Annotated in this window: 50 protein-coding genes and 2 tRNA genes (2 of these 52 only partly in view); 31 read left to right on the top strand and 21 right to left on the bottom strand. The window is 67.3% G+C overall.

What is annotated here, in order from left to right; all coding sequences use genetic code 11:
* The 4 genes in view from IE88_RS0105000 to IE88_RS0104985 are tightly spaced (at most 36 nt apart) and all read left to right on the top strand, a layout consistent with a single transcriptional unit that may run on beyond the window.
* Positions 1-663: the 3' portion of a D-alanine--D-alanine ligase gene (locus tag IE88_RS0105000; protein WP_031551062.1), read on the top strand. The gene continues 273 nt to the left of window position 1, outside the view; 663 of the gene's 936 nt are visible here — the last part of the coding sequence; the start codon falls outside the window, past its left edge; its stop codon occupies positions 661-663.
* Positions 651-1550 (top strand): cell division protein FtsQ/DivIB, encoded by a 900-nt coding sequence (locus tag IE88_RS0104995; RefSeq protein WP_031551059.1) that lies wholly within the window; start codon positions 651-653, stop codon positions 1548-1550. The genes IE88_RS0105000 and IE88_RS0104995 overlap by 13 nt, the downstream gene beginning before the upstream one ends.
* A gap of 2 nt (positions 1551-1552) precedes the next feature.
* Positions 1553-2623 (top strand): cell division protein FtsA, encoded by a 1071-nt coding sequence (locus IE88_RS16315; protein ID WP_162178299.1) that lies wholly within the window; start codon positions 1553-1555, stop codon positions 2621-2623.
* A gap of 36 nt (positions 2624-2659) precedes the next feature.
* Positions 2660-3274: a nitroreductase family protein gene (locus IE88_RS0104985; protein ID WP_051881527.1), complete on the top strand. Its 615-nt coding sequence runs from the start codon at positions 2660-2662 to the stop codon at positions 3272-3274.
* Here the strand turns inward: IE88_RS0104985 and pgsA are convergent.
* From pgsA to aroQ, 4 genes are read right to left on the bottom strand one after another with little or no spacing between them, the layout of a single operon-like run.
* Positions 3255-3794 carry a CDP-diacylglycerol--glycerol-3-phosphate 3-phosphatidyltransferase gene (gene pgsA, locus IE88_RS0104980; RefSeq protein WP_031551053.1) on the bottom strand — a complete coding sequence of 180 codons (540 nt, stop codon included), beginning with the start codon at positions 3792-3794 and terminating at the stop codon, positions 3255-3257. The two genes, IE88_RS0104985 and pgsA, sit on opposite strands and share 20 nt — an antisense overlap.
* A complete protein-coding gene (accC, locus tag IE88_RS0104975) occupies positions 3791-5137 on the bottom strand; it encodes an acetyl-CoA carboxylase biotin carboxylase subunit (RefSeq protein ID WP_031551050.1) in 1347 nt (448 codons plus the stop codon). The genes pgsA and accC overlap by 4 nt, the downstream gene beginning before the upstream one ends.
* Positions 5138-5141: 4 nt before the next feature.
* Positions 5142-5609: an acetyl-CoA carboxylase biotin carboxyl carrier protein gene (gene accB / locus IE88_RS0104970; RefSeq protein WP_031551048.1), complete on the bottom strand. Its 468-nt coding sequence runs from the start codon at positions 5607-5609 to the stop codon at positions 5142-5144.
* 11 nt (positions 5610-5620) lie between these two features.
* Entirely contained in the window at positions 5621-6070 is a 450-nt protein-coding gene (gene aroQ / locus IE88_RS0104965; RefSeq protein ID WP_031551046.1) for a type II 3-dehydroquinate dehydratase, read from the bottom strand.
* 113 nt (positions 6071-6183) lie between these two features.
* On the opposite strand from aroQ, the gene thiS reads away from it, so the two are divergent.
* Both thiS and IE88_RS0104955 read left to right on the top strand, forming a co-directional pair.
* A complete protein-coding gene (gene thiS, locus IE88_RS0104960) occupies positions 6184-6384 on the top strand; it encodes a sulfur carrier protein ThiS (RefSeq protein ID WP_031551043.1) in 201 nt (66 codons plus the stop codon).
* Complete coding sequence (locus tag IE88_RS0104955) at positions 6384-7169, top strand: thiazole synthase (protein ID WP_031551040.1); 786 nt, start codon at positions 6384-6386, stop codon at positions 7167-7169. The genes thiS and IE88_RS0104955 overlap by 1 nt, the downstream gene beginning before the upstream one ends.
* 105 nt (positions 7170-7274) lie before the next feature.
* On the opposite strand, the gene IE88_RS0104950 is transcribed toward IE88_RS0104955, so the two are convergent.
* Entirely contained in the window at positions 7275-10280 is a 3006-nt protein-coding gene (locus IE88_RS0104950) for a TonB-dependent receptor domain-containing protein (RefSeq protein ID WP_031551037.1), read from the bottom strand.
* A gap of 356 nt (positions 10281-10636) precedes the next feature.
* On the opposite strand from IE88_RS0104950, the gene IE88_RS0104945 reads away from it, so the two are divergent.
* A complete protein-coding gene (locus IE88_RS0104945; RefSeq protein ID WP_031551036.1) occupies positions 10637-12640 on the top strand; it encodes an alpha/beta hydrolase family protein in 2004 nt (667 codons plus the stop codon).
* Between the two features lie 73 nt (positions 12641-12713).
* On the opposite strand, the gene IE88_RS16310 is transcribed toward IE88_RS0104945, so the two are convergent.
* From IE88_RS16310 to IE88_RS18825, 3 genes are all read right to left on the bottom strand, one after another.
* Positions 12714-13484: a DsbA family protein gene (locus IE88_RS16310; RefSeq protein ID WP_051881525.1), complete on the bottom strand. Its 771-nt coding sequence runs from the start codon at positions 13482-13484 to the stop codon at positions 12714-12716.
* Positions 13485-13497: 13 nt separating this feature from the next.
* Positions 13498-14859 carry a M48 family metalloprotease gene (locus IE88_RS0104935; RefSeq protein ID WP_036766617.1) on the bottom strand — a complete coding sequence of 454 codons (1362 nt, stop codon included), beginning with the start codon at positions 14857-14859 and terminating at the stop codon, positions 13498-13500.
* A gap of 118 nt (positions 14860-14977) precedes the next feature.
* Positions 14978-18049 carry an Rne/Rng family ribonuclease gene (locus IE88_RS18825; RefSeq protein ID WP_031551025.1) on the bottom strand — a complete coding sequence of 1024 codons (3072 nt, stop codon included), beginning with the start codon at positions 18047-18049 and terminating at the stop codon, positions 14978-14980.
* A 517-nt stretch (positions 18050-18566) separates the two neighbouring features.
* Here IE88_RS18825 and IE88_RS0104925 point away from each other — a divergent pair.
* The 6 genes from IE88_RS0104925 to IE88_RS0104900 all read left to right on the top strand — a co-directional run bounded on the left by IE88_RS0104925 (position 18567) and on the right by IE88_RS0104900 (position 26721).
* Positions 18567-19820: an N-acetylmuramoyl-L-alanine amidase family protein gene (locus IE88_RS0104925; protein ID WP_051881523.1), complete on the top strand. Its 1254-nt coding sequence runs from the start codon at positions 18567-18569 to the stop codon at positions 19818-19820.
* 99 nt (positions 19821-19919) lie between these two features.
* Complete coding sequence (locus tag IE88_RS0104920; protein ID WP_081871444.1) at positions 19920-22529, top strand: penicillin-binding protein 1A; 2610 nt, start codon at positions 19920-19922, stop codon at positions 22527-22529.
* Position 22530: 1 nt separating this feature from the next.
* A complete protein-coding gene (locus IE88_RS0104915; protein WP_036766616.1) occupies positions 22531-22896 on the top strand; it encodes a response regulator in 366 nt (121 codons plus the stop codon).
* A gap of 88 nt (positions 22897-22984) precedes the next feature.
* Positions 22985-24104 (top strand): peptide chain release factor 2 gene (gene prfB, locus IE88_RS0104910; RefSeq protein ID WP_156032378.1). Its coding sequence is split into 2 segments (ribosomal slippage): positions 22985-23053 and positions 23055-24104, totalling 1119 coding nucleotides; the frame shifts between segments, so codons are not numbered across the junction.
* A gap of 83 nt (positions 24105-24187) precedes the next feature.
* Positions 24188-24481: a hypothetical protein gene (locus IE88_RS0104905; protein ID WP_031551010.1), complete on the top strand. Its 294-nt coding sequence runs from the start codon at positions 24188-24190 to the stop codon at positions 24479-24481.
* A gap of 59 nt (positions 24482-24540) precedes the next feature.
* Positions 24541-26721, top strand: coding sequence for a TonB-dependent receptor (locus IE88_RS0104900; RefSeq protein ID WP_051881522.1), 2181 nt, complete (start codon positions 24541-24543; stop codon positions 26719-26721).
* Between the two features lie 31 nt (positions 26722-26752).
* Here the strand turns inward: IE88_RS0104900 and IE88_RS0104895 are convergent, their stop codons facing one another.
* Together IE88_RS0104895 and IE88_RS0104890 are read right to left on the bottom strand one after the other, a co-directional pair.
* A complete protein-coding gene (locus IE88_RS0104895; protein WP_031551004.1) occupies positions 26753-28195 on the bottom strand; it encodes a cryptochrome/photolyase family protein in 1443 nt (480 codons plus the stop codon).
* Positions 28196-28240: 45 nt separating this feature from the next.
* On the bottom strand, positions 28241-29209 hold the full coding sequence (locus IE88_RS0104890) for a KpsF/GutQ family sugar-phosphate isomerase (protein ID WP_031551001.1): 969 nt from the start codon (positions 29207-29209) through the stop codon (positions 28241-28243).
* An 83-nt stretch (positions 29210-29292) separates the two neighbouring features.
* Here IE88_RS0104890 and kdsA point away from each other — a divergent pair, with 83 nt between their 5' ends.
* From kdsA to IE88_RS0104865, 5 genes are all read left to right on the top strand, one after another.
* The gene (kdsA, locus tag IE88_RS0104885) at positions 29293-30165 is read left to right on the top strand and encodes a 3-deoxy-8-phosphooctulonate synthase (RefSeq protein ID WP_031550997.1); all 873 of its coding nucleotides are present in this window, start codon (positions 29293-29295) and stop codon (positions 30163-30165) included.
* A 119-nt stretch (positions 30166-30284) separates the two neighbouring features.
* Entirely contained in the window at positions 30285-32561 is a 2277-nt protein-coding gene (gene parC / locus IE88_RS0104880) for a DNA topoisomerase IV subunit A (protein ID WP_051881521.1), read from the top strand.
* 78 nt (positions 32562-32639) lie between these two features.
* Complete coding sequence (locus IE88_RS0104875; protein ID WP_031550991.1) at positions 32640-33419, top strand: hypothetical protein; 780 nt, start codon at positions 32640-32642, stop codon at positions 33417-33419.
* The gene (locus IE88_RS0104870) at positions 33419-35440 is read left to right on the top strand and encodes an Hsp70 family protein (RefSeq protein WP_031550988.1); all 2022 of its coding nucleotides are present in this window, start codon (positions 33419-33421) and stop codon (positions 35438-35440) included. The genes IE88_RS0104875 and IE88_RS0104870 overlap by 1 nt, the downstream gene beginning before the upstream one ends.
* Positions 35441-35517: 77 nt before the next feature.
* Positions 35518-37164 (top strand): CTP synthase, encoded by a 1647-nt coding sequence (locus IE88_RS0104865; protein ID WP_031550985.1) that lies wholly within the window; start codon positions 35518-35520, stop codon positions 37162-37164.
* 4 nt (positions 37165-37168) lie between these two features.
* On the opposite strand, the gene IE88_RS0104860 is transcribed toward IE88_RS0104865, so the two are convergent.
* Positions 37169-37465, bottom strand: coding sequence for a hypothetical protein (locus IE88_RS0104860; protein WP_031550983.1), 297 nt, complete (start codon positions 37463-37465; stop codon positions 37169-37171).
* A gap of 199 nt (positions 37466-37664) precedes the next feature.
* Here IE88_RS0104860 and rpmF point away from each other — a divergent pair, with 199 nt between their 5' ends.
* The 8 genes from rpmF to IE88_RS0104820 all read left to right on the top strand — a co-directional run bounded on the left by rpmF (position 37665) and on the right by IE88_RS0104820 (position 42836).
* On the top strand, positions 37665-37847 hold the full coding sequence (gene rpmF / locus IE88_RS0104855) for a 50S ribosomal protein L32 (RefSeq protein ID WP_031550981.1): 183 nt from the start codon (positions 37665-37667) through the stop codon (positions 37845-37847).
* A gap of 116 nt (positions 37848-37963) precedes the next feature.
* Positions 37964-38725 carry a hypothetical protein gene (locus IE88_RS0104850; RefSeq protein ID WP_031550978.1) on the top strand — a complete coding sequence of 254 codons (762 nt, stop codon included), beginning with the start codon at positions 37964-37966 and terminating at the stop codon, positions 38723-38725.
* 64 nt (positions 38726-38789) lie between these two features.
* Complete coding sequence (eno, locus tag IE88_RS0104845) at positions 38790-40076, top strand: phosphopyruvate hydratase (RefSeq protein ID WP_031550976.1); 1287 nt, start codon at positions 38790-38792, stop codon at positions 40074-40076.
* Positions 40077-40204: 128 nt separating this feature from the next.
* Complete coding sequence (locus IE88_RS0104840) at positions 40205-40576, top strand: FtsB family cell division protein (protein WP_031550971.1); 372 nt, start codon at positions 40205-40207, stop codon at positions 40574-40576.
* Positions 40539-40841, top strand: a complete 303-nt coding sequence (locus IE88_RS0104835) for a GNAT family N-acetyltransferase (protein ID WP_051881520.1) — start codon at positions 40539-40541, stop codon at positions 40839-40841. The genes IE88_RS0104840 and IE88_RS0104835 overlap by 38 nt, the downstream gene beginning before the upstream one ends.
* Positions 40842-40884: 43 nt before the next feature.
* Positions 40885-41829, top strand: coding sequence for a lipoyl synthase (lipA, locus tag IE88_RS0104830; RefSeq protein ID WP_031550964.1), 945 nt, complete (start codon positions 40885-40887; stop codon positions 41827-41829).
* A gap of 7 nt (positions 41830-41836) precedes the next feature.
* Positions 41837-42280: a type II toxin-antitoxin system RatA family toxin gene (locus IE88_RS0104825; RefSeq protein ID WP_031550961.1), complete on the top strand. Its 444-nt coding sequence runs from the start codon at positions 41837-41839 to the stop codon at positions 42278-42280.
* 109 nt (positions 42281-42389) lie between these two features.
* Positions 42390-42836, top strand: a complete 447-nt coding sequence (locus IE88_RS0104820) for a DUF2852 domain-containing protein (RefSeq protein WP_051881519.1) — start codon at positions 42390-42392, stop codon at positions 42834-42836.
* A 131-nt stretch (positions 42837-42967) separates the two neighbouring features.
* Here the strand turns inward: IE88_RS0104820 and IE88_RS0104815 are convergent, their stop codons facing one another.
* A complete protein-coding gene (locus IE88_RS0104815) occupies positions 42968-43417 on the bottom strand; it encodes an outer membrane protein assembly factor BamE (protein ID WP_036766615.1) in 450 nt (149 codons plus the stop codon).
* A 118-nt stretch (positions 43418-43535) separates the two neighbouring features.
* On the opposite strand from IE88_RS0104815, the gene IE88_RS0104810 reads away from it, so the two are divergent.
* The 3 genes from IE88_RS0104810 (at position 43536) to IE88_RS0104800 (ending at position 46910) form a co-directional block, all read left to right on the top strand.
* Positions 43536-44120, top strand: a complete 585-nt coding sequence (locus tag IE88_RS0104810; protein ID WP_051881517.1) for a ubiquinol-cytochrome C chaperone family protein — start codon at positions 43536-43538, stop codon at positions 44118-44120.
* On the top strand, positions 44107-44622 hold the full coding sequence (locus IE88_RS0104805) for a YceD family protein (protein WP_031550949.1): 516 nt from the start codon (positions 44107-44109) through the stop codon (positions 44620-44622). The genes IE88_RS0104810 and IE88_RS0104805 overlap by 14 nt, the downstream gene beginning before the upstream one ends.
* Before the next feature lie 62 nt (positions 44623-44684).
* Positions 44685-46910 (top strand): M3 family metallopeptidase, encoded by a 2226-nt coding sequence (locus tag IE88_RS0104800; RefSeq protein WP_051881516.1) that lies wholly within the window; start codon positions 44685-44687, stop codon positions 46908-46910.
* A 124-nt stretch (positions 46911-47034) separates the two neighbouring features.
* Here IE88_RS0104800 and IE88_RS0104795 read toward each other — a convergent pair.
* From IE88_RS0104795 to IE88_RS0104770, 6 genes are all read right to left on the bottom strand, one after another.
* A tRNA-Pro gene (locus tag IE88_RS0104795) sits at positions 47035-47111 on the bottom strand.
* Between the two features lie 71 nt (positions 47112-47182).
* Complete coding sequence (locus IE88_RS0104790; protein ID WP_031550943.1) at positions 47183-47488, bottom strand: integration host factor subunit alpha; 306 nt, start codon at positions 47486-47488, stop codon at positions 47183-47185.
* 62 nt (positions 47489-47550) lie between these two features.
* A complete protein-coding gene (locus IE88_RS0104785; protein ID WP_031550940.1) occupies positions 47551-48513 on the bottom strand; it encodes a beta-ketoacyl-ACP synthase III in 963 nt (320 codons plus the stop codon).
* On the bottom strand, positions 48510-49586 hold the full coding sequence (gene plsX / locus IE88_RS0104780) for a phosphate acyltransferase PlsX (RefSeq protein ID WP_238319263.1): 1077 nt from the start codon (positions 49584-49586) through the stop codon (positions 48510-48512). Before plsX ends, IE88_RS0104785 begins: the two co-directional genes overlap by 4 nt.
* Positions 49587-49652: 66 nt before the next feature.
* Positions 49653-50843, bottom strand: coding sequence for a glycosyltransferase family 4 protein (locus tag IE88_RS0104775; protein ID WP_081871441.1), 1191 nt, complete (start codon positions 50841-50843; stop codon positions 49653-49655).
* A 279-nt stretch (positions 50844-51122) separates the two neighbouring features.
* Positions 51123-51992: an N-formylglutamate amidohydrolase gene (locus IE88_RS0104770; RefSeq protein WP_051881515.1), complete on the bottom strand. Its 870-nt coding sequence runs from the start codon at positions 51990-51992 to the stop codon at positions 51123-51125.
* A gap of 158 nt (positions 51993-52150) precedes the next feature.
* Between IE88_RS0104770 and cpdR the strand changes: the two genes are divergently transcribed.
* Together cpdR and IE88_RS0104760 are read left to right on the top strand one after the other, a co-directional pair.
* Entirely contained in the window at positions 52151-52510 is a 360-nt protein-coding gene (cpdR, locus tag IE88_RS0104765) for a cell cycle two-component system response regulator CpdR (RefSeq protein ID WP_031550928.1), read from the top strand.
* A 48-nt stretch (positions 52511-52558) separates the two neighbouring features.
* A tRNA-Val gene (locus IE88_RS0104760) sits at positions 52559-52633 on the top strand.
* A gap of 217 nt (positions 52634-52850) precedes the next feature.
* Here IE88_RS0104760 and IE88_RS0104755 read toward each other — a convergent pair.
* The 3 genes from IE88_RS0104755 to IE88_RS0104745 all read right to left on the bottom strand — a co-directional run.
* Positions 52851-54041: an esterase/lipase family protein gene (locus IE88_RS0104755; RefSeq protein ID WP_420330127.1), complete on the bottom strand. Its 1191-nt coding sequence runs from the start codon at positions 54039-54041 to the stop codon at positions 52851-52853.
* A gap of 100 nt (positions 54042-54141) precedes the next feature.
* Entirely contained in the window at positions 54142-55128 is a 987-nt protein-coding gene (locus IE88_RS0104750; protein WP_051881514.1) for an alpha/beta hydrolase, read from the bottom strand.
* A 4-nt stretch (positions 55129-55132) separates the two neighbouring features.
* Positions 55133-57196: the 3' portion of a TonB-dependent receptor gene (locus IE88_RS0104745; protein ID WP_156032376.1), read on the bottom strand. The gene runs 246 nt beyond the window's last position; the window shows 2064 of its 2310 coding nt (coding positions 247-2310); the start codon falls outside the window, past its right edge; the stop codon is at positions 55133-55135.

Raw genomic sequence — 57196 nt, 5'->3', positions numbered from 1 at the left:
TCGGGCGTCCTCGCCTCGGCGCTGTGCATGGACAAGCCGAGGGCGAAGACGATGATGCGCAGCGCCGGCCTGCGCGTGCCGGACGGCTTCGTGCTGCCGCTCGCGGGCCTCGACGGCACCCATCCGATGCGGCCGCCTTACGTGGTCAAGCCGGTCGGCGACGGCTCTTCCTTCGGCGTGCATATCGTCGAGAACGAATTCGACGCGGCGCCCCGCGCGGACCTGATGGATGCGCGCCTGTTCGGCGGCGTCGCCATGGTCGAGCCCTTCGTTCCGGGCCGGGAGCTGACGGTCTCCTGCCTCGGCGACGAACCCCTCGCCGTCACCGAGATCGTGCCGGCGGCGGGCTTCTACGACTACACGGCGAAATATCAGGAGGGCGGATCCACCCATGTCCTGCCCGCCGAGATCCCTTCGGAAATCGAGGCCGAGGCGCTGCGCATGGCCGCGGAGGCGGCGCGCGTCCTCGGCTGCAAGGGCCTGTCGCGCACGGATTTCCGCTGGGACGACGCGGAGGGCGTTAACGGGCTGTTCATCCTGGAAGTGAATACACAACCGGGGCTGACGCCGACCTCCCTGTCACCGGAACAGGCCGCTCTGCGCGGCCACACCTTCCGCGCGTTGGTCCGCTGGATGGTGGAGGACGCGTCTTGCCCGCGGTAGCGAAGAAGAAGCCGGCGACCAGACGGAAGACCCAGAGCCCGAAGCGCAAGACCGGCCGCCAGACAAAGGCGAAGAGCGGCGCGCTGCAACGCACGGGCGCACGCCTGGACGGCGTGTTCGGCAATCTCTGGTCGAGCCTTCTGACCTATGCCGCCGTGGGATTCACCGCGCTCGGGCTTCTCGTGCTCTTCATGCTGTTCGCGGGCGGCTATTTCTCGAACATCCCGGACCGCCTCTCCGCGCTCAGCGAGACCATGGTGCGGGGCGCGGGCTTCTCGGTGGCGCGCGTGACCCTGAAGGGCGGAACCGACCTCGCCGAGCGCGACGTCATGCAGGCGCTGTGGACGGACGAGAAGGGGTCGGTCATCGGCCGGTCGCTCTTCCATGTCGACGCCGAAGAGGCGCGGACGCGGCTCGAATCCATCGGCGCGGTCCGCTATGCCGCCGTCACCAAGCTCTGGCCCGACACAGTGCATGTCTCCGTCACCATGCGGCAGCCCGAAGCGCTGTGGCAGGACGAGGCGGGCGTACTGCACCTCGTGGACGTCGACGGTGTCTCCCTGCGGCCCGTCTCGTCCAATGCGCATACGGACCTTCCGGTCATCGTGGGCACCCGCACCCCGGCAGGCGCCATGGATATCCTCGCCGAGCTGCGCCGCCGCCCGGCGCTGCTCTCGGCGGTCGCCGCCATCGTCAGCGTCGGCGACAGGCGCTACGATCTGCGCTTCCGCAACGACTTCACCGCCAAGCTGCCGCAGGACGATGTCGGCGCGGCCCTCGACCGCCTCCAGGGGCTCGGCGCGGGGACGGGCGATCTGGCGGAAAGCCTCGACTATATCGACCTGCGCGACCCCAAATGGGCCTATTACAAGCCCAAGCAGGACTGAATTTGTCTATGCAGACCGTCGTAAGGCTGGGCCGCGCCGAGACCAGCGTGCTGGTCGCGCAGCAGGGCGGCCGCGAGCTCGACATCGAGCATTTCCAATGCGTGGAAGTGCCCTCCCTCACCTTTGACGGCAGCCCGAACAGGGCGGCCGGACCCGTCCTGCGCGGCCTCCTGGCCGAGGCGGGCGATCCCGAAGAGGTCACGGTCCTGCTGCCGCCGGGCGCCAGCGTGTTCCGCCGGGTCGAGGTCGAGATGCCGGTGCGGGGCCTCGTAAGCCATGCGGTGCTGGAGGACGCGCTGGACCGGGCGCGCCGCGAGGTCGGCAGGCCGGCAGAGGCGCTGCTGACCTGCCAGCCCTCGCGCACCTTCATCGACGGCGAGCCGGTCTCCGGCGATCCGGTCGGCCAGCGGGCGCGCATCCTCCGCATCGAGATGACGGCGCTCAGCGCGCCGATCGCGCTCCTCGGCCGCTTCGAAACCGCCATCGGCGCCGCCGGCAGCCGCCTTGCCGGCGTTGTCAGCGCGCAGGAGGCCGCCGCGGCGGCCCTGCTGCCCAGGGGCGAGGGAAGCGCCGTGCGCGTCGCCTTCGGCGGCACCGTCGCGGTCCATGCCTCGGCCGGCGCGCTCGCGGCGGGCGCGCGCGTGCCGATCGGGCGGCGCCACCTGATACACGACGTTGCGGAGATCCTTCACCTCGACCCCGCCGAGGCCGAAGCCCGCCTGGAGAGCGTGCTGTCCGGGCGGCCGGACGAGGACGCGGAGCGCGTGATCCAGCAACGCCTCGCCGAACTCAGCGAGCTGCTGGTCGCCGCCTGCGCAGAGGCAGGCATCGCGCTGGAGGAGGGGCAGACGGTGCTGTCCGGCCTTCCTGCGGCCGCTCTGGCCCATACGGAGTTCGGCATGGCGCGGCCCGTGCCGAAAGGCGCCGTGCCCGGGGCGCTTGCGAACGATCCCCTGCTGGCGGGGGCCGCCATGCTGGTCTGCGAGATGCGCGGGCATCGCGACCGTCCGAGCGCATGGCTCGAAGCGCCCAAGCGGATGCGCCTCCTGGACTGGCTGCGCCGGAACTTCTGACTTGGCGCGCCGCCTTCGGCTCCTAAGATAGGGAAGATGTCGCTTATCGAACCCGGTACGCCCCTGCCGCCCGCCCACCCTTCCGAAGAGACCCTCGACCTGCTCGCCAAGCGGCGTTCGGTGACCGCGCAGCTCCTGGGCGAACCCGGCCCTTCGCCCGAGCGGCTGAACGCCCTTTTGGAAATCGCGGCGCGGGTTCCCGATCACCGGAAGATCGAGCCCTTCCGCTACGTCGTCTTCGAGGGGAAGGCCCGCACGGCCTTCGGCGAGGTGCTGCGGGAGAGCGCGAAGCGCAACGCGCCGGATGCCGCGCCGAAAAAGCTCGATGCGGAGGCCTCGCTCTTCGAGAGGGCGCCCGTCGTGGTCGCCGTGGTGTCTTCGGTCGATCGCGAGCACAAGACGCCGGAATGGGAGCAGGTGCTGACGGCCGGAGCCGTGTGCCAGAACCTGCTCATCGCGGCTTCGGCCGCAGGTTTTGCGGGGCAGTGGCTGACCGGCTGGCCGGCCTATGACGAGCATGTCCTCCGCGAGATGGGCCTCGGCCCGAACGAGCGGATCGCGGGCTTCATCTATCTCGGCACGGCGCAGGAAGACCCCAAGGAGCGGCCGCGCCCGGCGCTGGCCGATATCCTTATTCGATGGGAAGGGTGAGGGCGCGGACGGCCTTGTCGGTATATTGATAGCCGGTCCAGAAGGTCAGCGCCGCCGCGATCCACAGAAGGACGAGGCCGATCACGCTCAGAATGCCGGCATCCGGCCCGAAGCAGAGAAAGACGAAGGCGGCGAATTGCGCGGTCGTCTTGATCTTGGCGAGATAGGTCACCGGCAGCTTGACGCCTTCGCCCGCCGTCGCTTCGCGCAGGCCGCCGATCAGCGCTTCGCGCAGGATGATGACGAGGGCCGGGACGAGGTGCCAGCCGAAGACCGCGCCCGTCGCCACGAAGAGCAGGAGCGCGGCGCCGGTCAGCATCTTGTCGGCCACCGGGTCGAGCGTTGCGCCGAGCGGCGAGACCTCGCCCCGCTTGCGCGCGACATAGCCGTCGAACCAGTCCGTGATTCCGGCCAGCAGGAACAGGATCGCGGCCAGGACCTCGAAACCGGCGAGGAGCGCGGCGGCGAAGGGCACGATCAGCACGATCCTGCCGAGCGTGAGCCAGGTGGCCAGCGTCACGACCCGTCCCTCGCCAGCCACTCTTCGAGCCAGTGGATGTGGTAGTCGCCCTTCTGGAAGTCGGGCTCGTCGAGCAGGGCGCCGAACAGGGGAACCGTCGTCTTCACGCCCGTGATCACCGTTTCCTGCAAGGCGCGCCTGAGGCGGGCGAGGCAGAGCTCGCGGCTGTCGCCATAGACGATGAGCTTGCCGATCATGGAGTCGTAATAGGGCGGGATCTGATAGCCGTCATAGACCCCCGAATCGAACCGCACGCCGGGGCCGCCGGGCGGATGGAAATCGGTGATCTTGCCCGGAGAGGGCGTGAAGGTCCGAGGGTCCTCGGCATTGATCCGGCACTCGATCGCGTGGCCCTTGAAGGTCACGTCGGACTGCTTGATCGTCAGCTTCTCTCCGGCGGCGATGCGGATCTGCTCGCGGATGAGGTCGACATCCGTCACCTGCTCCGTGATCGGATGCTCAACCTGGATCCGGGTGTTCATCTCGATGAAATAGAAGCGGCCGTCCTCATACAGATATTCGACCGTGCCCACGCCCAGATAGCCGAGCTTCTCGATGGCCGCGCGCGTGATCTCGCCGATCTCGGCGCGCTGTTCGGGGGTGAGGACGGGGGACAGCGCCTCTTCGAGGAGCTTCTGGTTGCGCCGCTGCAAGGAGCAGTCGCGCTCGCCGAGCTGGACGACATTGCCGTGGCTGTCGGCGACGATCTGGATCTCGATATGGCGGGGCAGTTCGAGATATTTCTCGAGATAGACCGCATCGTCGCCGAAGGCCGCCTTGGCCTCGGACTTGGCGGTGAGGATCGCGTCTTCGAGATCGTTCTCGGTCCGCGCGAGCTTCATGCCGCGCCCGCCGCCGCCCGACGCCGCCTTGACCAGCACCGGATAGCCGATCTCGCGGGCGACCTTGAGGCCTTCCTCGACGTCGCGGATGCCGCCATCGGAGCCCGGCACCAGCGGAATGCCGGCCTTGCCCATCGTGTCCTTGGCGGCGATCTTGTCGCCCATCACGCGGATATGGTCGGCGGAGGGGCCGATGAAGGCGATGTTGTGCGCCGTGGTGATCTCGGCGAAGCGCGCATTCTCGGACAGGAAGCCGTAGCCCGGATGGATCGCGTCGGCGCCGGTGATCTCGGCCGCCGCGATGATGCGCGAGATGTCGAGATAGCTGTCCTTGGCCGCTGGCGGGCCGATGCAGACGCTCTCGTCGGCGAGGCGGACATGCATGGCCTTGGCATCGGCCGTGGAATGCACCGCCACGGTCTGGATGCCGAGCTCCTGGCAGGCGCGGTGGATGCGGAGGGCGATCTCGCCCCGGTTCGCGATGAGGACCTTTTCGAACAAGGCGCTACTCGACGATCAGCAGGACTTCGTCGAACTCGACCGGTTCGGCGTCGCGGGCCAGGATCTCCTTCACCGTGCCGGCGGAGGGCGCCTTGATCTCGTTCATCGTCTTCATCGCCTCGACGATCATGACCGTCTGGCCCTGGGAGACCGTGGCCCCGACGGTGACGAAGGGGGCGGCGCCGGGCGAGGGCGAGAGATAGGCCGTGCCCACCATGGGCGAGCGGACGGCGCCGGGATGGTCGTTCGAGACGGGACCCGGCGTTTCGGGCGCGGGCGCCTGCTGGGCGGGCTGCGCCGGGGCGTGCCCGGCGGCGGGCGCCTGCGCGCTGACGGTGGAGACGCCGCGGCTGACCCGCAGGCGCAGGCTTCCGCGTTCGATCTCGACCTCGCTGAGCCCGGTTTCGTCGAGCACCTCCGCCAGCGCCCGGATCGCGTCGAGGTCCCGTTCGATCTTGTCTGATTCGGCCATCGCGTCCCCTCTCAGCCTTCTTGTCTCGTATTGATCAGCCCCAAAAGGGCGCGGAGCGCCATCGTGTAACCATCTGCACCGAAGCCTGCAATGATTCCCGTAACAACCGGCGCGGTAAAGGATGAATGGCGGAATTCTTCTCTTGCCGCAGGATTGGACAGGTGAAGCTCGATAACCGGGCAAGAACAGGCGGCCAGCGCATCCCTCAGCGCGACGGAGGTATGCGTGTATCCCGCGGGATTGATGACGATGCCGTCCGCGGCGCGCGCGTCCTGCACGAGGTCGATCAGCCCGCCTTCGCTGTTGGTCTGGGCGAAGGTGAGGTCGAGGCCTTCGCGATCGGCCAGCGCCCGGCAGGCGGATTCGATCTGCGCGAGGGTCGTCCGCCCATAGACCTCCGGCTCCCGCTCGCCGAGCAGGTTGAGGTTGGGGCCGTTCAGGATCGCCACTCTGGCAGGCATGGTCTTGCCTTCTCGCCTAGGATCGGTTGCGGGCCGGGTGTCGCCTCAATACATCCCGGTTAGGCTGAACCGGCCCTTGCGAGCAAGGCGCAGCGCGATCCGAGGACGACAGAATGAACATCATCGTGAACGGCGAGAGCCGTCGAATCGCAACCGAGGCGACGGTGGCGGGCCTGCTCGAGGAGTTCGGCCTGCCCCCGCGCAAGATCGCGATCGAGCGCAATCGGGAGATCGTGCCCAAATCGGCCTATGGCACCACGGCGCTCAGAGACGGCGACGAGATCGAGATCGTCCAGTTCGTCGGAGGCGGCTGATGACGGACATCCCTCAGGACGAAGGCTTCACGGTCGCGGGGCGGCGCTTCACCTCCCGCCTGATCGTCGGCACCGGCAAATATGAGAGCTTCGCGCAGAACGCCGCCGCCGCGGAGGCCGCGGGCGCGGAGATCGTCACCGTAGCCGTGCGCCGGGTGAACCTGACCGATCCGAGCCAGCCCATGCTGGTCGACCATGTCAGCCCCGAGCGCTTCACCTTCCTGCCCAATACGGCGGGCTGCTATACCGGCGAGGACGCCGTGCGCACGCTGCGCCTGGCGCGTGAGGCGGGGGACTGGAACCTCGTCAAGCTGGAGGTCCTGTCGGACCCCAAGACGCTCTATCCGGACATGATCGAGACGCTGCGCGCGCTCGAAATGCTGGTCGCGGACGGCTTCGACGTCATGGTCTATTGCGCTGACGACCCGGTCATGGCGCGGCGCCTCGAGGAGGCGGGCGCCTGCGCGATCATGCCGCTCGGCGCGCCGATCGGATCGGGCCTCGGCATCCAGAACCGGGTCAATATCCGCCTGATCGTCGAGCAGGCGGGCGTGCCGGTCCTCGTCGATGCAGGCGTCGGCACCGCCTCGGACGCCGCCATCGCGATGGAGCTCGGCTGCGACGCCGTCCTGATGAACACCGCCATCGCCGAGGCGAAGGACCCTGTCCTGATGGCGAGCGCGATGAAGCATGCCGTGATCGCGGGACGGCAGGCCTATCTTGCGGGCCGGATGCCCAGGCGGCGCTATGCCGACCCGTCGAGCCCGCTGGCGGGCCTGATCTGAACAGAGAAGAAGCTGCTCTTTCGGAAGCGGCTTCTGTCTCTTTTTTCAAGCAAAGAAAAAGGCGGGCCGAGGCCCGCCTTTTCCGTTTCCAGGCTCGGTGAGAGCTTAGAAGTCTTGCGTGAACCGGATGAACGCGGTCCGGCCGCGCAGGTCGTACTGTGAACCAAAGACCGGAACATTGCCCCGGCGGCTGGTGATGTCCGCGGATACCACCGGCGGCTCTTCGTCAAAGAGGTTAGTCACACCGGCCGTGATGGTGTTGTTCTCACCGCGCCACCGGACGGAGGCGTCGTGATACCAGACCGCCTCGGTTTCGTTCTTCCGGATCGCGTCTGCGCCGAAATAGGTCGTCTCGCGAGGATCGAAGATCTCGTTCGAGGTGTGGCCGACAAAGTCGTAGAACCAGGTGAAGGTCCAGTCGCCGCGCTGCAGCTGAGCACGGCCGTTGGAGACGACATCCGGATCGCCGATCGTCGAGTTGAAGTCTTCTGTCTCGAAGCCTGATTCTTCAGCTGCGCTGAACAGCTGGTAGGTATCTTCCAGAGTCCAGGTCGCTTGGCTTTCGACGAGGATCGTGCCGAAGTCAAAGTCCTGTTCGTAACGCAGCGTGGCGTCGATGCCGCGGGTTTCCTGCGTATTGATGTTCACGAAGCTGTCGTTGACCGTATCGATCGCGAACTCATCAGTGTCAGTTCCGCGGACGATAAGATCACAGAAGGCGTTCGGGAAATTGTCACCACCGTAGCACCCCGACAGAATCGAAGCGGCACCGAGCTGGTCGATCTGGTCGTTCACTTCGATCTCGAAGTAATCCACCGCAAGGCTCAGCGGCAAGATCTCAGGAGTCAAGATAACTCCGAAGGTCCGTGCTTCCGAGGTTTCCGGAACGAGCACGCCTTCTCCACCGCCGGAGGTGATGGTCGCCGAAGATGCGCCGCCGGCATAATCCGGCTCGATTCCGATCGCCGAACAGTTCCGGACCAGATCTTCATCGCTGCTCTCGCCGTAGTCGATGCAGGGATCGATCGCGATCTGGCTGAGGAACGAAGTCTGGTTGCCGAGGAACAGCTCATAGAGCGCCGGCGCCCGGTAGGACGTGCCAATCGTGCCACGGACACGAACCTGCGGGATCACCTGCCAGTTGACGCCGGCCTTCCAGATCGCATCGCTGCCGGTTGAATCATAGTCGAATGCACGTGCGGATCCGTTAAAGGTCAGTTCCTCGATGCCCGGCATGCCACGCAGGATCGGAACCTCGATCTCGCCGTAAGCCTCAGCGACACTGTCCGAACCTTTCGTAACCTGTGCAGAGGAGAAGCCCCAGAGGTTGCCTGCCTGAGCCTGCTCGTCCGGCTGGTCGTCGATCGAGAAGTCCCGATACTCCGCACCCAGAGCCAGCAGCACGTCGCCCGCGGGCAATTCAAAGAGGTCGCCGCTGACATAGCCGCTGGCCACCCATTGCTCATAGGTCGTCTCACCGGTGATGTCGCCGCCCAGCGTGCTGTAGAAGTTGGACGGGTAGTAACCGCTCAGGATCTCAGGCGAGAAATAGTCAAAGACAGGCGCATCGTCGTCATACCGTGCGTCACCGCTCTGATCAGCAAAGATCTGATTGAAGTTCGTATACTCACCTTCGGAGCGGGAGTAGGTGCCAGTAAGGTTCCAGCCCCAGTCCGAGAAGTAGCCCGTGCCGCCGAACTCGCCCGACAGGTCCGAAGAAAGCGAGTAGTAGTCGAGCGTCACCTCCGAATTGCTCGGGTAGATCATGATCGGCTGCGCAACGACCAGAGGGTTGTCGTAGCTCGGATCATTCGCGTAGCCATAGGCGCCGAACACGGCGCTGGACGTTGCGCCGCCGACCAGCGGGAAGAACTGCCGGGTGCCGTCGGACTGTGTCTCGCGGCGGGTGAAGAGGCCTTCGACCACCCACTTGGTGCCGCCGAGCAAATCGAGATCGAAATCCGATACGCCGTAAAGGCTAAAGCGTTCTGTCCGATTGATCGCATCCTCTTCGAGTGCACGATAATCGTTGATCACGTCCTCGTAGTACGCGGGTTCGCCATCGCCGTCATCATAGCGACCATTCGTGCGCGGACGATAACCAGAGATCGGGCCGATCGTCATGCCGTCAGGGGCAGGGATGAAGCGCTCACCCTGGTAGGGAAGGAATTGAGCCGCTACTTCTGGCGCCAGACCAAAGTCGGGAACAATTGCCGTGTTGAAGTATACTGTGCCCGAGTTGCAGTTCGCGAAGTTTTCGTCATCCGCGAGAACCGAGCGGTTTTGACGGTCGATCTGACGACCGGTTTCCGGGTCATAGTACATGTCCATCGGACAGGACAGGTAGTCGCGGTCGCCGAGGTCTAGCTCCTCGATCAACTCCCACTGACCGGCGAGCGCGATGCTGCCATTGTCGAAATTGAAGCCGTAGGCGCCGTCGACCGAGTAGCTCGCGCCGCCGTCAGAGAAGGGCTGGTTGGTCTGGACGGTGATCGTCGGACGCTCGACCGAGGTGAGGGTGATGACATTGACCACGCCGGCGACGGCATCCGAGCCGTAGACGGAGGATGCGCCATCCTTGAGGATCTCGACACGCTGGATGATCGAGTCGGGAATGACGCCCAGGTCGAAGGAGCCGACCTGGCCGCGCACGCCGGCCGGACCAGGCCGGCGGCCATTCAGCAGGACGAGGCTGCGCTGTGCGCCGAGGCCGCGGAGCGAGACCGAGTTGATGCCGGTGCCGCCTTCGACGACGAAGCCGCCGAACTGGTTGTTCAGCTGGACGGAACCACTCGCCACGCTGGAGCCCTGGACGATGGAGGCCGTGTCGATCAGGCCTTCGAGCGTCGCCTGCTCGGCGGTGATGACGTCGATCGGCGAGGCCGAGGTGAAGGTGTCCCGGCGCAGGCGCGAACCGGTGACGACGATCTCGTCGGACGGCTGCCGGATCGGCGCTGCGGACGTTTCGTCGTTGTTCTGGACCGATTCCTGAACGGCCTCGGCTGCGGGGCTCTCGCCCTCGTCTTGAGCAAAGGCGATGCCGCCAAGTGCATAGACGCTGGCCGCGCTCGCGAGGAGCAGAGCGCGGCGGCTCCGTCGTTGAAGTTGCATGTTCTACCCTTAATCATTGCGGGAGCCGGAATGGCTCCCGCAAGCCCATCGAATGCCAGTTTGTATTGCAGGCCCGTCACGAAGGTGACACTTTCCGTGATGTCACGGCAAGGCGTTCGTTCCAAATCAGGATGATTCGCCCGTAGTCTGGAGCGTAGTGTGACGCTCCTGCTACACTTCCAGCCGCAACCTCCATCCACCACCGCAAACGAACAGGCCGATCTTGCGCAAGCACGGATCTGCCGCTTGCCAGAGCGCCTCTATGGCTGTCTTCTAAGCGCTGGCGGGGGAACAAGCCGCTCAGTTCCGGATGGAATTCGCAGCGGCTCGTTCCGGCAGAACGGGAAAGAACGATTATGAAATTCAAGGCATGCCTGACGGCGATGGTCGGGGCCATGGCCGCCACAGCGGTCGCGGAGCCTCTGCCTATCGAGGATCTGGCGCGCGAGCCGGCGATCACCAGCGTCACCATGTCGGCCGACGGCTCCTATCTGGTCGGGCTGATCACGCCGCCCGGCGACGAGGGCTCGGAGCTGGCGCTGACGGTCTGGGACCTCGAAGAGGGCGGCCCGCCGACCGTCACGCCGTCGAACGACCGGATGCGCTTCTTCTATGCCCAGGCGCTCAAGGCGGACAAACTCTTCGTCGGCGGCCGGCAGGCATGGACCGGTGCTCTGAGAGGATGCGGCGAGGGCAAGTCCGTCGGCTCGACGGCGACCTTCCTCACCAAGCTCTACATGACCGACAAGGAGATGGACGACTTCGACGAGGCGTTCACCAAGAGCCGGAAGACGCGCGGCGTGAGCGAAGCGACGGAGCGCTGCTTCGAGTTGGCGGGGACGGCCTCGCTCTATCAGGACCTTCCGCTCGATCCGAACGACGTGATCGTGCAGCGCGTGAACCAGGCGAACTTCGTCACGGAATATGTGCGGGTCAATCTCAAATCGGGGGCCGAGGAACTCATCTACCGCTCCGGCGGCGGCGAGGCGGCTGACCTCTTCGATCCGCGGACCGGCGAGCTCCTGGTCAAGGCGCGGACCGAGCCCGCGAACGGCGACTACCAGTTCCAGGTGCTCATCCGCGACGACGCGACCGGAGAATTCAACGTTCACGACCCGCTCACCTCAAGCGCGCGCGACCGCTACACCGTCTCCGTCGTCGGACGCGACGAGCAGAGCGGCAACTACTACGTCGTGACCGACAAGTTCTCGGACACGGCCGACGTCTACTTCTACGATCCGGTCGCCCGCAGCTTCAGCGACGAGGCCCTCTTCGCCCTCGACAAGTTCGAGGCCTCCGGTGTCGTGCTCAGCCGCCGAGAAGCCGATTTCGGAAAGCTCCTCGGCTTCCGCTACATGGCTGACACCGGAAAGACTTATTGGGTCGATCCGGAATGGGACAGCATGATGGCTGGTGTGGAAGCCGCCTTCCCTGGGCAGAATGTCGGCGTGATCGACTACACCGACGATCTCTCCAAAATCCTCTTCGAGACCTCGAGTTCCGCCAACCCGCCGGGTTATCACCTGCTCATCGACCGCAAGGCGGTGCAGACGCTCGGCAATGAACGGCCCTGGATTGAGACGGAGGATCTGCGGAAGACGGACCTCGTCTACTATACGGCACGCGACGGGCAGGAAATTCCCGGCTTCCTGACGTTGCCCAAAGGCTTTGAGCCCGGTAGCGATACGCCGCTTCCGGCGGTGGTCCTGCCCCATGGCGGTCCTTGGGCGCGCGACACGGCGGGCTGGGACGGCACAGGATGGCCGCAATTCCTGGCAACGCGCGGCTATGCGGTGCTGCAGCCGCAATATCGCGGCAGCACGGGCTGGGGCCGGGATCTCTGGCTGGCCGGAGATGCCCAATGGGGCCTCGCCATGCAGGACGACAAGGATGACGGGGCGCAATGGCTCGTCGAGCAGGGCATCGCCGATCCGGATCGGATCGCCATCTTCGGCTATTCCTATGGCGGCTTCGCGGCCATGGCGGCGACGGTTCGGGAGGACGGCCCCTTCCGCTGCGCGATTGCCGGAGCGGGCGTCTCCAACCTCGAGCGGATTGGCCGGGGCTGGAGCGACAACAGGCTTCAGCGCATCCTCCAAGGGCGGACCGTGCGCGGCATGGACCCGCTCGAAAACGCGGACAAGGCCAACATCCCGATCCTCATCTATCACGGGGATCGCGATGTCCGTGTACCGCTCTTCCACGCGAAGGACTTTTATGATCGCGTGAAGGACAGAGTGGACGCGGAACTGCTCGTGGTCGACGACATGCCGCACAGCCTTCCGTGGTGGCCCGAGCAGCACGAGGAGACTCTTGCGGCGATTGAGGGCTTCCTTGCGGATGACTGCGAGATGAAATGAGGAAAGGCGCCCGGCTGCGGCCGGGCGCCTCTCTCGGGATGTGTAAAGCGCCGGCACTCGATGCGCGGGACAATCAGCGTGCGCGAACCGTTTCGATCGCTTCAGTTACCGCTTCGGGGTCGTAGCCGGGGACGAGACGGATCCGTTTCCCGTCGGGCGAAGCGACGATGAAGGCCGGCGTGCCCTGGATGCCGAGGTCCGCGGCGATTTCCGTAGACAGCTCGATTTTTCCGGCCAGTTGCGCCCTCATGGCCCGGTCATCGAGGGCCGCTTCGACGCTGTTTCCGGCTCCGGCCCGGCGGGCGACTTTCTTCAGCCGGTCGCGGTCTAGGGTGCCGGCGGTGTTCATCAGCGCACGGTGCATCTCTTCATAGCGGCCGGCATCCGCTGCCGCGAGCCCGGCGAGCGCGGCGGTGCGGCTCTCCTCGCGCAGGATCGGCAGATCCTGGAAGACCACCCGGACGCCGTCCTCACCGGTGAGGCCGAGAACGTAATCCGCCGCCCTGCGGCAGAAGCCGCAATGATAGTCGAAGAACTCGACGACGACGACGTCCGCCTCGGCGGGGGATGCGCCCATGGCATGCCCGGCCTCGCCGGAGATCAGCGTCGGCAGGTGGCGGCGCGCCGCCTCCTCGGCGATGAGCGCGGCCGTCCGCTGCTCGTCGGCCTGATAATTGCCGACCGATTCGAGGATGACCTCCGGATTGGCGAGGATGTAGTCGCGGATGACCGCCTCGATCTCGGCCCGGCTCAGGCCCTGTTCCTCCTGGCCGGTCGAGGGCATCAGGGCGAAGGCCGCAGCGAGAGGCGCGGCCGCGACGGCGGCCAGGGCGAAACGTTTCATCGGGAGTCTCCTGTCAGCCGCGGCGACCGTGGCGGCGCGCCTTGCGGGCTGCGTCTTCGCTCGCGTTCAGAATGTCGAGCGCCTGTTGATGTTCGGGAGTTCCAGCCTCCAGATCGTCTCTCGCCCGGGTGGCGAAGCGGTGAGCCGAGGGCAGGTCGCCGCGCGCGAAATCGGCTTCGGCCTGGGCGAGGCTGGCGAGGTCCGTCCGCCCCTGGCGGGCATGGGCGCGCGCAAGCTCGGTCCAGCCGAAGGCATTGTCCGGCTCCATTTCGAGCGCGACGTTGAGAAGGCCGATCGCCTCCTGCACGGCCTCCGGCTTCTCGGTCGCGACGAGCGCGCGGGCGAGGTTGATCTTGAGAAGCGCGTATTGCGGGCCGAGAGCGACGGATTGGCGGTGCGGGGCGACCGCCTCGGCGACGCGGCCATGCTCGAACAGCATCTGGCCCTTGAGCTCCTGGAAGAAGGGGTTGTCAGGCTCTTCCTCGATCAGCCGGTCGATCTCGCGTTGCGCCTTTTCGAGGTCGGAGGCGCGGTAATAGGCGACGGCCCGCGCATAGCGGGCAGGGGCGGATTGATCGCGCAGGGGATAGCGCCGCAGCGTCGTCTGCGGGCCCTGCATGAAGCCGTTGATCTTGGCCTGGATCATTCTGAGGCGCTCGATCTCCTCCGGGCTGTCCTCCTCCCCGTAATGCTCCATCGCCGCCACGCGGTCGCGGAGCATCGCCATGCGTCGCGTCGCGAGCGGGTGCGTCTGCATGTAGGGGTCGATGCGGCGGGAGGTCAGGAGCTGGCGGTTCTGCAGCTTGCCGAAAAAGGTCACGAGGCCTTCGCCGGAGCTGCCGACGGCCTCGAGATAGCCGGCGCCGGCCTGGTCGGCCGCCGATTCCTGCCCCTGGCTGTAGGCGAGGTAGTTGCCGATGCCGACGGACTGGCCGAGGCCGGCCGCGGCCATGCCTGCCTCGGGCGGCGCGCCCGCCGCGATGAGGGCGGCGCCGAGGACGAGGCTCAGCATGGCGGGGCGGGAGGCCTTGGCCATCGCCTCCTGTCCCCTGACGGCGTGTGCGCCGGCGAGGTGGCCGACCTCGTGCGCCAGCACGCCCTCGACCTCGTTCGGCGTGTCGGCGGTGGTGATCGTGCCGGTGTGCATGCCCATGATGCCGGGACCGGCGAAAGCGTTGACCGACGGATCGCCGATCAGGAGGATGTCGATCCCTTCGGCCGGGACGCCCGCGACATCCATGAGCGGCTCGGCGTAATCGCGCAGCCACTGCTCGATCTCGGCATCCCGCAGCAACATCTGGGCCTGCGCCTGGGCGAGGGCGAAACAGGCCGCCGCCATCGCCCAGGCGAGAGCTTTCCAACCGCGTGTGGCCATGATCGCGCGCGCTCCTCCGTCACTTCCGATGGTCCCTAGCATCGCTCAGCGTGGCGCGGGCGTGACGATCGGGCAAGGCCGGAGGAGGGGGCGCCTCCTCCGGACAGGCGGCGTGAGGTCAGCGGCCGAGCGCCCGCTGCCACCATCCGCCGCGCTTGGGCCCTTCGGGCTTGGCCTCTTCGGGCTGCGGCGTGTCCGCGGCATCCCGAGAAGCGGGCTCGGCGGGTTCGGCGGCCTCTGCCGGTTCTGCGGGCTTCGCCTCGCCCTCGGGCGCGAGCGTCGGCATGGGAGACGCGGGAGCGGGCTCCGCATCCGTCTTCTCCTCGCCGGATCCGGAGGCTTCGGCCGCTTCGGCCGGCGTCTTCGGAGAAGCCGCCTCTTCCTCCTGGGGCGCTGCGGGAGCCGCTTCCTGCGGATTCACGTCCCGATAGCTCTGCGCCGTGGCCTCGGCTTCGCCATCGGTCGCCTCGGCGGCTTTCGGCGGTTTCGCCTCTGAAGGCGTGTCGGCGGTCTTGGCAGGCTTTTCCTTCGCCTTGGCGGACTCGTCCTCGTTTTTCCCGTCACCGGAGGCGGCGTTCACCTCTTCGTTGTCGCCTTCATCCGAGCGCCGGTTGCGCCGGCCGCCCCGGCGGCCGCGGCGGCGGCGCTTGCGCGGCTTCTGCTCGTCCTCGTCGTCGGACGCTTTCTTCTCGGTCCGCTCCTCGCGGTCGGCCTCGTCCGCCTGGGGAGCGGCCTCCTTGCGATCCTCGGCCTTGCGATCCTCGGCCTTGCGGGTCTCGGTCTTGCGGCCCTCGGGCTCCCGCTCCTCGTCATCGAGCGTGACCAGTTCCTCCCGCTGCGCCTGGCGGAGGGATTGGGGCGCCTGCGGCTCGCCGCGGCTGGAGATGTCGTACTGGTCGCCGTTCTTGTGCGCGTCGCCCGTCACCTCGACCGACAGGCCGTAAGTGGCCTCGATCCGGTTCAGCCAGTCGCGCTTCTGGTTGAGGATGTAGAGCGCGACATCCATCGACGTGTCGACCGCGATCACGCCGGCCTTGCCCTTGATCGCCTCTTCCTCGACCGAGCGCAGGATGCGCAGCGCCGCCATCTCGACAGACCGGATCGCGCCTGAGCCTTCGCAGAGCGGGCATTGGCGTGTCGTCCCGTCGACGATGCCGGAGCGGCGCCGCTGACGGGAGAATTCGAGCAGGCCAAAATTCGAGATCGAGCCGAGCTGGATCCGCGCCCGGTCGGTCTTCATCGCGTCCTTGAGCTTCTTCTCGACCGCGCGGTTGTTCTTGTTCTCCTCCATGTCGATGAAGTCGATCACGACGAGACCGGCGAGGTCGCGCAGGCGGCACTGGCGCGCCACCTCTGCGGCGGCCTCGAGATTGGTCTTGAGCGCCGTCGCCTCGACATTGCGCTCCTTGGTGGCCTTGCCCGAGTTCACGTCGATCGAGACCAGCGCCTCGGTCTGCTGGATGACGAGATAGCCGCCCGATTTCAGCTTGACCGTGGGCTGGTACATTTCGTCGAGCTGCTGCTCGACGTGATATTTCAGGAAGAGCGGCACCTCGTCGCGATAGGGCTGCACGTTCTTGGCGTGGGACGGCATGAGCATTTTCATGAAGTCCTTCGCCTCGCGATAGCCCTCCTCGCCCTGGACCAGGACCGCGTCCGTGTCCTTGTCGTAGAGGTCGCGAATGGCGCGCTTGATGAGGCTCGCCTCTTCGTAGATCAGGCAGGGCGCGACCGATTTCAGGGTCTTGTCGCGGATCGTCTCCCACAGGCGCGAGAGGTAGTCGTAATCGCGCTTGATCTCGGCCTTGGTGCGCTTGGCGCCGGCGGTCCGGATGATGAGGCCCATCCCGGTCGGGATGTCCATCTCGCTCATCGCCTTGCGAAGGCGCTTGCGATCGGAGGCGTTGGAAATCTTGCGGCTGACGCCGCCGCCGCGCGCCGTGTTCGGCATGAGGACGCCATAGCGCCCCGCCAGGCTGAGATAGGTGGTGAGCGCCGCGCCCTTGTTTCCGCGCTCTTCCTTGACCGCCTGGACCAGCATGATCTGGCGGCGCTTGATCACTTCCTGGATGCGGTAATTGCGCAGCAGCCGCGCGCGGTCGCGCTTGGCATCCTCATAGCGCCGTTCGAGCTCGGCGATCTCCTTGGCCCGGGGATCCTCGGTCTTCGTGTCGGCCTTCGCGTCGGTCCGGGGTTCGGACTTGGCTTTCGAGGCGGTCTCCGCGTCATCGTCCGAAGACGTGTCCTCGTCCTTGCGGTCTTCGGCGGCTTCGCCGTCCCCGGCGCCGGCCTCGGCCTTCTTGCCGCGACCGCGGCCGCCGCGGCGCCGGCGGCGGCGCGGCTTGCTCTGGGATTCGTCCCCGTCCTCGCTGTCGCCGCTTTCGTCATCGTCCGCCGCGCTGCGGGCCTGAGCGGCGTCCTGAGCGTCGTTCCGGGCCGTCTCGGCGGCCTCTGCGCCGGTCTCGCCGGACCCCTTGGCCTGCGCCTCGGGCGCATCGCCGTCCTCGGCCGTCTCGGCGGCGGCCTGCGCGGTGCTCGTCGCCTCGTCGGTGCGCAGTGCGGCGCTCGAAGCGGATTCGGTGTCCTCGCCGGGAGTGTGCTCGGCCTCCTCTTCGGGAAGGCTCGCGATCTCGTCTTCCTCGATGGCGTGCCAGCCGGCATCCTCCGCGGAGTCCTCTCCGGCGTAATCGGCCGGGCGCTCCGCATCGTCGCGGCGCTCGCCCTCTTCGGGCGGCGTCTCGCGCTCTTCTTCCTCTTCTTCCTCGTCGGGCTCTTCGTCGCCGGCGTCGTCCTCTTCGGGAACGTCGTCCTCTACGGCGCGCAGGCCGTCATCGTCCTCGTCGAGATCGACCTCGTCATTCTCGTCGCCGGCCAGCGCCGCGAGCGCCTCGGCGAGTTCCGCTTCCAGCGCCTCGGCCTTGCGCAGGACCTCGCGGTCGGAGACGGGAATCTGGTAGTAGTCCGGATGGATCTCGTTGAAGGCCAGGAAGCCGTGGCGGTTGCCGCCATATTCGACGAAGGCGGCCTGGAGGGAGGGTTCGACCCGCGTGATGCGGGCCAGGTAGATATTGCCTCTAAGCGGCTTGCGCGACAGCGACTCGAAGTCGAAGTCCTCGACCTTGCCGCCGGAGAGAACCGACACACGGGTCTCTTCCGGGTGGCTGGCATCGATCAGCATCTTCTTTGACATGAATTCTCGCTCCCCGGCGCGCTGTCGCGCCGGGCGAAGGAAGCTCGGTGCCGGCCCCCACGCGCGCGCTGACCCGGCGGCAGGCGGAGCCTGCGGCGGTGGCGGCGGTGAGAGTGAGGGCGGCAGGCGCCATAGCTTCGGTTCCAAACAGCCCCTGAGGGGCGATGCCCCCAAGGGGGATGATGAGGTGGGAGCGGACCGCTCCCGAATTGCCGCTTCCTTTCGCCCCGCCTGGCAGCAATGCGCTACGGGAGCGCCGCTGGGCGAAGGGCCGGCCGGGGAAGCCTCCGGCGCGGCAGGAGGCGAATATCGCGCTCCGGCCGGTGCACTGTGCAGGAAAGCGGCGGGCGCGACAAGCGATGCTCGCGGTCTGTCCGCTTTTCCCCTTTCGCCCCGCAACCGCCTCGGTGCAAGGTTAACGCGTCGTTAACGGCCGGGCGGGCAGCATTGGCTGGTCAAACCGCGCCCGCTTTGCCATCAGGATGCGAAGCGGTGACGGCGGGAGGGTGGTGACGCGATGGCACTGACATGGCGACGGGCTGCGGCGTTCTGGCCGGTGCTGGTCTTTTCCCTGTGGGGCGTTCTCGCCTTCGCGGAGGAGGCGGCGACGGAGCCGCATGTCGAGGCGGTCCGCCTTGGCGTCGACGCCAAGGGGCAGACGCGAATCGTCTTCGACATGGATGCCCGTCCGGCCTTCGCCGTCGAAGCGCGCGTAGGCGAGCACATCGCCGTCGCCATCCACGGCGCCACCTTCGCCGTCGCCGAGGGCGAGGGCGTCGGCGTGGTCACGCGCTATCGCGCGACCGATGGCGGCGCCGTGCTGACGCTGGACGAGCCGGCCCTGCCCGTGCGCAGCTTCGTGCTGCCGCCCGCGGGCGATGTCGCGCATTACCGCCTCGTCATCGACCTCGAGGGTGTCGAGCCTTCGGTCTTCGCCAAGGCGGTTCCCGAAGCGCATTCGGACGGACCCATCGCCCAGCGCCTGGCCGCGGCCGAGGCGGAGCTGGCCCCGAGCCCGACCCTGAAGCCGGAGCGGCAACCGCCCGCGATCGCCCTCTCGGCCCGCGACGCCAAGGTCATCGTCATCGATCCGGGCCATGGCGGCCACGATCCGGGCGCCTCCGGCGCGAGCGGGCATCCCGAAGAGGTCGCCACGCTGGAGGCGGCGAAGGCGCTGTCCACGATCCTGACGGCGCGGGGCTATGAGGTCGTGCTGACCCGCGAGGATGACAGCTATGTCGATCACGAGGAGCGGATCGAGCTGGCCCGGCGCCGGCGCGCGGACCTCTTCTTGTCGCTCCATGCCGACGCGCATGACGATCCGGACCTTCGCGGGGCCTCGGTCTATACCCTGTCCGAGAAGCGCTCGGCGCGCATGGCGCGGGAGATCAAGCGGTCCGGCGACTTCCATCTCTACGACGTCGCGCTGAGCGAGGACGAGCAGGATGTCGGCGCGATCCTGTTCGATCTCGCCAATTCCACGACGCAGAACGAATCCGGACGCCTCGCCGCCGCGCTGATCGACGAGCTGCAGGGCACGGTGCCCATGATCAACAACACGCACCGCAAGGCGGGACTGAAAGTCCTGCTGGCGCCCGACGTGCCGGCGGTCCTCTTCGAGATGGCCTTCATCTCGAACCCGGAGGACGAGGCGAATCTGCGTTCGGCCCGCTGGCGGCGCACGGCGATGACGGCGGTCGCCGACGGAATCGACGATTATTTCGGCGCGCGCATGGCGACCCGCACCGCCACGGGCCCGGCGGGCGGCTGAACGCCCCTTTGCTGCCACCTTTGTAAGAGAACGAGGCATTGTCCTTTCGGGGGTAGGGCTGCGATATCCTCCTGAAGACGTGAATTAGGGGCGGGCCCAATGGGCGCAGACGATTACAACCCGGAAGATCACCGGTTCGGCATCACCGCGCCGGTCGATCGGGACGAGCGGCTCTACAAGGATCCCGAGCCCGAGCGGAAGCCGAAGGGCCGGCTGCGCCTCGCGCTGAAGATTCTCGGCGGGCTCGCGGTCCTCGGCATCGTCGCGGCTTTGGCCGTCGGCATCTATGCGTGGACCTATATCTCCGGGCTGGACGTGCCCGAGCACGATGTCCTCGCCGATTACGAGCCTGCGGTGACCACGCGGGTCCATGCGGGCGATGGCAGCCTCGCGGCGGAATTCGCGCGGGAGCGGCGCCTCTTCGTGCCGGCGGAGAGCATTCCGGACACGGTCAAGCAGGCCTTCATCTCGGCCGAGGACAAGAACTTCTACGAGCATTCCGGCGTCGATCCGCTGGCTTTCGTCAAATCCAACCTGCCGCGCCTCATCAAGGGCGAGCGGCTGGTCGGCGCCTCGACCATCACGCAGCAGGTGGCGAAGAACTTTCTCCTGACCTCCGACCGGAAGATCGAGCGGAAGGCCAAGGAGGCGGTGATCGCCCGCCGCATGGAGCGCGCCTTCACCAAGGAGCAGATCCTCGAGCTCTATCTCAACGAGATCTATCTCGGAAACCGCAGCTATGGCGTGGCCGCCGCGGCGCTGAACTATTTCGGCAAGCCGCTGGGCGAGCTCGAGCCGCATGAGGCGGCCTATCTCGCGACCCTGCCCAAGGCGCCTTCGAACTATCACCCGATCCGCCGCACGGAGCGCGCGCTCGGCCGCCGGAACTGGATTCTCGGCCAGATGGCGGAGAACGGCTATCTCAGCGAGGCCGAAGCGCAGCGCTATGCCGACATGCCGCTCGGGGCCAAGATCTCGCCGCCGCTCGGCGCGGTCGACGATGCCAATGCCTATTACGCGGAGGAAGTCCGCCGGCGCCTCGTGGACCAGTACGGCGTCGAGGCGCTGTACGATGAGGGCCTCTCGGTCCGCACCACGCTCGATCCCCGGCTTCAGGCGGCGGCGCGGCAGGCCTTCCGCAAGGGGCTCGAGGATTATGACCGCCGCCATGGCTGGCGGGGGCCGCTGGCCGAGATCGAGCTGCCCTCCAACCTCCAAGCGCGCGCCGAAGGCGAGGGCAGCGAGGAGCCGGCCTTTGTCTGGCAGGAGCGGCTGAACGAGACGCGGCAGGACCTTTTCAATGCGCGGCAGGCTTCGGACGACCTCGCCCCGTGGATGGTCGGCGCGGTCCTGAAAGTCAGCGCGCAATCGGCCCTGATCGGCCTGCCCGACGGCACGACCGGCACGCTGCCGCTCGAGGAGGCGCGCTGGGCGAAGCGCTATGTCGACGCCAATTCGACGGGCGAGGAGGTGACGGCCCTCACCCAGGTGCTCGGCTCGGGCGACGTCGTCTATGTCGAGCCGGTGAGCGCCGAGGGCGAGGCGCTGCGGCTCGCCCTGCGCCAGGTGCCCGCCGTCGATGGCGGCCTGGTCGCGATCGATCCGCATACGGGCCGCGTCCTCGCAATGGTCGGCGGCTATTCCTTCGGCCTGTCCGAGTTCAACCGGGCGACCCAGGCCTGGCGCCAGCCGGGTTCGACCTTCAAGCCCTTCGTCTACGCGACCGCGCTCGAGAACGGCTACACGCCGTCCTCCATCGTGCTCGACGCGCCCTTCGTGGCGCCGGGCCTGAACGGGGAGTGGTGGAAGCCCGGCAACTACATCGCCGACCGCTTCTATGGCGAAAGCACGCTGCGCCTCGGGATCGAGAAGTCGCGGAACACGATGACCGCGCGGCTCGCGCAGGATCTGGGCGTCGGTCCGATCATCCGCCTCGCCGAGCGCTTCGGCGTCTCCGAGCAGCTGCCGCGCGAGCTGGCGATTTCGCTCGGGGCCGGAGAGACGACGCTGATGCGCCTGACCACGGCCTATGCGCAATTCGTTAATGGCGGCAAGAAGATCGAACCCGTGCTGATCGACCGCATCCAGGACCGCTATGGCGATACGATCTATGCCCGCGACAGCCGCACCTGCCTCGAATGCAATGCCGAGGAATGGGACGGGCAGGCAGAGCCCGTTCTCGCCGATCCGCGCCAGCAGGTGATCGATCCCCGCACGGCCTATCAGATGGTCTCGATCCTCGAAGGGGTGATCGACCGCGGAACGGGCGCGCGCATCAACAATTTCGTCGACCGCTCCGTGCCGCTGGCCGGCAAGACAGGCACGACGGACGATTACCGCGACGCCTGGTTCGTGGGCTTCCACCCGGACCTCGCCGTGGGAGTCTATGTCGGCTTCGACACGCCCAAGAGCATGGGCGAGGGCGAGGGCGGCGGCATCGTCGCGGCGCCGATCTTCGGCGAGTTCATGCGCCTCGCCCTTCAGGGCGAAACGGTCGTGCCCTTCCGCGCCCCCTCCGGCATCCGCCTCGTCAGGGTGAACGCGACCACCGGCCTGCCCGCCAATCCCGGCGACAGCAATGTCATCCTCGAAGCCTTCAAGGCGGGCGACGACATCACGGGCGATGACCGCTTCAGGGCCGATGGCAGCATCCTCGACCGCGGCCGGGGAGATGAGGGGATCACCGACGATCTCGGAGGGATCTACTGAGATGAAGCGGGCCCTGCGCCAGGATGCCAGCGTTCTCGTCGTCGAGGACGACATGCTGATCGCCCTCGATACCGAGGAGCGCCTGCGCCAGCTCGGTTTCGGCACCGTCAGCGCGGCGGGAAACTTTCGCGAGGCGAGCGGCCTCATCGAGGGCGGCACCTTCGACCTCGTCCTCTGCGACCTGAACCTCGACGGGATCAGCAGCCTGCCGCTCGTCGAGCAGCTCGCGCGGAACGGAGACAGCGTCGTCGTCACGAGCGGGTATGACAGCGCCGATGCGGCTCTGGCCCGCCTCGGCGTCCCGGTCCTGACCAAGCCCTATAGCGGAAACGACCTCAAGGCGGTTCTCGACGGGCTCGGTTTCTAGCCGGTCCCGGCCGGCTCTGCCGCGATCCGTCTTGCGGGCATGCGCCGGCTTGGTTATCCCGTTCTTCCCACAAGAAACGGAGCGTTCCGTGCGCGCAGAGATCAACCACGAAGCCGAGCAGGTGAGGCAATCGCTGTCCCTGCTGAGGAGGCGTCTTTGACTGGGACGTCGCCAATGCCCGCCTTTCCGAACTGAACGAACTCGCCGAGGATCCGGCCCTCTGGGACGATCCCGACAATGCGCAGAAGCTGATGCGCGAGCGCACGCGCCTCGACAACGCGATCGGCGCGCTGACCGGCATCGAGACCGAGCTGTCCGACCTTCTCGAACTCGCCGAGATGGCCGAGGCCGAGGATGACGAGGCCGCGCTCGACGAGATGCAGGCGAGCCTCGTCACCCTGCGCAAGCGCGCGGGAACGGCCGAACTCGAAGCGCTGCTTTCGGGCGAGGCGGACGCCAACGATACTTATCTCCAGGTCAATGCCGGCGCGGGCGGCACCGAGTCCAATGACTGGGCCGGCATGCTCTTGCGCATGTATGTGCGCTGGGCGCAGCAGCACGGCTACAAGGTGGACGTCACCGACCAGACCGATGGAGAAGAGGCAGGCATCAAGTCGGCCACCATCCTGGTCAAGGGCGAGAACGCCTATGGCTGGCTGAAGACCGAAAGCGGCGTGCACCGCCTCGTGCGGATCAGCCCCTTCGACTCGGCGGCCAAGCGCCATACGAGCTTCGCCAGCGTCTGGGTCTATCCGGTCGTGGACGACGAGATCGAGATCGAGGTCAATGAGAGCGACTGCCGCGTCGACACCTTCCGGGCGTCGGGCGCCGGCGGGCAGCACGTCAACACGACCGACAGCGCCGTGCGCATCACGCACGAACCCACCGGTATCGTCGTGCAGTGCCAGTCCGAGCGGTCCCAGCACAAGAACCGGGCCACCGCCTGGAACATGCTGAAGGCGCGCCTCTACGAGCAGGAGCTTCAGCGGCGCGAGGAAGAGGCCAATGCCGAGGCGGCCAGCAAGACCGATATCGGCTGGGGCCACCAGATCCGCTCCTATGTCCTGCAGCCCTATCAGATGGTGAGGGACCTGCGCACGGGCGTGGAAAGCCCAAGCCCGGACAATGTCCTCGACGGCGACATCGACGCCTTCATGGCGGCGGCGCTGGCCCAGCGGGTCGGCGGCAAGGAGGAGGCGTCGGGCTGAGAACGCCCGCGCTTCCCGCCCCCGGCTTTTCATTGCGGCAGCGTTGACCTAGTGTCCGCGCGAGCCTCTTCGAGACGATAGCCTTGCAGCCAAGAGCCTTCCTCCTGCTGGCGGTTCTGCTCGCCGCGGCGCTCCTTCAGAGCGCGGCGGCGGCGCATGGCGTCGTCTATGGCTCCGAGGCTCATGAGCATGGCGGCATGCCCTGCGCGCTCGCCGCGCATTCCTCTCACGACGATGCGGCCGCGCCGCCGCCGGACGGGCCGGTCCTGATCCTGCCAATGCCGGCGCCGGCCGTCCGCGCCTTCGAAGCGCGGGCCGCGGTCGTCCCGACGGTCACCGTCACGCCGCCAGGACGGGCGCCGCCACTCGCTTTCTGAACCGGTTTCCGGCCGCTGCCCTGGCGCGGCGGCATCCCCATTCAGAAAGCGAACGAACCATGTCCCATTCTCCGCATGCGCGCGCCTGCGCAGCCCTCGCCGCGTCCTGCGCGGTGTCCGCCCTTCTTCCTGCTCACGCTCAGGAGGCGCCGCCGCAGCAGCGGGCCGCCGATGACGTGATCGTCGTGACCGGATCGCCGCTCGACCGCACGCAGGACGAGCTCCTTGCCGGGGCCTCTGTCCTGTCCGGCGAAGAGCTGGCGCGGCAATCGGCCAGCACGATCGGCGAGACCCTGCGCCAGGAGCCCGGCGTCTCGACCACCTTCTTCGGCGCGGGCGCATCGCGCCCCATCATCCGGGGCCTCGGCGGCGACCGGGTCCGGATCCTCACCAACGGCATCGGCTCGATCGACGCCTCGTCGGCCAGCCCCGACCATGCCGTGGCGGTCGAGCCGGCGACGGCCGAGCGGATCGAGGTGATCCGGGGCACGGGGCTTCTCCGCTATGGCAGCTCGGCTGCCGGCGGCGTGGTCAACGTCATCGACGGGCGGCTGCCGACCGAGGCGCCCGAGACCGGCATAGAGGGCGCCCTTCGCGTGCAGGGCAGCACGGTCGATGACGGCGCGGAGGTCGCAGGCGGGGTCACGGGCCTTGCGGGCCGCATCGGGGGCGTCGACGTCGTCCTCCATGCCGCCGGCACCTGGCGCGATGCCGAAGACTACGAGATTCCCGGCTTCGCCGAGTCAGAAGCGCTGCGGGCGCTCGAAGAGGCCGAGGAAGAGGACCTCGACCACGACGAGGAAGAACCGGGCGCGCTGGAGAACAGCTTCACGAACAGCGCCTCGGCCACTGGCGGTCTTTCCTTCATCGGCGAGCGCGGTTTCCTCGCCGTGTCGATCCAGGACACGAACACGCGCTACGGCGTTCCGGCCGGACATGCGCATGAGGAGCACCTCGAACTCGAAGAGGAGCATGGAGAAGAAGAGCACGAGGAAGAGCACGCCGAGGAAGGGGGCGTCTTCATCGACCTCGGCCAGACCCGCTACGACCTCAACGCCGCCTATGAGCCGGAGCGTTTCGTCGAGGCGATCCGCCTCTTCGCGGGCTATGCCGACTATACCCACACCGAATTCGAAGGGCCGGGGGAGCCAGGCACCGTCTTTTCGAACGAGGGCTATGAGACGCGGCTGGAGGTGACGCAGATCGAGCGCGACGGCTGGCGCGGCGCAAGCGGCCTCCAGCTGCGCAAGCGCGACTTCGCGGCCATCGGCGAGGAGGCCTTCGTGCCGCCGACGAAGACCGAGCAATGGGGCCTCTATACCTTCCAGGAATGGCGGGACGGCCCCCTGCATCTCGAAGGAGCGCTGCGCTTCGAGACGACCGAGCACGAGCGCAGCACGGATGGCCGGACCCTCGATTTCGACGGGCTCTCGGCATCGCTCGGCGCCGGCTATGACGTGGCCGACACGCTGACCCTCGCAGCGACCCTGCTGCACACCAAGCGTCCGCCGACCAGCGAAGAGCTGTTCTCGGACGGCCCGCACCTCGCCACCGACGCCTATGAACTCGGCGACCAGACGCTCGGCATCGAGACGGCGAACGGGATCGAGGCGCTGGCGCATCTGCATGGCGACCGGGGCTATCTGACCCTGAACCTGTTCTACACGGATTACGACGACTACGTATACGAACGGGAGACGGGCCTCTTCGCCGACGAGCTTCTGGCCATGCGCGGGGTGGACGACCCCGAGGAGCTGGAGGAATTCGGCGAGCTGCCGGTCTTCCAGTTCACCGGCGCCGATGCGCGTTTCGCGGGCTTCGAGCTCTATGGCGAATACGAGTTCGCGGAGGCGGGCGGCTTCGTCCTCACCGCCGATGGCGTGCTCGACTATGTCGATGCGGAACTGACCGGCGTGGCCGAGGGCGAGGAGGAGGACCTGCCCCGCATTCCGCCGCTCGGGCTGACGGGCGGCATCGAGGCGGACGGCTACGGCCTCAACCTCCGCGCGGAGGTCGAATATGCGGGCGAGCAGGACGACGTGACGGATTTCGAGCTGCCGACCGACAGCTATGCGATGATCAATCTTTATGCATCATACGCGCTGACCGACCAGCTCATGCTCCGCGCCGCCCTCCTCAACGCCAATGACGAGGAGGCGCGCACGCATACCTCCTTCCTCAAGGACGAGGTGCCCCTGCCGGGCCGGAACTTCCGCGTCTCGCTCGGCTACGCCTTCTGAGCGCGGCGAGGGGGCGGCCCCGGCCGCTCCCTCACCGCGTCGCCTTGTAGCGGGCCAGCGCCTCTTCGCGCCGCTCGGCGTGATCGACGATGGGGCGGGGATAGGTCTTACCGAGCGCGACGCCGGCTTTCTCCAGGACGTCCTCCGGCGCCTTCCAGGGGGCGTGGATGTGCTTTGCGGGAAGCTCCGCGAGTTCCGGCACCCATGCTCTGATGAAGTCGCCCTGCTTGTCGAAGCGTTCGGATTGGCCGACGGGGTTGAAGATGCGGAAGAAGGGCGAGGCGTCCGCGCCGCATCCCGCGACCCACTGCCATTGCGCCGTGTTGTTGGCGGGGTCGGCGTCGACGAGGCAGTCCCAGAACCACTTCATGCCGCGGCGCCAGTCGATCAGCAGGTCCTTGATCAGGAAGCTGCCCGTGATCATCCGCAAGCGGTTGTGCATCCAGCCGGTCTGCCAGAGCTGGCGCATGCCGGCGTCCACGATCGGATAGCCTGTCCGGCCCCTGGTCCAGGCGCGGAAGGCTTTCTCGTCCTCTTCCCACTCGAAATCGCTGAAGCGGTCATCGAGCGGGCGATCGAACATCTGCGGCTGGTCGCAGAGGAGCTGGTAGTGGAATTCCCGCCAGCCGAGTTCGAAGAGCCAGCGCTCGGCAGCGTCCTCGCTCAACCGGCCCTCTTCGACATCGGTCTCGATGTCGTACCACATCTCGACCGGGCTGATCTCGCCGAAATGCAGCGCCGGTGACTGCCGCGAGGTGGTGTCGCCAGCGGGACGATTGCGGGTATCGGCGTAATCGGCGGCGTCGCTGCGCCGCCAGTCCCGCCAGCGCTCCCGCGCCCCGCGCTCGCCCGGCGTCCAGACGGGGCCGAAACCTTTCGCCCAGTTCGGCTTCGTCGGCAGCAGATTCCAGCCGGATAGATCGTCCGTATCCGGCAGCCGATGCGGCGCTTCGAGCTTGGTCACCTTGGGCAGCGTGTCGCGGATCTCCTTCCCGCGGAGCTGCTTCCAGAAGGGGCCGAAGACCTTGTAGAGCGTGTCGCTCTTGGTGCGGATCTCGCCGGGCTCGAAGAGCAGCGTGCCCTTGAAGCTCTCGACCGCGACATCCTGGTCTTCGAGGGTGTGGCGGATATCGGCATCCGTCTCCGCCTGCCAGCCGATATAGCGTCGGTTCCAGTAGACGGTGTCCGCCCCCAGCGCCTCGGCCACCCCCGGCACCACGGCCCGGGCATCGCCGCGGCGCAGGATCAGGGCGCCGCCGAACTTGCCGATATCCTCGCCGAAGGCTTCGAGCGAATGGTGCAGCCACCAGCGCTGCGCGGCCCCCATCGCCCACTCGCCCGGCGTCTCGTCGTCGAGCACGTAGAGGCAGGCCACGGGCCGCCCGCTATCGGCGGCGGCGCGCAAGGCCGGATTGTCGGCAAATCGCAGATCCGCCCGCAGCCAGACGAGGGCGGGCGCCGTCTTCTCCGTCATGATCATCCTCCCGGCGGGGGAGGGTAGGGCGCGCGGCGCGTTCGCCTACATCACGCCGAGCTGCAGGCAGTCATGCACGTGCAGCAGGCCGACCGGCCGCTCGTCCTCGACGACGAAGAGGGCGGTGATCCTGGTGCGCGAGAGGACGCCGAGCGCCTCGGCGGCGAGCGTGTCCGGCCTCACGGTCTTGGGGTTCCGCGTCATCACCCGCTCGACCGCGACGCGGCTGAGATCGTCGCCCAGATGGCGGCGGATGTCGCCATCAGTGATGATGCCGACCAGGCGCTCGCCCTCGATCACCCCGATGCAGCCGAAGCCGCCCTCGGTCAGCCTTCGCACCGCCTCCGGCACGGGAGTGCCCAGCGGGACGAGCGGCAGCTCCCGGCCGTCATGCATGAGGTCGGAGACCCGGCGCAGCGTCGCGCCCAGCTTGCCGCCGGGATGGAAGGTGCGGAAATCGTCTCCGGTGAAGCCCCGCGCCGTCAGCAGCGCGACGGCGAGCGCGTCGCCCACCACCATGGTCATGGTCGTCGAAGTGGTCGGTGCATGGGTCTCCGAACAGGCCTCTCCCGCGGGCGGCAGGGGCAGGATGACGTCCGCCGCCCGCCCGAGGCTCGAATCGGGGGCGGAGGTGATGCCGATGAGCGGAATGCCGAAGCGGCTGCAATAAGAGAGGATATCGCCGAGTTCGGGCGTTTCGCCGGAATTGGAGATCGCCAGGACGACGTCGCTTTCCCCGATCATGCCGAGATCGCCGTGGCTCGCCTCGCCCGGATGGACATAGGAGGCGGGCTGGCCGGTGCTGGCGAGGGTCGCCGCGATCTTCCGCCCGACATGGCCGGACTTGCCCATGCCCGTGACGACAACGCGGCCGGGCGTGTGGCTGATCGCGTCGATCGCTTCCACGAAGGCGCGCGACATCGCGCTGTTTTCGTCGTCGAACGCCGATTTGAGGACGCGCAGGCCTTCCGCCTCGCATCCCACCACGTCGGCGGCCTTTTCGAGCGCCCGCATCATAGAGTCTTGTTCCCTTTCGGCCCTGCCGCCATGTACCGGCCGGGGGCGCGAGGGTTCAAGCGTCCGTGAGGAGTTGCGTCATGACCAAGAGCCGGCCTGTCACCCTCGAAGCGCCTTCCGGCGATCTGACGATCGCGAACGATGCGCCGTTCACGCTCTTCGCCGGCCCCTGCGCCATGGAGAGCCGCGAGCATGCGCTGGAGGTCTCGGCCGCGATCAAGGAGATCACGGACGGCCTCGGCATCGGCTTCGTCTACAAGACGAGCTTCGACAAGGCGAACCGGACGAGCCTGAAAGGCGCGCGCGGCATCGGCATGGCCGAGGCGCTGCCGGTCTTCGCCGAGGTGAAGGAGCGCCTGGGCGTTCCCGTCCTGACCGACATCCACGAGCGGCACCAATGCGCGCCCGTGGCCGAAGTGGTGGACGTCCTACAGATCCCGGCCTTCCTGTGCCGCCAGACGGACCTTTTGATCGCGGCGGCCGAGACCCAGCGGGTCATCAAGATCAAGAAGGGCCAGTTCCTCGCGCCCTGGGACATGAAGAACGTGGTCGACAAGGTGCGCGGCGCCGGGAACGACCGGGTGCTGGTCACCGAGCGCGGCGTCAGCTTCGGCTACAACACGCTGGTCACCGATTTCCGCAGCGTGCCCATCATGGCGCAGGAGACGGGCGCGCCTGTCATCTTCGACGCCACGCATTCGGTGCAGCAGCCGGGCGGGCAGGGCGCAAGCTCGGGCGGCCAGCGCGAGATGGTGCCGACCCTCGCCCGCGCCGCCGTGGCGGTGGGCGTGGCGGGCGTCTTCGCCGAGACCCATCCCGACCCCGACAAGGCGCCGTCCGACGGGCCGAACATGATCCCGCTCAAGCTCCTCAAGGGCTTTCTCGAAGAGCTCGTCACGCTCGACCGCATCGCCAAGGCGCGGCCGAGCCTTCACGGCTTCGACGAAAGCTGAGCCGCCAATCCGTTCCCTCGCTGTTCCTTCGCCGCCTGATCCGGGCTAGGGAGAGCGCCCCCCGGAACACTTCGCCGGACCGCGAAGGTCCGGCCCGCCGACGCGAACGAGGCCGATAGATGGCGCGCAAGCCCACCACGAAATCTCCCGCTCGTCCCAGGCCCGAGCGGCCCGAGGACATCTTCGACGAGCCGATCTCGGAGGCTCTGTCGCGGCGCTATCTCGCCTATGCGCTGTCGACCATCACGGCGCGGGCGCTGCCCGATGTGCGCGACGGGCTGAAGCCGGTTCATCGCCGCATCCTCTACGCGATGCGGAACATGCGCCTGACGCCCGAGGGCGGCTACAAGAAGTCCGCCAAGGTCGTCGGCGAGGTGATGGGCAATTTCCACCCCCATGGCGACCAGGCGATCTACGACGCCATGGTCCGCCTGGTGCAGGACTTTTCCGTCCGTGTGCCGCTGATCGATGGGCAGGGAAATTTCGGCAATGTCGACGGCGACAACGCCGCCGCCATGCGGTACACGGAAAGCCGCCTGACGGCCGCCGCGCAGCTCCTGCTCGCCGGGATCGACGAGGACACGGTCGATTTCCGCGAGACCTATGACGGAGAGGGCAATGAGCCCGTCGTCCTGCCCGCGGCCTTCCCGAACCTCCTGGCGAACGGCGCGAACGGCATCGCGGTCGGCATGGCGACGGCGATCCCGCCGCACAATGTCTCCGAGCTGATCGATGCGATGGTGCACCTGATCAAGACGCCGGCGGCCAAGACCGAGACGCTGCTCAAATACGTCAAAGGCCCGGACCTGCCGACCGGCGGTGTCTGCGTCGAGAGCTTCGATGCGATGGTCGAGGCCTATGCGACGGGCCGGGGCGGCTTCCGCGTGCGGGCGAAATGGGAAACCGAGACCCTCGGGCGCGGCCGCTACCAGATCGTCATCACCGAAGTGCCCTATCAGGTGCAGAAATCGAAGCTGGTCGAGCGGATCGCCGAGCTCATCAATTCGAAGAAGCTGCCCATCCTGACGGACGTGCGCGACGAGAGCGCGGAGGACATCCGCCTCGTCCTCGAACCCCGCTCGGGCAGCCTCGACGCGGCGGTGGTGATGGAGACGGTCTTTAAGCTGACCGATCTCGAAACCCGCCTGCCGCTCAACATGAACGTGCTCGACGCGGACGGCACGCCGCGCGTCATGGGCCTGCGCGAAGTGCTCCAGGCCTTCGCCGACCACCGCAAGGAGGTGCTGGTCCGGGGCACGAACCACCGCCTCGAAAAGATCGCGCGGCGCCTCGAGATCCTGGACGGCTTCCTGATCGCCTTCCTCAACCTCGACGAGGTGATCCGGATCATCCGCTTCGAGGACAATCCGAAGGCGGAGCTCATCAAGACCTTCGATCTGACCGAGGTGCAGGCCGAGGCGATCCTGAACATGCGCCTGCGCAGCTTGCGCAAGCTCGAGGAAATGGAGCTCAAGCGCGAGCACAAGGACCTCAAGGCCGAGCAGAAGGCGCTGCGCGCGCTTCTCAAGTCCGACGAGGCGCAGTGGGAGAAGATCGTCGAGCAGCTGCGCGAGACCAGAAAGAGCTTCGCGCAGACGACGCCGCTTGGGCGCAGGCGGACCGCCATCGAGGACGCGCCCGAGGCGGAGGGCCTCGGCGAGGTCGACATGATCGAGCGCGAGCCGGTCACGGTCGTCATCTCCGAGAAGGGCTGGACGCGTGCCCTCAAGGGGCATGTCGAGGACTTCGCCGGCATCAAGTACAAGGAAGGCGACAAGGGCCGCTTCGCGCTGCATGCGCAGACCACGGACCGTCTGATGCTGCTCGGCACCAATGGCAAGTTCTACACGCTGGGCGTCGCCGACCTGCCCGGCGGCAGGGGGCATGGCGAGCCGATCCGGCTGACGATCGATCTTGGCAATGAGCACGACCTCAGCGCAGCCTTCCTCTACAAGGGCGACCGCATGATCCTGCTCGCCTCGAGCGCGGGCCACGGCCTGATCGTGCGCGAAGAGGATGCGGTGGCATCGAACCGCAAGGGCAAGCAGGTCCTGAATGTCGCCGAGGGCGCGGAGGCGCAGGTCTGCCGGATCCTCGACAAGCTGCCGACGCGCGCGGACTATGTCGCGGCGCTGGGCGCGAACCGGAAGCTCCTCGTCTTCCCCGCCGACGAGCTGCCGGTGATGACGCGCGGCAAGGGCGTGCAGCTCCAGAAGGTCGGCGATGGCGGGCTCGCCGATGCCAAGGTCTTCACCGCCAAGGAGGGCCTGACCTGGGTCGACCGGGCAGGCCGCCAGCAATCCGAGGCGCAATGGAAGGCCTGGGTCGGCAAGCGCGGGCAGGTCGGCAAGCTCGTGCCCAAGGGCTTCCCGCGCTCTGGCCGCTTCGGCGGCTGAGGCACGAAGCTTGCGGGCGGGGTAGCCGTTTCTGCCGACGCACCGCATATCGGAAGCTTCGCCTCGGATATCCCGCCCATGCGCACGCCGCTCGAAGACGTCCTGCACACCCACCCCGAGATCGCTTCGGAAGACAGCGATGCGGGACGCCGCCTCGCCGTCCTGTTCGAGGCGGCGGAGGCGCGGGAGAACCAGTATGCGGCGGAGCGGCTGCACGAGCTTTTCCAGATCGCCGAACGCGCGCTGACCCTCGGCGCGGAAACGGCCGCGCGGCCGCCTCTTCCGCCGGCCAGCGTGTCCTGGCCGATGCGGATCACCAGCGTGTCGGCGGGGCTTTTGCTGGCGGCGACCGCGCCGCTCATGGCGGAGACGAGCCTGCTTCTCGCCGCGCTGTCGGGGATCGCGGCGCTGGCCGCGCTCGTCATGCCCTTCGGCGGCAGCGGCGTGCGCCAGATCAAGCTGCCCGCGCCCAAGGCCGACCACACCGAGGCCAAGCTCGAAGCCGTCGCCTCGGCCGCCGACAGGGCGCTTCAGGCCATGGTCGAGCCGCGCAGACTGCCTTCGCCGCAGGCCGAGCGCCCGCTCGGCGCGGACGAGGATATCCTCGGCCTTCTGCAGGACGCGCTCAGCGTCGGCCGGGATGCCGAGGATGCGGGTGCGCGGGAGCTGGCGGAGAACGCCGAGCGGCTGGCGCGGCGCATGGGCTACCGGCCGGTCTATGACGGCAAGGACGAGCTCTTCGAAGTCATGCTCGATCCGAGCGTGACCGCGCCGCTCGTCCTGCGCCCGGCGCTGGTGCACGAGGACAAGCCGGACCGGACGGTCTTCGGCGTGAAGGTAAAAGGGCGGGCATCCTGATGGCCAATCACCACCTGGGCTTCGATCTCGGCCATGCCGACACGGCCATCGCGCTCGCCAGCGGACGGGAGACCGAACGCTTCGCCGCGCCCGCCAATCTCGAAGTGCAGGGGCAGTCGATCCAGCCGACGGCGCTCGCCCGTATCAAGCGCGAGGGCAAGGAGGTGCTGGTCGTCGGCGGCCGGGCGATCCGCGAGGTCTCGAAAGCGCAGGCGCAGGGCAATGCCGCGCTGAAAGCGGCCTTCAAGACGCGGCCCAAGAATCTGGGCGCCGCGACGGCCGACCTCCAGGACTTCTTCCGCACCATGCTGGAGGAGGCCGCCTTCGACCCCGCGCCGCCGGAGGGCTGGGCGGGCTGCTCCATCGCCGTCGGCTGCCCGTCGAGCTGGTCGGCCGAGGAGGATGCCCGCGCCTATGCCGAGATCCTGCGCGAGGCGCTGGCCGGAACCGACATGGCCAAGGCCGAAGTCTCGGTCGTGCCCGAATCGCGCGCGGCGCTGCTTCAGGCGATCGAGAACCCCAACTCCCCGCTGACGCTGGAGGCGCGGCGCGAGAACATCCTCGTCATCGATGTCGGCTCCTCGACGCTCGACATGTCGCTGATCGCGCCCGAGCAGAAGGCCTCGCCGCTCTTCGATGCGGGCCTCGATCTCGGCGCGAGCTTCTTCGACCGGCGCGTGCTCGATGCGGCCCTCGCGGACAGGTCCGATGCGCGAGGCTTCCTCGAGCTGAACCCGCATTACCGCGACCTCTGGCTCTATTACGCGCGGCGCACCAAGGAGCAGTTCTTCATCGACGCGCCGCATGACGACGAGGAGCCGATCAGCGGCGCGCCGCTCCAGACCTTCTTCGCCGGCGGGCAGCGCCAGAGCCTGACCATCGACATCACGGGCGAGGAGTTCGCGACGCTGCGCCGCGCGCCCTATGACCGTCCGCTCAATCCCTCGCCGGAACTCTCGCTCGACCCGGCGGCGCTTCAGGGCATGTCGTGGGAGGAGATCTACGAGGCGGCGCTGACCGCGCTGCGCGAGGCGATCGCGCGGCGGGGCAGCGCCTATGGCCGCGTGCTCCTCGCGGGGGGCGCATCGCGCATGCCCTTCACCGAAGAGATCGCGCAGCGCGTCTTCGCGCACGGCCCCGGGGACACGCCGGTGCTGCGCGATCCCGAACCCTCGCACATGGTCAGCCGCGGCCTGAGCCGCTGGAGCCGCAGGCAGGAAAGCGTCGAGCGCTTCGCCGTCGCCGCGCGCAAGCTGATGAAGGAGCGCCTGCCCGAGCTCGCGTCCGAGAATTTCGAGCCGCTGAAGGACCGCCTCGCGACCGCGCTCGCCGGCGTCATCTTCGACCGCTTCGTCGAGCCGGTGCTTCAGCTCTGGAAGGATGGCGCCTTCCGCACGGGCCGCGACGTGCGGGCGGAGATCGAAACGCGCACGGCGGAGTGGCTGGCTTCGGAGGAGGGGACCGATTTCTTCGTCCGCGAGATCAATGCCTGGTGGCGCGAGGAGGTGAAGCACGAGCTCGACCGGGAGCTCGACAAGCTGCACGCGGCCTTCGACGTCTCGCGCGACATCCAGCTCAACCTCGGTCAGGCCATCGACCCGGCGGTCTTCCGCTTTTCCGCGTCCAGCCTCGACCTGCCCTTCGAGGCGGTGATCCAGGCAGCCCTCCTGACGCTCGCTTTCGCCGTTACCATCGCCATCGACGCGCATTTCGGCTTCGTGCCGATCACGACCGGCGCGCTCGCGGCCGCCGTGGCGGTGGGCGGCAAGCCCCTGCGCGCCTGGATCGCGCGCATCGACGTGCCCGCCTTCGCCCGCCGCCTGCCCGACAGGCTGCCTGGGCGCGAACAGCTCTTCGACGCGCGGGTGCGCGCCCGTGTGGAAAAACAGCTCGGCCAGTCCGTCGAGAAGGCGCGTCGCAGCATTCTCGACCAGATCGAGGCGGCCGTCGCAGCCTCCGTCACGCAGCAGACGAAGCGGGCGCGGGTGCTGCTGCACGGCGAAGACGGCAACGCACGCTGAACGGGTCGCCTCGGAAGAGCCTGCGGGTTACGCTGCGGGTTGCCGATGAGGGCGAACCGGGCCTACAGGGGACACCCATGACGCGGTATATCTTCATCACCGGCGGCGTGGTCTCATCGCTCGGCAAAGGGGTCGCATCGGCGGCGCTGGGCGCGCTTCTGCAAGCGCGCGGCTATTCGGTGCGCCTGCGCAAGCTCGATCCCTATCTCAATGTCGATCCGGGCACGATGAGCCCGTATCAGCACGGCGAGGTCTTCGTGACCGATGACGGCGCGGAGACCGATCTCGACCTTGGCCATTATGAGCGCTTCACCGGCGTCTCGGCGACCGAGGGCGACAATGTCACCACCGGGCAGATCTATTCCGAGATCATCGAGAAGGAGCGCCGCGGCGACTATCTGGGCGCCACCGTCCAGGTGATTCCCCACGTCACGGACGCCATCAAGAACTTCGTCCTGTCGCCCGCGCTCGACGAAAAGGGCGAGCCTGTCGATTTCTGCCTCTGCGAGATCGGCGGCACGGTCGGCGACATCGAGGGCCTGCCCTTCTTCGAGGCGATCCGCCAGCTCGGCAACGAGCTCCCGCGCGGCCATGCCGTCTTCGTCCACCTGACCCTGATGCCCTATATCGAGGTGGCGGGCGAGATGAAGACCAAGCCGACGCAGCACTCGGTCAAGGAGCTGCGCTCGATCGGCATCCAGCCCGACATCCTGCTGATCCGCGCCGACCGGCCGATTCCCTCATCCGAACGGCGCAAGGTGGCGCTGTTCTGCAATGTCCGCCCCAGCGCGGTCGTTCAGGCGATGAATGCGCGCACCATCTACGAGGTGCCGCTCGCCTATCATTCCGAAGGCTTCGACGCGGAGGTGCTCGCCGCCTTCGGGATCGAGGATGCGCCGAGCCCCGACCTGTCGCGCTGGCGGGAGGTCGTCCGCCGGGTGACCCAGCCCGACGGCGAGGTCACCATCGCGGTGGTCGGCAAGTACACGGTCCTCAAGGACGCCTACAAGTCGCTGATCGAAGCGCTGGCGCATGGCGGCATCGCCAACAACGTCAAGGTCTGCATCGAGTGGATCGACGCGGGCGTGTTCGAGAACGAGGAGATCGCCAAGCAGCGTCTCGCCGATGCGCACGGCATCCTCGTGCCCGGCGGGTTCGGCGAGCGAGGGTCCGAAGGCAAGATCCGTGCGGCCCGCTTCGCGCGGCAGAACGGCGTGCCCTATTTCGGGATCTGCTTCGGCATGCAGATGGCCATCGTCGAGGCGGCGCGCTCTCTCCTGGGCGCCGAGACCGCGACGAGCTCCGAATTCGGTCCCGGCGGAGAGCCGGTGGTCGGCCTGATGACGGAATGGGCCTCGGAGGCGGGGACGGAGAGGCGGACCGAAGAGACCGATCTCGGCGGCACCATGCGCCTGGGGGCCTATGAGGCGGTGCTGTCCGAAGGGTCGCTGGCGCACGAAATCTACGGCAAGGACCGGATCGAGGAGCGCCACAGGCACCGCTACGAGGTCCAGATGAGCCTCGAAGAGGCGCTCAAGGAGAAGGGCCTTCGCTTTTCGGGCCGCTCGCCGGACGGGCGCCTGCCGGAGATCATGGAGATCGAGGGCCATCCCTGGTTCCTCGCCGTCCAGTTCCACCCCGAATACAAGTCCCGGCCCTTCGAGCCGCACCCGCTCTTCGCGAGCTTCATCGAGGCGGCGCTCAAACGCTCCCGCCTCGTCTGATCTTTCAGATCCAGCCGCGGCGGGCCGCCTCGGCGTCATAGCCCAGGCGCCGCATGGCATGGCCGCGAAGGGCGACCTTCTGCGGCTCGGGGAGGGCATCATAGCGCCTCGCCCAGCGCTGCTCCTGCCGCTCATAGGCTTCCGCCGCGACGACCTCGACCAGCGCGCGCTCCTGCGCGGAGAGAGCCGGCCAGGCGAGGCTGGCGAGGGCGGTGTCGGGCAGAGGCTCGGCATGCGCGGCCGCGGCCGTCAGAAGGAGGCCGCAGGCGAGGCCGAGATAGAACGGATAGGTGCGGCGCAAGAAAAGGCCCTCCTGGATGACCCGCTCTTCCTAGCGCGTCAGGCTTACGGCCCGGCGAAGGGGAGGCGCGGTATTGGACGCTTCGCGTTAACCAGCAAATCCCGTGCCTTGCCGCATGCGCGCCTTGGGTCTTGCGGCGGCCCGCCGCCTCCTGTATCGGCTCCGTTCCTGTGAACATTCCAGCCTGTACGAGGCCCCGATGGCAGTCCCCAAGAGTAAGGTCACCAAGTCCAAGCGCGGCATGCGCCGTGCCCATGACCGCCTGGACGCTGCGTCCTATGTCGAGGACAAGCAGTCCGGCAATCTGCGCCGCAACCACCACGTCGACCTGAAGTCCGGCACCTATAACGGCCGCCAGGTGCTCGCGCCGCAGGACGACTGATCGCGTCGACATTGGCGGGTCTTCATGCCCGCTCTGTTTACGGATCCGCCCGGTTCAGGCTTAACTGGCCTGATGCCGGGCTTTTTTCGTGTCCGGCGCCTGCGCGGGAGGCGTGAATGACCGGATGGAAAACAGCGGGTCTGGGGCTTCTGGTCCTGCTCGGCCTCGGCGCCTGCACCACGATGCCGGACCGCTATGCCATGGCCTATGACGCCTGCGACCGCCAGGTCGGCGCCTGCTACGAATCCTGCCGGGCCGAATCCGATGCCGAGGATCGCCAGGTCTGCCAGCGCGTTTGCAGCCGGCAGGTGGAGCAGTGCTTCGCGCGCGTCTCGCGGGAGGCGCAGGCCGCGGCCGCCTGGCGCAGCGCCGACACGACCTTTTATGGCCGCTACGGCTTCTGGTCGCCCTATGCCGGTTGGCGGCCCGGCTGGCACGGGCGCCGCTACAGCTACGACCCTTACGGCTATGGCTATGGGCGGCGCTATGGCTACGGCTATGGGTATGGCCATCGCGATCCGCGCGACTGCCGCGGACGCTACGCCTCCCCTTACTGCCACCGCCCGGACCGGGACAGAGGGCCGAGCGTGGCCGACAGCCTGCGCAATGTCGTCATCGGCGGTGCCGCTGGCGATGCGCGGGAGGGGCAGCGAACGGCCGAGCCCGCGGCTGCGCCCGCCCCCGGCGCCGCACCGTCGCTTGGCGATGCCATCGGCGCGAGCGTGAGGCGCGGCAATGACGCGCCTGCGGCCCGCCCGTCGCCGCGGCCATCCCCCCGTTCGGTGACGCGCGGCCGCCCGGCTCCGCGTCCGGAACCTTCGGACAGCCTGCCGAGCGTTCGGAGGCAGGACAGCCGGGCGCGCCCGCAGATCCGCTGACCCTTTGCGGAGCGCGGCGGGCCAGCCTATAGGCGGTCCGAGACAAGCGCTTCCGGAGGCTTCCATGACTGCCATCACCGACGTTCTCGCCCGCGAGATCCTCGACAGCCGCGGCAATCCGACGGTCGAGGTGGACATCACTCTCGAAGACGGCGCCTTCGGCCGCGCCGCCGTGCCCTCGGGCGCATCGACCGGCGTTCACGAGGCGCATGAGCGCCGCGACGGCGGCGAACGCTATGGCGGGAAGGGCGTGCGCGGCGCCGTCGACGCGGTGAACACCGAGATCGCGCAGGCGCTGGTCGGCGTCGATGCGGAAGAGCAGATCTTCCTCGACGACATGCTCTGCGACCTCGACGGGACCGGGAACAAGGGCCGTCTCGGCGCCAATGCGATCCTCGGCGCCTCGCTCGCCATCGCCAAGGCGGCGGCGGACAGCACGGGCCAGCCGCTCTACCGCTATCTCGGCGGCCCCTCCGCCGCGCTCCTGCCCGTCCCGATGATGAACATCGTCAATGGCGGTGCGCATGCGGACAATCCGATCGACATCCAGGAATTCATGATCATGCCGCTCGGCGCGGACAGCTTCGCCGATGCGCTGCGCATGGGGGCGGAGGTCTTCCACACGCTGAAGAAGGAGCTGTCGGCGGCCGGCCACGACACCAATGTCGGCGATGAGGGCGGCTTCGCGCCGAACCTCGCCTCGACCGACGAGGCGCTCTCCTTCGTCGCGAGATCGGTCGAGAAGGCGGGCTATACGCTGGGCGAGGACATCGCGCTGGCGCTCGACGTCGCCTCCACCGAATTCTTCGAGAACGGGCAGTACAAGCTGGCCGGCGAGGGCAAGACGCTCGATGCGGGCGGCATGGCCGACTACCTCGCCGACTTCGCCGCGCGCTATCCGATCGTGTCGATCGAAGACGGCATGGCCGAGGATGACTGGGAGGGCTGGAAGACGCTGACCGAGCGGCTCGGCGCCAAATGCCAGCTCGTCGGCGACGACCTCTTCGTGACCAATGAAAAGCGCCTGCGCCGCGGCATCGCGGAGGGCGCGGGCAATTCGATCCTCGTCAAGGTGAACCAGATCGGCACACTGACGGAAACCTTCGAGGCCGTGGAGGCGGCGCACCGCGCGGGCTTCACCGCCGTCATGTCCCACCGCTCGGGCGAAACCGAAGACACCACGATCGCCGATCTCGCCGTCGCCACGCGCTGCGGCCAGATCAAGACCGGCAGCCTCGCGCGGTCCGACCGGACGGCGAAATACAACCAGCTCCTGCGCATCGAGGAGCAGCTCGGGCCGTCGGCGCGCTATGCCGGCCAGCGGGCGCTGCGCCAGTCTGTCTCGTCTTGATACAGGCTTAACAAAGTCTTTCTTGTACTGAGCAGCGCGTGGCGCTGCTTTGTGCAAAACTGAAGTGTTCGATTCACGACTCACTAACCACGGAGGGCGCACAAGCACCTCCGTTGAGTGAGGCGGACATGAACAAGATCACGGCGTTCCTGACACAGATCGTTCTGCCGGCGGCCTGCGTGGTAGGCATCGCCTACAACCTGCTGGTGACGCAGAACGGCGAGGAGGGGCGCCGCGCCGCCGCGCTCCTGCGAGAGCAGGTCGCCGTCGAGACGCAGGCGCTCGAAGCCGCGAAGCTTCGCACCGCGCGCCTTTCCGACAGGGCCGACCGCCTGCTCGTCGCCTCGCTCGACCGCGACCTTCTCGAGGAGCGTGTGCGCGCGAGGCTGGGCCTCGTCTCCGCCGAAGAGTACATGGTCCGCATGGGCGACGTCGATCGCCTGGCCGGACTGGAGGCGGAACATGGGCCTGGATCCCGCTACGCTGAACTACAGCATTGAGGAGCGAAGCGAGGCCGGCCGGATCGTCGCTCGCGGCGAGATGGGCGAGGCCGAGCTGACCTATCGCCTGCGTCCCGGCGGCCGCCTGATCGCCGATCATACGGGCGTGCCGCCTTCGATGGGCGGAATGGGCGTGGGAACGGCGCTGGTCGAGCGCCTCTACGCGCTGGCGAAGGAACGGGACCTCAAGATCGTGCCCGCCTGTCCCTTCGTCGAGGACAAGATGGCCAAGCACCCGCAATGGCGCGACGTTCTGACCGCGTGAGCGGGCAGGTGACAGGCAGGCCCCGAGCCTCTATCTGACGGCCATGGTCACCCTCATCGACGCCAAGGCTGCCCGGCACCCCGAGAAGCAGCGCCGCCCCGACAGCCCCGTCCTGCGCAAGCCCGAATGGATAAGGGTCAAGGCGCCGGTCACCAAGGGCTATGGCGAAACGCGCGAGATCGTCCGCTCCAAGGGGCTGGTCACGGTCTGCGAAGAGGCGGCCTGCCCGAATATCGGCGAGTGCTGGGACAAGAAGCACGCGACGATGATGATCCTGGGCGACACCTGCACCCGGGCCTGCGCCTTCTGCAATGTGCGCACGGGCATGCCCGGCGCGCTCGACCCAGAAGAGCCGCAAAAGGTGGCCCGAGCGGTGGCCGAGATGGGCCTCAACCACGTCGTCATCACCTCGGTCGACCGCGACGATCTCGACGATGGCGGCGCGCAGCATTTCGTCGAGGTGATCGAGGCGATCCGCGAGGCCTCTCCGGGAACCACGGTCGAGATCCTGACGCCGGACTTCCTGCGCAAGCCCGAAGCGGCGGTGCAGAGCGTGATCGACGCGCGGCCGGATGTCTTCAACCACAATCTCGAAACCGTGCCGCGGCTCTATCTCAAGATCCGCCCCGGCGCGCGCTATTACCACTCCCTGCGCCTTCTGGAGCGGGTGAAGGACCGCGACCCGGACGCCTTCACCAAGTCCGGCATCATGGTCGGCCTCGGCGAGACGCGCGAGGAGGTCATGCAGGTCATGGACGACATGCGTTCGGCCGGAATCGATTTCCTGACCATCGGCCAATATCTCCAGCCGACCCGCAAGCATGCGGCTGTCGAGCGCTATGTCACGCCCGAGGAATTCAAGTCCTATGAGGCGGTGGCCCGGGCCAAGGGCTTCCTGATGGTCTCGGCAAGCCCCCTGACGCGGTCCTCGCACCATGCGGGCGAGGACTTCGCCCGGCTCAAGGCGGCGCGGCTCGCCCGCGGCTGAGGCGGTCATGCGTCAGCATCACGAGCGGCGGGCGCTGCCCTATAGCCCCGAGCAGATGTTCGACCTGGTCGCGGATGTGGAGAGCTATCCGCGCTTCATTCCCTGGGTCGAGGCGCTGCGCGTGCTGCGAAGCGACGTCGAGGACGGGCAGGGCACGCTGACGGCCGATATGAGCGTCGGCTACAAGATGTTCCGCGAGAGCTTCCGCTCGGAAGTCACGCTGGACCGCGACGCGAAAACGATCGGCGTGAACTATATTCGCGGACCCCTGAAGAGCCTGACCAATGACTGGCGCTTCGAGCCTGCCGAAGGGGGATGCGTGGTCGACTTCACCATCACCTTCTCGTTTCGGAACAGGCTGATGCAGATGGCGGCCAACCAGTTGATGGAAAAGGGGTTCATGCGCCTCGTCGGCGCATTCGAGGCCGAGGCGCGGCGCCGCTACGGCTGATTTTTTATCGATTATCGGGAAGAAACCTCTTGAAACGGACAGGGAGGTGGCCACCTCTTGAGAACGGCGCCGCCCTCGGCGCTCTCGTTCCAGCCCCGGAGGAGCCCAAATGTCCGACGCAAAAGCCAAAGCGAAAGTCTTCGACGAGCAGGAGTTTTCGCGCCAACTCAGACCTGCCTGGACGCCGCTGAACATCGCGCTGATGGTGTTCATGTTCGTCGTCGGCCTGTGGCCGCTCGGCCTCGCGATGATCGTCTATATGAGCTATGGCCGCGAGATGGGCATCGACCTGTCCAACTGGGGCCGGGCCAAGAAATCCGCCTCCCGCGCGATGGACGGTGTCAAATGGTCCTCGGACCGGACGACCGGCAATGCCGCCTTCGACGAGTGGCGTGACAACGAGCTGAAGCGCCTCGACGAAGAGCGCCGCAAGCTCGACGAAGCCCGCCGCGAATTCGACGAATATGTCCAGGAACTGCGCCGCGCCCGCGACCGCGACGAGTTCGAGACGTTCCAGAACAAGCGCCGCGGTCAGAGCGACGACACCCAAGCCTGATCCAAAGCGCTTTCCGCCGGGCCCCTGCCCACTAGGCCCGGACGGCAAGAGAGCCGGCGACGCGTTGCCCCCGCGTTCGCCGGCTCCGGCGCATCCGGGGATGCGCCGCCGTTCGGGCCGCGATATCCGCTTTACTGCTGGGGGCCGGCTTCGTCCTGCGGGCCGGGAAGCTGGCCGACGCCGCCGATGAGTTGCTCGAGGAAGCTGAGCTCCTTGCCGCGGGTCGGCGTCTCGCGATCGACGAGGTCCACCGACCGCCCATCGGACAGATCATAGGTCTCCACGCCGGTCACCTGCCCGTCGTCATCGAAGGCGAAGGCCACGACCTGACGCTGCGTCGTCTCGGTGTTGTAGAAGGCGCGGGAATTGGTGGCCGAGGTGATGTAATACCAGACATCATCGGAGAGAGCCGGGCGGACCGAAGGCTCGCCATAGCGGGCGAGAACGGATTCGCGCGTATCGACCCCGACCTGCGCCTCGAGCGCGCTTTCGCCCCGCTCAATGACATAGCCGTGCCGGGCCCGTGTGGAGACACAGCCTGCGGCCAGAAGGACCATCAGCCCAGCACTCAGAACACGCATTCCCGCTTCTCCTGTGGCGCGCCCCTTTTCAATCGGGGGGGAGCGGCGCCATATCGGCTAGAGTGCTTCGGTGGCATGACGCTGCCGAACTGGCAAGAGTAGGGCGTTCACCAGGCGAATGGTTTTCGGATTCTTAAAGAGCATTGCGCGCCGGGCCTTCGGTCACGACCCGCGCCAGGTCGCCGCGGTTGACCTCTATACGGAAATCGTGGAGCAGGCGCGCTCGCCGGTGCTCTATGAGGAATACGGCGTCCCGGACACGGTCGATGGCCGCTACGACCTCCTCACCTTGCACATGGTCCTCGTCCTGCGGCGGCTGAAGCGCGAAGGCGAGGGGCGGCGGGGCTTCTCCCAGCAGCTCTTCTACGTCATGTTCCGCAATATGGACGACTCGCTTCGCGAGATGGGCGTCGGCGACCTCAAGGTCGGCAAGAAGGTGCGCGAGCTGGCAGAGGCCTTCTATGGCCGTCTCGGCGCCTATGAGACCGCTTTCGAAAAAGACGGCGACGCGGCGCTACGAAGCGCGCTCGGCCGCAATATCTACGGGCAGGAGGATGCGCCGGAGGCCGCGCGGCTCGCCGCCTATGCCCGCGCCGCGGACACGGCGCTCGCCGGGCAGCCCGCGGCGACGCTGACCGCGGGGCGCGTCGCCTTCCCCGATCCCGCCGACATTCCTCAGGAGCTTCGTCATGACCCAGCCTGACCTTCCAAGCTTCAGCCATCTCGTCACCGCCGACAGGATCGTGCCCGGCGACCCCGTCACCGTCTCGCTGACCATGTCCGATGAGGACCGGCAGGCGCTGGCCAAGGCGTGGAGCATTCCGGGGATAGAGGCTCTGTCCGGCGAGGCCCTGGCGGCCCGCCGCGGCGGTGTGATCGAAGTCGAGGGCCGCGTCCGCGCGAGACTCGTCCGCCAATGCGTCGCCTCGCTCGAGGAGATGGACGAGGAGATCGACGAGACCTTCCTCGCCACCTTCACGGATCGCGAGGAGGAAAGGACCGAAGGCGAGTTCGAGGCCGATCTCGATGCGCCCGAGCCGATGGAGGATGGCCGCCTGGACCTCGGCAGCGTGCTGCTCGAACAGCTGGTGCTCGCCATCGACCCGCATCCCCGGCGCCCCGATGCCGAGCCGGTCGAGGATCCGGGAGCGGGCGCCAGGATCACGCCCTTCGACGTGCTCAAGACGATGCAGAAGGGAAGCTGAGGTCCCACATCGGGAACCAGTCCCCTTCGCCCCTGCTATTTTCGCAATGAGAGACTTCAAGCATGAGAACCAAGCTCCTCCTCGGCGCCGCCCTGATGGCGCTCACGGCCTGCAGCGCGGAAACCGCTGAAATCGATACCCAAGCGGAAGACACAGCCGAGATGACGTCCAGCTCCGACTCTGCGCTGATCGCGCCTTTCGACGGCCCCTATGGCGGCGTTCCGGCCTTCGACGAGGTCGCGCTCGAGGATTTCGAGCCGGCGCTCAAGGCCGCCGTCGAGGAGGGCCTCGCCGAGATCGACGCCATCGCGCAGAACGAGGAAAAGCCCACCTTCGAGAACACGATCCGCGCGCTCGAAGAGCAGGGCGGCGCGCTCGACCGCTTCGGCACCTATTACGGAATCTGGTCCTCGAACCTGTCGACGCCCGAATTCCGCGAGATAGAGACCCGGCTGATCCCGGTCTTCTCGGACTATGAAGCGTCGATCATCCAGAACGAGGATCTCTTCGACCGTATCCGGACGGTTTATCAGGACAAGGCGCAGATGCGCGCCCTGACCGAAGAGGAACGGCGCCTCGTCGAGGATTATTATACGGATTTCGTGCGGTCGGGCGCCGCTCTCGACGAGAAGACCAAGACCAAGATCGCCGATTTGAACGAGCGTCTGTCCGAGCTCTACACGCAGTTCAGCCAGAACCTTCTGCATGATGAGCAGTCCTATGTGACCTATGTGCCCGAGGATCGTCTTGGCGGCCTGCCCGACGACCTCGTCGATTCGATGGCCGCGACGGCCGAAGGAAAGGGGCAGCCCGGCAAGTACGCCGTGGCGAACACCCGCTCCTCGATGGACCCCTTCCTGACCTACTCGGACGACCGCGCGCTGCGAAAAGAGGTCTGGGAGACCTATTACAATCGCGGCGACAATGGCGACGAATACGACAATAACGCGCTCATTTCGGAGATCCTCCGCCTGCGTCAGGAGCGGACCCGCCTCCAGGGCTACGGCACCTTCGCCGACCGCGCGCTCGAAAAGCAGGTCGCCAAGACGCCCGAAGCGGCGATGGACCTGATGATGCGCGTCTGGCCAGCGGCCAAGGCGCGCGTCGCCGAAGAGGTCGCCGACATGCAGGCGGTGGCCGATGCGGAAGGCGCGGAGATCGAGATCAAGCCCTGGGACTATCGCTACTATGCGGAGAAGGTCCGCAAGGACAAATACGATCTCGATAATACCGAGGTGAAGCAGTACCTCCAGCTCGAGAACCTCCGCGAGGGGATGTTCTGGATGGCCGGAGAGCTCTACGGCCTGACCTTCGAGGGCCCGATCGACACTGTTCCCGTCTATCACGAGGACGTTCGCGTCTGGGAGGTCTACAAGGACGGCGACCTCCAGGGCCTTTGGTATTTCGACCCCTATGCGCGCGACGGGAAGCGTTCGGGCGCCTGGATGAACGCTTACCGGACGCAGGACAGGCTGAACGGCGAAACCATGCCGATCGTGTCCAACAATTCGAACTTCGTGAAGGGCAGGCCCGGCGAGCCGGTGCTGATCTCCTGGGACGACGCCGAAACGCTCTTCCATGAGTTCGGCCATGCGATCCACGGCCTCCTCTCCGATGTCACCTATCCGACCCTCGCGGGCACGGCGGTGCCGCGGGACTATGTCGAGTTCCCGAGCCAGGTCCACGAGAACTGGCTGGCGACGCCGGAAGTGCTGCAGAATTACGCGCTGCACGTGGATACGGGCGAACCGATCCCGCAGGAGCTAGTTGACAAGATCGAGAAGGCCGCGACCTTCAACCAGGGCTTCGCGACTACGGAATATCTCGCCTCGGCCCTGATCGACATGAAGCTGCACACGCTCAAGGATGCATCGGACATCGACCCCGACGTCTTCGAGCGCGAGACGCTCGAAGAGCTCGGCATGCCCGATGAGCTGCCCATGCGGCACCGCACGCCGCAATTCGCTCATATCTTCTCGGGCGAAGGCTATGCGGCCGGCTATTACGCCTATCTGTGGGCCGACACGTTCGGCGCGGATGCGTGGGAGGCCTTCGCCGAAGCCGATGGCGGCGCCTATGACGAAGAGGTCGCGCAGCGCTTCGTCGAGAACGTCCTCAGCGTCGGCAACACGGTCGACCCGGTCGAAGGCTACAGCGCCTTCCGCGGCCGCGATGTCGACGTGAACGCCCTTATGCGTCAGCGCGGCTTCCCGACGGAAACCGATGCGGACGCTCCGGCCGAGAGCGTGGGCGATCAGGGCATGAACGGCGTCGGCGACGTCGACTGAGACAGGACAGGGGTGGGCGGCGCCCACCCCTCGGCCTCACGCCGCTCGCGGCACAAAGGCATGTGACAGCAAGAAACCGCGCCAGGACCTGGCGCGGTTTCTTGCTGTCACATGTGAGAAAAAATGGTCGGAGTGGCCGGATTCGAACCGACGACCCCTTCACCCCCAGTAAAGTGCGCTACCAGGCTGCGCTACACTCCGACCGTGCCCTTTCGGACAGACCCGGGGTATAGGCATGGCGGACGGCGGGTGCAAGCGCCCGATGCGTGTTTCTAGGCGCCGCCCAGGCTCTCATTGATGCGGTCCTTGAGGACGTGGGAGGGGCGGAATGTCAGGACCCGGCGCGGCGTGATCGGCACTTCCTCGCCGGTCTTGGGATTGCGGCCGATGCGCTCGTTCTTGGCGCGGACCTGAAACGTGCCGAAGGAGCTGAGCTTCACCGTCTCGCCGCGCTCGAGGCAGGTGCCGACCGATTCGAGAACGCTCTCGACGAGTTGCGCCGACTCCTGACGCGACAGACCGACCGCCTGATAGACCGCTTCGGTCAGATCGGCCCTGGTGCGTGTCTTCGCCATCATGTCCTCCGCGATTCGCCGCGCTCTAGTCTGACGTCATATCGCAGCGCGTCAATATACCGAGCCTACAGGCGGAACAGGGCCGCGCCCCAAGTCAGGCCGCCGCCCATGCCCTCGATCATGACGAGATCGCCGTCCTTGATGCGCCCATCGCGCCTCGCGACGTCATAGGCCAGCGGAATCGATGCGGCGGACGTGTTGCCGTGCCGGGCGATGGTGGAGACGATCCTGGAGGTGTCGAGTTCCAGCCGCTTGACCACGCCGGCGATGATGCGCTGGTTCGCCTGGTGCGGCACGAACCAGTCGACCGCGCTCATCGGAATTTCCGCGACTTTCGCCGCTTCGACCATGGCGCTGGAGATCCGGCCGACCGCTTCCTTGAACACCTTGTTGCCCTGCATGCGCAGATGCCCGACCGTGCCGGTCGCCGAGGGGCCCCCATCGACATAGAGGAGCTCGGTCATCGAGCCGTCGCAGCGCAGCATGCTGCCCAATATGCCCCGCTCTTCGGTGTCCTGCGCCTCGAGAACGAAGGCCCCGGCGCCGTCGCCGAACAGGACGCAGGTGCTGCGGTCCTCCCAGTCGATGATGCGCGAGAAGGTCTCCGCCCCGATGACGAGGGCGCGGCGGTGCTGGCCCGTGGTCAGGAAGGCGTTCGCCGTGGACAGCGCATAGACGAAGCCGGTGCAGACGGCGTGAACATCGAAGGCCGCGCCCGCAGTGATGCCGAGCTTGGACTGCACGATGGCGGCGGTCGAGGGGAAGGTCAGGTCGGGCGTCGCCGTGGCCAGCACGATCAGGTCGATATCGTCCGGCGTCAGCCCAGCGTCCTCGAGCGCGGCCCGGGCCGCGCGGGTGGCGAGGTCGGAGGTCCGCTCGTCCTCCGACGCGATATGGCGCTGCGCGATGCCTGTGCGCTCCCTGATCCAGGCGTCGGAGGTGTCGATGCGCTGCGCCAGCTCGTCATTGGTGACGATCCGGGCGGGCAGGGCGCTGCCCGATCCGATGACGACGCCGCGGCGGCTCACGACGGCACCTGCTCGGTTTCGAGGTCTTCCTCGACGGCCTGCGCGCGTTCGGCGACTTCCGCGATGGTGTCGCGGATCTGTTCCTGGAACGGGTGGACGGCGAGATCCTCGGTGATCTGGAGCGCCGCCGCCACGCCGTCGGCATCCGCGCCGCCATGGCTCTTCACGACGAGGCCGCACAATCCCAGAAGCGGCGCGCCGTTGGAGCTCGACGGGTTCATCTTGCCCTTCATCTCCCTGAGGGCGGGCGCGAGCAGCGCCGCCCCGGCCTTGGAGCGCAGGTTCGCCGTCAGCGCCTCGCGGATCCAGCCGCCGATCATGCGGGCCGTGCCCTCGGCGGCCTTGAGGGCGATGTTCCCGGTGAAGCCGTCGGTGACGACGACGTCCACGACGCCGCCGGTGATGTCGTCGCCCTCCACGAAGCCGCGGAAGTCCATGTCCGGGTCGGCCTCGCGCAGCACCTGCGCCGCCCGCCGGATGAGGTCGTGGCCCTTGAGCTCCTCCTCTCCGACATTGAGGAGGCCGACGGTTGGTTGCTCCTTGCCGGTGAGGGCCGCGTAATAGGCCTCGCCCATGATCGCGAACTGGACGAGCTGCTCTGCGGTCGCCTCGACATTGGCGCCGACGTCCAGCACCACCGTGCGGCCGGACCGCGTCGGCCAGGTCGAGGTGATCGCGGGCCGGTCGACGCCCTCGATCATTCTGAGTTGCAGGACGGACATCGCCATCAGCGCGCCGGTATTGCCAGAGGAGACGACGCCGCCCGCCTCGCCCGCCTTCACCGCGGCGATCGCCGCCCACATCGAGGAGTTGCGGCCCTTGCGGACCGCTCGCGAGGGCTTTTCCTCCATGCTGATGACGTCGTCGGCATGGATGATCTCGCAATCGCTCAGGTCGTGGCGGGCGAGGGCGGCCTCGAGCTCGCTTTCGCGCCCGAAAAGGCAGAGCTTGGCGCGCAGTCCATTCGCCCGGGCTCTCGCGCAGCCTTCGACGATCGTCTGCACGCCGCCATCGGCGCCCATCGCATCCACCGCCAGAACGGCGTCCTGCCTTGGAAGTTCTTCAATCTTCACGGGACTGTCCTTCCCTCGCGGAACCGGCTGTCGGCGGCGCGAGGCGTGCTGTCAAGGAAAGGGCGTTCACGGCAGGAACGGATCCTCCACCATGCGGGCGGAGCGCAGCCAGAAGGCTTCGTCGAAGCCGGGGATCTCGAGATTGCCGATGAACTGCCGGACCGACTTGTCCCAGGAGAATTCGAGGGAATGGGCACGGCAGGCCTCTGCGTCGCGCCGCTCGAGCGCGGTCAGGCAGGCCTTGCGGAGATCCTCGTCGAGGCAGCCCGCGCCCGGCGGCGCGTGCTCCATGATCTCCAGCGGTCCGCGCACCGGGAAGGCCGCGACCGGCGTGCCGCAGGCGAGCGCCTCGACATTGACGAGGCCGAACGTATCGGTGCGGGAGGGAAAGACGAAGACGTCCGAGGCGGTATAGCGGCGCGCCAGATCGTCGCCGAATTGCGGCCCGTCGAAGACGACGCCCTTCTTCTCGTAGCGGTCGCGCAGTTCCTCTTGCTGCGGCCCCGAGCCGACGAGCACCTTGGTGCCCGGCAGGTCCAGATCGAGGAAGTCCTCGATCGTCTTCTCGACGGCGAGGCGGCCCACATAGGTGAAGATCGGGCGCGGCAGGTGGTCATAGACATCCGAGGGCATCGGACGGAACGCCTCGGTGTCCACGCCGCGCTCCCAGAGGCGCATGTTCTTGAAGCCCTTCTGGTCGAGCTCGGCCATGAGGGCGGGGGTGGAGACCATCATGGCCTCGCCGTGCTTGTGGAAATCCCGAAGCAGCGCATAGCCCCATTCGATGGGGAAGCGGATGCGCTCATAGGTGTATTCGGGAAAGCGGGTGTGGAAGCTGGTCGTGTAGGGATAGTTGCGGCGGCGGCAGAAGCGGCGCGCCGCGCGGCCCAGCGGCCCTTCCGTCGCGATATGGACCGCGTCGGGCTTGAACGCGTTGAGCTTCGCGGCGACGCGGCGATTGGGAAAGAGGGAGAGGCGGATCTCGCTATAGCCCGGCATGGGCACGGAGCGGAAATCCTGCGGCGTGATGTAGAGCACCTCGTTGCCGAAGCGCTCGAGGATGCGGCCGAGCGTATCCAGCGTGGTGACGACGCCGTTGATCTGCGGCTTCCACGCATCGGTCACGATGACGATCTTGAGGCCGCTCTGCGGATTGGGCATCGGGAATTTCTGCCGGGCCCCGGTCAGGCGCCTGACCCGCCCGCCGATCTTGCGCAGGCGATTGTGCTGATCGGTGTTCGCCGGATTATCTGTCATGAATCGGGTCTAAGCCATGCCGCCAGAGGGGACAATGTGAACCGGCGTGATCGCCGCATCCAGTAGAGGGTGCGCCCGGTTCTTGGGCAAGCTGCAACCCGCTCCGCACGATGTAGCAGATTATTGCTTTGTTGTACTGCACCGCAAAAAAAGCTTGCGGGGCCGCGGGCAGGGTCCTACTTTGTCCTCGGTGGCTCCGGTCACCATGCCCTTCTTGGGCGTTTCCTCCCTAAACTGGCCGCAGCCTCGCGCTGCGGCCGTTTTTTTGTCCGGTGTTCCTTATTCGGCAGCGAAGCTGCGCAGCGCGTCCCTGCTGCCCACCACGCGTTCGGCGGCGGACAGGATCGTTTCGCGGAAGCCGGAAAAGGCGTCGCTGCGCGCGACCGCGCCCTCGTCGAGATAGAGCGACCTGTTCACCTCGATCTGCAGGGCGTGGATCCCCTGGGCGGGGCGGCCATAGAGGGATGTGACATAGCCGCCGGCATAGGGCGTGTTCCGCACCACTTTCAGGCCGGCGGCGCCGAACGCGGTCTCCCAGTCGCGCACGTTCCCCTCGGCGCAGGCCGCGCCGAAGCGGTCGCCGAGGACGATCTGGGGCAGGGTCCGCCCGCCGCCGCGCGAGGGCATCGAGTGCCAGTCGATGATGACGGCTTCGCCGAACTGCGTGAGGCATTCGGTGATCAGCGCCCGCAGGCTGGCGTGATAGGGCTCGTAGCACCATTTGACCCGCGCTCGCGCCTCCGCGGCCGGCAGCCTCTTGGTGTAGATCTGCCGCCCTTCCGCCGCGAGCCTCGGGACGACGCCGAAGCCTGCGAGCACGCGGTTCGACCGCGGGGAGGCGGCTGCGACCGGCCCGTCGAACAAGAGAGGGTCGAGTTCGTCCGGCGCCCTGTTCACGTCCACGAAAGCGCGGGGAAAGTCGGCATAGAGGATCGGCACGCCGATCGCCTCGGCCTCGGGGAGGAGCGCATCGACATAGGCGTCCTCGGACCGGCGCAGCTCGAGAAGCGAGAGCCGCGTTTCCGCGATGAAGCGGGAGGGATATTGCCGCCCTGCATGGGGACAGGCGAAGATGAAGGGCGCGCGCCAATGCGCCGGCCGCGCGATCCTGTGCCCGGGAAAGCCGTCACTGCCGATTTTTGCGACCAAAGCCGCCTCCCATGATCGGCGCCGGACCGGGCCGGGCCGCCAGTTAACGCTTTCTGCGAACCGATGACTACCACCGGCGGCGGAGTTTTGTTAAAGCAGGAGTAACGACCACGGTGTTAGCGATGTGGGACGTTCACGGCACGACGAGGCTGAAGGGTATGGCGGCGATTCTTCTCGCGGAAGACGACGACAGCATGCGGGGCTTTCTGAAGAAGGCGCTCGAGAAGGCGGGCCACGTCGTGGTCGATGCCGGACAGGGCGACGAGGCTCTGACGGAACTCCAGCTGCGGGAATTCGACCTGCTCCTGACCGATATCGTCATGCCGGTCATGGACGGGATCGAACTCGCCCGGCGCGCCGCCGACATCGATCCGGCCATGAAGATCATGTTCATCACCGGCTTCGCCGCCGTCGCCCTCAACCCGGCGAACAAGGCGCCGCAGGACGCTAAGGTCCTCTCCAAGCCCTTCCACCTGCGCGACCTCGTCGACGAGGTCGACAGAATGATCGCGGCCTGAGCAAATCCGCTTGAACCGCAGCGCTTCAGGCGCTATCGGGCGGGTTCCGGGCGCATAGCTCAGTGGTAGAGCACTGCCTTCACACGGCAGGGGTCCGTGGTTCGAACCCACGTGCGCCCACCATTCCCGACATGAGTTCCTGAAGGGCCTCGCGGCCCTCGGCATGCGCAGCACCTTGTCTGCCATTGCCAGTCTTCCTTCGCAGGCCGGGAACCACGAACGCCCTCACGCTGCTGAACGGGTTACAGGTCCGGAGCCTTCGCGCGCTGGCGATCCGGACATGCGCGGCCCGGTGGGGTGCAGACGCCTGGCGCCTCCGCACCCCGGAAGAGGCGGGCCGTCAGGGCGCTGACAGCCCGGACCGGATCTGGTTCTTGCCCGTCGAAGTCCATCCGAGTTCGAGATGGTTGATCGGGACCGTGGCCGTGCCGCCATTATTGGTGATGCCGACCGTGTCCTCGCAGCTCGCGCGGAAGACGACGCCGTCCGAGGGGCCGGTATGCTCATTGTGCAGGAGCGCGATGTCGTTCTCGCTGCCGCAGAGGTTGTGCACCCTCACGCCGCTCGGGGAGGGCGCGTTCCGGATCGTGTCGACGAGCGAGCCGCCCAGATAGGAGGCGATGCCCGGCCCGCTCGTGTAATAGCCGAGGCCGCCATAATAGGTCGTGTACCAGTCCTGCTCCCAGCTCGGCAGGGAATAGGTGCCGTCCCAGCGCTTGAGGAGCTGTTTCGAGCCCGGGAAGTAGTCCGACGCATAGGTCCATTCGTCCCCGCTCCACCACACGCCGTAGCAGACCATGGCATCGTGCGGGACCGGTCCGTTGATGACGCCGCCGCATTGCGGATAGACCGTCAGGCTGAACGTCCATCCGTGGCGGAAGGACAGGTCGATCCCGTTATTGGCCGATCCGAGGAGGATCAGGCGGCGCACATCGCCGCGATAGGCGGTGCCCCAGGACTTCTTCACGCCGGAGATATACATCCGGGCGTTCGAAGCGGCCTTCGACCAGGCCACCACGTCGACTTCGCTCGCGCCGGTGCGGGCCTTGATGACCTTGACCGCGTCGGCGATCTGTTCGGACCAGTAGTAGCCGTCCCCGTTCTTGTGGGGGAAGTTGATGGCGAAGACCTTGTAGCCGTCGCTCGACAGGGTCTGCATCAGGCCGGTCGAGGGGCAGGAGGAGCGGCCGCAGCCATAGCCGCCCGCTTCGTTGGGATCGGCCCAGGCGAGATCGGCGTCCTGATTGGCGCCATGGACCAGAAGGACGGGCGTCGTCCTGACATTGGTGTTCCAGCCCGGAGCGTAATAGAGCAGAAAGCGGGAGGAATGCGGCGAGCCGTCCCCGCCGAAAAAGGTCTTCCTCTGGCCCGACTGGTCGCCGCGCCCGTCGCTCGGGAAGGCTTCCTGGGAGAAGGCGGACAGCGTGTCGCGCCAGCGTTCGACCCGGACCCAGCCGTTCTGGATGCCGCTCGTATAGCTCGCCTCCAGGCTGACCGGGCCGGCGATCGCGCCCGTTCCCCCAAGGCCCATCGCGGCCCCGGCCGCCGCGAGCAGGCCGCCGAGCCAACGCCCGGTGCGGCTGCGCACTGTGTTGCTTCGATCCATGTTTCCTCTCCCTATCCTGGGTTTTTTATTCGATCAGCACCCGTCTCATGAAGCGAGCGAGCAGCGTTCGCCCGGAGCGGGCCTGATCGAGAACGCCGAAGGACAAGAAGGCGTGGATCGCGCCTTCGATGACGTCGAGAGTGAGGGGGATGCCGGCGCGCCGGAGCCGCTCGGCATAGGCGACCGCTTCGTCCCGCAAGGGATCGCAGGCGCCGACCATGATATAGGTGGGCGGGAGGCCTGACAGGTCCTCGCGCAGGAGCGGCGAGACGCGGGGGTCCGAGGGATCGCCGCCAGCGGACAGATAGCCCTGGACCGCCCCGTCCACGGCCTCGCGGGTCAGGAAATGCCGCCCGCTTCCGAAATCGAGGCGCGAGCCATAGGCCTCGTGCGGCCGCGAGACGTCGAGCATGGGGTAGAGGAGGATCTGCGCGAGCACCGCCACGTCCCCGTCGGCGCGCAGGAGCTGGGCCGCGGCCGCGGCGAGGTTTCCGCCGGCGCTGTCGCCCATGAGGAGGATCTGGCCGGGCACCCCGCCGAAGCGCTCCGCGGACGCCGCCGCATCCCGCGCCGCGGCGAGCGCGTCCTCGAGCGGGGCGGGGAAGGGATGCTCCGGCGCGAGGCGGTAGGCGACCGAGAGGATCGGCATGCCGGCCTCCTCGGCCAGCGCGCCGAGGAAGGCGTCGTAATCGTCGAGCGAGCCCAGCGCCCAGCCGCCGCCGTGAAAGAACACGGTGAGCGGCTGGGCTCTCCCCCGCTGTCGTCCGTAAAGCCGGGCAGGCAAGTCGCCCCTCCCTCCGGCGATGCGGACGGGCTCTCCGGGCGGCCCCCCGGCCTCTCCGGAGAAGGTTTCGAACACGCGGCTCGCGCGCTGCCGCGCCGCCGTCATGGGATCGGTCCCGGCGGCATCGGGCTCGGCGAGGATCTCTCCGATCGCCGCGACGAGGGCCCGGCTTGGCGCATCGAGGCCATCGCGGTGACCGGCGCGTTCCTCGGCCGAAATTTCCGTCACGGGGTCAGTACCGCAGGATCAGGCGCGCATCATAGGTGCGCGGCGCGGCGTAGAAGCCGAGCTGGACGCCCGGAAACTCGGAGAGGTTGAAGCCCTGGACCCGGATCGCCTCGTCGGTCAGGTTCTTCACCCCTGCGCGCAGCTCCCACCGCTCGTCCGCGGCCTTGAGCGAGACCAGCGCATTGACCACTTCATGGCCATCCTGCGTGAGGATGGGCGAGGCGGTGATCTCGGTCGCCCTCTCGCCGCGATAGGCCGCATCGACATGGAACAGGGCGGTCATGCCGTTCCCGACGGGCTGCTCGTAATTGATCGCGACGCTGCCGTTCCAGTCCGGCGCATTGACCATGGCCCGGTCGCTGACATCCGTGGCGACGCCGCCGACCAGGATCTCGAACTCCTCATACTGCGCATCGAGCCAGCCGAGCGTGCCGGTGACCGAAAGCCGCTCGCTGAGCTCGCCGAAGAGCTCGAGCTCGAGGCCCTGGATTTCCGCGGCCGCGGCATTGGTGAACTGGCTGACGAAGACGCCGGTGACCGGGTCGGCGCCGAAGGAGGTCACCTGAAGGTCGGTATAGTCATTGTAGAAATAGGCGGCGTTGGCGATCAGCCGGCCATCGGCGAGCGTCGCCTTGGCACCGGCCTCATAGCTCCAGACGAATTCGGGCTCGAAGGCCTCGAAGCCGAAATCGGTCGTCGCCCTCCCGTCGAAGCCGCCGCTCTTGAAGCCGCGCGCGGCGGAGGCATAGAGCATCAGGTCGTCGCTGGCGTCATAGGAGACAGAGACGCGCGGCGTGAAGGCGTCGAAATCCGCCTCGCTTTCGATGGGACCGCCGGGGACGCCCTGTCCTGCGAGGAAGGGCGGCGTGTCCTCGATCGTGGATATGTCCGGATCGAAGAAATTGTCGAAATAGCGGGCCGAGCTCTTCTCCTCGAAGGTGTAGCGGAGCCCTGCGCTCAGATCGAGCCGGTCGGTCGCGGCATAGGTCGCGTCGATGAAGGCGGCATAGCTGTCCGTCTTCTGGTCGGTGAGCGCGAGGCTCGACGTGGCGAAGCCGAAGGCCGTGACCGGGAAGCCGAACAGCGTGGCAGAGCCATTGTCGACGCCGGAGAAGCTCTCGTCATTGTCGGCGAAATAATAGAGGCCGCCCACCGCCGTTAAGGGACCCTGCTCGTAGGTGCCGCGAAGCTCCTGGCTGAACTGCTCCTGCTTCTGCTCGAGAAGGATGTCGAGGATCGGCAGCGGCGTTCCGTCCGTATCGAGATTGAGGTCGAAATCCAGCGTTCGGTAGGAGGTGATGGATTCGAAGGAGAGGCTGTCGGACGCCGTCCAGCGCGAGGTCAGGGAGACGCCGTAGGCTTCGAGGTCGGAGAGGCCGTTGGCGTTGGTCTCGACCTCGTAAGGATCGTCCGAGGCTTCGAATGTCTGGAGGACGAGCGGGTCGGCGGCAGGATCGGGCGTGCCGGTGATGGCGGTTTCCCGAACCGGGCTGCGCGAGGTGTCGGGGCTGTCGATCTTGAGGTCGCCGGACAGGAGGAACTCCCAGTCCTGCGCCGGGGTGAAGAGGAGGGAGGCCCGGCCGGAGACGGACTGCACGTCGCCGTCATCCTCTTCCGTGAAGAGATTGTCGTTATAGCCGTCGCGCCGCGTCGCCGCGAAGGCGACCTTGCCGTTGAGGAGGCCCGGCGCGATCGGGCCGCCCACGCGGCCCTTGGCGGTGAGGAAGTCGTAATTGCCGATGCCTGCCTCGAAATAGGCTTCCAGCTCGTCCGGCGGCGGGGTCGATACGAATTTCACCGCGCCGCCGATCGTGTTCCGCCCGTAGAGCGTGCCCTGCGGTCCGCGCAGGACCTCGACCCGCTCGACGTCGAAAAGCTCGAGGAAGGCGGCCTGCGAGCGGGCGATGAAGACGTCGTCGACATAGACCCCGACGCCGGCGTCGGCGAAGGCGAGGCTGTCGTTCTGCCCGATCCCGCGCAGATAGATCACCGCGTTCGAGGCGTCGCCCTGATCGAGATAGAGGTTCGGCGTCGTGTACTGAATGCCGGACAGGTCGTCCGCCTGAAG

Source organism: Parvularcula oceani (assembly GCF_000733125.1).
Taxonomy (GTDB): domain Bacteria; phylum Pseudomonadota; class Alphaproteobacteria; order Caulobacterales; family Parvularculaceae; genus Parvularcula; species Parvularcula oceani.
The sequence above is the reverse complement of the archived record's forward strand: the minus strand, read 5'-3'. Positions and strand labels throughout refer to the sequence as shown.

Excerpts from the sequence above, each read along its gene's own strand:
- IE88_RS0104985 (WP_051881527.1), top strand. The coding sequence starts at position 2,660 with ATGTCGCTTATCGAACCCGGTACGCCCCTGCCGCCCGCCCACCCTTCC.
- accB (WP_031551048.1), bottom strand. The coding sequence starts at position 5,609 with ATGGCCGAATCAGACAAGATCGAACGGGACCTCGACGCGATCCGGGCG.
- aroQ (WP_031551046.1), bottom strand. The coding sequence starts at position 6,070 with ATGCCTGCCAGAGTGGCGATCCTGAACGGCCCCAACCTCAACCTGCTC.
- thiS (WP_031551043.1), top strand. The coding sequence starts at position 6,184 with ATGAACATCATCGTGAACGGCGAGAGCCGTCGAATCGCAACCGAGGCG.
- IE88_RS0104955 (WP_031551040.1), top strand. The coding sequence starts at position 6,384 with ATGACGGACATCCCTCAGGACGAAGGCTTCACGGTCGCGGGGCGGCGC.
- IE88_RS0104950 (WP_031551037.1), bottom strand. The coding sequence starts at position 10,280 with ATGCAACTTCAACGACGGAGCCGCCGCGCTCTGCTCCTCGCGAGCGCG.
- IE88_RS0104945 (WP_031551036.1), top strand. The coding sequence starts at position 10,637 with ATGAAATTCAAGGCATGCCTGACGGCGATGGTCGGGGCCATGGCCGCC.
- IE88_RS16310 (WP_051881525.1), bottom strand. The coding sequence starts at position 13,484 with ATGAAACGTTTCGCCCTGGCCGCCGTCGCGGCCGCGCCTCTCGCTGCG.
- IE88_RS0104935 (WP_036766617.1), bottom strand. The coding sequence starts at position 14,859 with ATGGCCACACGCGGTTGGAAAGCTCTCGCCTGGGCGATGGCGGCGGCC.
- IE88_RS18825 (WP_031551025.1), bottom strand. The coding sequence starts at position 18,049 with ATGTCAAAGAAGATGCTGATCGATGCCAGCCACCCGGAAGAGACCCGT.
- IE88_RS0104925 (WP_051881523.1), top strand. The coding sequence starts at position 18,567 with ATGGCACTGACATGGCGACGGGCTGCGGCGTTCTGGCCGGTGCTGGTC.
- IE88_RS0104920 (WP_081871444.1), top strand. The coding sequence starts at position 19,920 with ATGGGCGCAGACGATTACAACCCGGAAGATCACCGGTTCGGCATCACC.
- IE88_RS0104915 (WP_036766616.1), top strand. The coding sequence starts at position 22,531 with ATGAAGCGGGCCCTGCGCCAGGATGCCAGCGTTCTCGTCGTCGAGGAC.
- IE88_RS0104900 (WP_051881522.1), top strand. The coding sequence starts at position 24,541 with ATGTCCCATTCTCCGCATGCGCGCGCCTGCGCAGCCCTCGCCGCGTCC.
- IE88_RS0104895 (WP_031551004.1), bottom strand. The coding sequence starts at position 28,195 with ATGACGGAGAAGACGGCGCCCGCCCTCGTCTGGCTGCGGGCGGATCTG.
- IE88_RS0104890 (WP_031551001.1), bottom strand. The coding sequence starts at position 29,209 with ATGCGGGCGCTCGAAAAGGCCGCCGACGTGGTGGGATGCGAGGCGGAA.
- kdsA (WP_031550997.1), top strand. The coding sequence starts at position 29,293 with ATGACCAAGAGCCGGCCTGTCACCCTCGAAGCGCCTTCCGGCGATCTG.
- parC (WP_051881521.1), top strand. The coding sequence starts at position 30,285 with ATGGCGCGCAAGCCCACCACGAAATCTCCCGCTCGTCCCAGGCCCGAG.
- IE88_RS0104875 (WP_031550991.1), top strand. The coding sequence starts at position 32,640 with ATGCGCACGCCGCTCGAAGACGTCCTGCACACCCACCCCGAGATCGCT.
- IE88_RS0104870 (WP_031550988.1), top strand. The coding sequence starts at position 33,419 with ATGGCCAATCACCACCTGGGCTTCGATCTCGGCCATGCCGACACGGCC.
- IE88_RS0104865 (WP_031550985.1), top strand. The coding sequence starts at position 35,518 with ATGACGCGGTATATCTTCATCACCGGCGGCGTGGTCTCATCGCTCGGC.
- rpmF (WP_031550981.1), top strand. The coding sequence starts at position 37,665 with ATGGCAGTCCCCAAGAGTAAGGTCACCAAGTCCAAGCGCGGCATGCGC.
- IE88_RS0104850 (WP_031550978.1), top strand. The coding sequence starts at position 37,964 with ATGACCGGATGGAAAACAGCGGGTCTGGGGCTTCTGGTCCTGCTCGGC.
- eno (WP_031550976.1), top strand. The coding sequence starts at position 38,790 with ATGACTGCCATCACCGACGTTCTCGCCCGCGAGATCCTCGACAGCCGC.
- IE88_RS0104840 (WP_031550971.1), top strand. The coding sequence starts at position 40,205 with ATGAACAAGATCACGGCGTTCCTGACACAGATCGTTCTGCCGGCGGCC.
- IE88_RS0104835 (WP_051881520.1), top strand. The coding sequence starts at position 40,539 with ATGGGCCTGGATCCCGCTACGCTGAACTACAGCATTGAGGAGCGAAGC.
- lipA (WP_031550964.1), top strand. The coding sequence starts at position 40,885 with ATGGTCACCCTCATCGACGCCAAGGCTGCCCGGCACCCCGAGAAGCAG.
- IE88_RS0104825 (WP_031550961.1), top strand. The coding sequence starts at position 41,837 with ATGCGTCAGCATCACGAGCGGCGGGCGCTGCCCTATAGCCCCGAGCAG.
- IE88_RS0104820 (WP_051881519.1), top strand. The coding sequence starts at position 42,390 with ATGTCCGACGCAAAAGCCAAAGCGAAAGTCTTCGACGAGCAGGAGTTT.
- IE88_RS0104815 (WP_036766615.1), bottom strand. The coding sequence starts at position 43,417 with ATGCGTGTTCTGAGTGCTGGGCTGATGGTCCTTCTGGCCGCAGGCTGT.
- IE88_RS0104810 (WP_051881517.1), top strand. The coding sequence starts at position 43,536 with ATGGTTTTCGGATTCTTAAAGAGCATTGCGCGCCGGGCCTTCGGTCAC.
- IE88_RS0104805 (WP_031550949.1), top strand. The coding sequence starts at position 44,107 with ATGACCCAGCCTGACCTTCCAAGCTTCAGCCATCTCGTCACCGCCGAC.
- IE88_RS0104800 (WP_051881516.1), top strand. The coding sequence starts at position 44,685 with ATGAGAACCAAGCTCCTCCTCGGCGCCGCCCTGATGGCGCTCACGGCC.
- IE88_RS0104790 (WP_031550943.1), bottom strand. The coding sequence starts at position 47,488 with ATGATGGCGAAGACACGCACCAGGGCCGATCTGACCGAAGCGGTCTAT.
- IE88_RS0104775 (WP_081871441.1), bottom strand. The coding sequence starts at position 50,843 with ATGACAGATAATCCGGCGAACACCGATCAGCACAATCGCCTGCGCAAG.
- cpdR (WP_031550928.1), top strand. The coding sequence starts at position 52,151 with ATGGCGGCGATTCTTCTCGCGGAAGACGACGACAGCATGCGGGGCTTT.
- IE88_RS0104755 (WP_420330127.1), bottom strand. The coding sequence starts at position 54,041 with ATGGGCCTTGGGGGAACGGGCGCGATCGCCGGCCCGGTCAGCCTGGAG.